Annotated in this window: 55 protein-coding genes, 1 tRNA gene, 1 rRNA gene and 1 pseudogene (1 of these 58 cut by a window edge); 32 read left to right on the top strand and 26 right to left on the bottom strand. The window is 68.8% G+C overall.

The features are described 5' to 3' along the window. Positions 1-233, top strand: partial view of a hypothetical protein gene (locus ACLJQF_RS31550; RefSeq protein WP_410613980.1) — the 3' portion only. Its footprint begins 364 nt before the window's first position; 233 of the gene's 597 nt are visible here — the last part of the coding sequence; its start codon lies beyond the left edge, outside the window; it ends in the stop codon at positions 231-233. A gap of 51 nt (positions 234-284) precedes the next feature. On the opposite strand, the gene ACLJQF_RS31545 is transcribed toward ACLJQF_RS31550, so the two are convergent. From ACLJQF_RS31545 to ACLJQF_RS31525, 5 genes are all read right to left on the bottom strand, one after another. Continuing rightward, the gene (locus tag ACLJQF_RS31545) at positions 285-1,535 is read right to left on the bottom strand and encodes a beta-ketoacyl-[acyl-carrier-protein] synthase family protein (RefSeq protein WP_410613979.1); all 1,251 of its coding nucleotides are present in this window, start codon (positions 1,533-1,535) and stop codon (positions 285-287) included. Between the two features lie 28 nt (positions 1,536-1,563). Beyond that, the gene (locus ACLJQF_RS31540) at positions 1,564-1,809 is read right to left on the bottom strand and encodes an acyl carrier protein (RefSeq protein WP_004559006.1); all 246 of its coding nucleotides are present in this window, start codon (positions 1,807-1,809) and stop codon (positions 1,564-1,566) included. A gap of 74 nt (positions 1,810-1,883) precedes the next feature. Continuing rightward, on the bottom strand, positions 1,884-2,867 hold the full coding sequence (locus ACLJQF_RS31535) for a beta-ketoacyl-ACP synthase III (RefSeq protein WP_410613978.1): 984 nt from the start codon (positions 2,865-2,867) through the stop codon (positions 1,884-1,886). After that, the gene (locus tag ACLJQF_RS31530; RefSeq protein WP_410613977.1) at positions 2,864-3,787 is read right to left on the bottom strand and encodes an ACP S-malonyltransferase; all 924 of its coding nucleotides are present in this window, start codon (positions 3,785-3,787) and stop codon (positions 2,864-2,866) included. The genes ACLJQF_RS31535 and ACLJQF_RS31530 overlap by 4 nt, the downstream gene beginning before the upstream one ends. Before the next feature lie 303 nt (positions 3,788-4,090). Further along, positions 4,091-5,305: a PucR family transcriptional regulator gene (locus ACLJQF_RS31525; RefSeq protein WP_410613976.1), complete on the bottom strand. Its 1,215-nt coding sequence runs from the start codon at positions 5,303-5,305 to the stop codon at positions 4,091-4,093. A 118-nt stretch (positions 5,306-5,423) separates the two neighbouring features. Here ACLJQF_RS31525 and ACLJQF_RS31520 point away from each other — a divergent pair, with 118 nt between their 5' ends. The 4 genes from ACLJQF_RS31520 (at position 5,424) to ACLJQF_RS31505 (ending at position 9,467) form a co-directional block, all read left to right on the top strand. After that, positions 5,424-6,332: an ABC transporter ATP-binding protein gene (locus ACLJQF_RS31520; RefSeq protein WP_410613975.1), complete on the top strand. Its 909-nt coding sequence runs from the start codon at positions 5,424-5,426 to the stop codon at positions 6,330-6,332. Beyond that, positions 6,329-7,549 carry an ABC transporter permease gene (locus ACLJQF_RS31515; protein ID WP_410613974.1) on the top strand — a complete coding sequence of 407 codons (1,221 nt, stop codon included), beginning with the start codon at positions 6,329-6,331 and terminating at the stop codon, positions 7,547-7,549. The genes ACLJQF_RS31520 and ACLJQF_RS31515 overlap by 4 nt, the downstream gene beginning before the upstream one ends. A gap of 219 nt (positions 7,550-7,768) precedes the next feature. Further along, positions 7,769-8,545, top strand: coding sequence for a mechanosensitive ion channel family protein (locus ACLJQF_RS31510; RefSeq protein WP_410613973.1), 777 nt, complete (start codon positions 7,769-7,771; stop codon positions 8,543-8,545). Positions 8,546-8,828: 283 nt separating this feature from the next. Continuing rightward, on the top strand, positions 8,829-9,467 hold the full coding sequence (locus ACLJQF_RS31505; RefSeq protein ID WP_410613972.1) for a nicotinamide riboside transporter PnuC: 639 nt from the start codon (positions 8,829-8,831) through the stop codon (positions 9,465-9,467). Here ACLJQF_RS31505 and ACLJQF_RS31500 read toward each other — a convergent pair. Together ACLJQF_RS31500 and ACLJQF_RS31495 are read right to left on the bottom strand one after the other, a co-directional pair. After that, positions 9,448-11,058, bottom strand: coding sequence for an L-lactate permease (locus ACLJQF_RS31500; protein WP_410614148.1), 1,611 nt, complete (start codon positions 11,056-11,058; stop codon positions 9,448-9,450). The two genes, ACLJQF_RS31505 and ACLJQF_RS31500, sit on opposite strands and share 20 nt — an antisense overlap. A gap of 224 nt (positions 11,059-11,282) precedes the next feature. Further along, complete coding sequence (locus tag ACLJQF_RS31495) at positions 11,283-11,873, bottom strand: TetR/AcrR family transcriptional regulator (RefSeq protein ID WP_410613971.1); 591 nt, start codon at positions 11,871-11,873, stop codon at positions 11,283-11,285. A 79-nt stretch (positions 11,874-11,952) separates the two neighbouring features. Between ACLJQF_RS31495 and ACLJQF_RS31490 the strand changes: the two genes are divergently transcribed. After that, on the top strand, positions 11,953-12,699 hold the full coding sequence (locus tag ACLJQF_RS31490) for an SDR family oxidoreductase (RefSeq protein WP_410614147.1): 747 nt from the start codon (positions 11,953-11,955) through the stop codon (positions 12,697-12,699). On the opposite strand, the gene ACLJQF_RS31485 is transcribed toward ACLJQF_RS31490, so the two are convergent. Both ACLJQF_RS31485 and aceE read right to left on the bottom strand, forming a co-directional pair. Beyond that, complete coding sequence (locus tag ACLJQF_RS31485; protein WP_410613970.1) at positions 12,696-13,907, bottom strand: alpha-hydroxy-acid oxidizing protein; 1,212 nt, start codon at positions 13,905-13,907, stop codon at positions 12,696-12,698. The genes ACLJQF_RS31490 and ACLJQF_RS31485 overlap by 4 nt on opposite strands. An 83-nt stretch (positions 13,908-13,990) precedes the next feature. Next, positions 13,991-16,786: a pyruvate dehydrogenase (acetyl-transferring), homodimeric type gene (aceE, locus tag ACLJQF_RS31480; RefSeq protein ID WP_410613969.1), complete on the bottom strand. Its 2,796-nt coding sequence runs from the start codon at positions 16,784-16,786 to the stop codon at positions 13,991-13,993. Between the two features lie 416 nt (positions 16,787-17,202). Between aceE and ACLJQF_RS31475 the strand changes: the two genes are divergently transcribed. From ACLJQF_RS31475 to ACLJQF_RS31460, 4 genes are all read left to right on the top strand, one after another. Beyond that, a complete protein-coding gene (locus ACLJQF_RS31475) occupies positions 17,203-17,634 on the top strand; it encodes a DUF3052 domain-containing protein (protein WP_410613968.1) in 432 nt (143 codons plus the stop codon). Positions 17,635-17,707: 73 nt separating this feature from the next. Beyond that, positions 17,708-18,169 (top strand): peroxiredoxin, encoded by a 462-nt coding sequence (locus ACLJQF_RS31470; protein ID WP_410613967.1) that lies wholly within the window; start codon positions 17,708-17,710, stop codon positions 18,167-18,169. A 43-nt stretch (positions 18,170-18,212) separates the two neighbouring features. Further along, positions 18,213-18,284: transfer RNA gene (locus tag ACLJQF_RS31465), tRNA-Val, on the top strand. 44 nt (positions 18,285-18,328) lie between these two features. Continuing rightward, a complete protein-coding gene (locus ACLJQF_RS31460) occupies positions 18,329-18,868 on the top strand; it encodes a hypothetical protein (protein ID WP_410613966.1) in 540 nt (179 codons plus the stop codon). Between the two features lie 75 nt (positions 18,869-18,943). Here the strand turns inward: ACLJQF_RS31460 and ACLJQF_RS31455 are convergent. Together ACLJQF_RS31455 and ACLJQF_RS31450 are read right to left on the bottom strand one after the other, a co-directional pair. Next, positions 18,944-19,366: pseudogene (locus tag ACLJQF_RS31455) on the bottom strand (recombinase zinc beta ribbon domain-containing protein); the annotation flags it as partial. A gap of 33 nt (positions 19,367-19,399) precedes the next feature. Continuing rightward, complete coding sequence (locus ACLJQF_RS31450; RefSeq protein WP_410613965.1) at positions 19,400-20,092, bottom strand: recombinase family protein; 693 nt, start codon at positions 20,090-20,092, stop codon at positions 19,400-19,402. A 137-nt stretch (positions 20,093-20,229) separates the two neighbouring features. On the opposite strand from ACLJQF_RS31450, the gene ACLJQF_RS31445 reads away from it, so the two are divergent. From ACLJQF_RS31445 to ACLJQF_RS31405, 9 genes are all read left to right on the top strand, one after another. Continuing rightward, positions 20,230-21,117 (top strand): DUF5677 domain-containing protein, encoded by an 888-nt coding sequence (locus ACLJQF_RS31445; RefSeq protein ID WP_410613964.1) that lies wholly within the window; start codon positions 20,230-20,232, stop codon positions 21,115-21,117. Then, positions 21,117-21,488, top strand: a complete 372-nt coding sequence (locus ACLJQF_RS31440) for a hypothetical protein (RefSeq protein WP_410613963.1) — start codon at positions 21,117-21,119, stop codon at positions 21,486-21,488. The genes ACLJQF_RS31445 and ACLJQF_RS31440 overlap by 1 nt, the downstream gene beginning before the upstream one ends. Beyond that, a complete protein-coding gene (locus tag ACLJQF_RS31435; protein ID WP_410614146.1) occupies positions 21,485-22,024 on the top strand; it encodes a DUF6879 family protein in 540 nt (179 codons plus the stop codon). The genes ACLJQF_RS31440 and ACLJQF_RS31435 overlap by 4 nt, the downstream gene beginning before the upstream one ends. Further along, positions 22,005-22,874, top strand: a complete 870-nt coding sequence (locus ACLJQF_RS31430) for a helix-turn-helix domain-containing protein (protein WP_410613962.1) — start codon at positions 22,005-22,007, stop codon at positions 22,872-22,874. Before ACLJQF_RS31435 ends, ACLJQF_RS31430 begins: the two co-directional genes overlap by 20 nt. A 119-nt stretch (positions 22,875-22,993) precedes the next feature. Further along, positions 22,994-24,145 (top strand): radical SAM protein, encoded by a 1,152-nt coding sequence (locus tag ACLJQF_RS31425; protein WP_410613961.1) that lies wholly within the window; start codon positions 22,994-22,996, stop codon positions 24,143-24,145. After that, positions 24,142-24,720: a PolC-type DNA polymerase III gene (locus tag ACLJQF_RS31420; protein WP_410613960.1), complete on the top strand. Its 579-nt coding sequence runs from the start codon at positions 24,142-24,144 to the stop codon at positions 24,718-24,720. The genes ACLJQF_RS31425 and ACLJQF_RS31420 overlap by 4 nt, the downstream gene beginning before the upstream one ends. Further along, positions 24,698-25,345 carry a dTMP kinase gene (tmk, locus tag ACLJQF_RS31415; protein ID WP_410613959.1) on the top strand — a complete coding sequence of 216 codons (648 nt, stop codon included), beginning with the start codon at positions 24,698-24,700 and terminating at the stop codon, positions 25,343-25,345. The genes ACLJQF_RS31420 and tmk overlap by 23 nt, the downstream gene beginning before the upstream one ends. Positions 25,346-25,700: 355 nt before the next feature. Further along, a complete protein-coding gene (locus tag ACLJQF_RS31410) occupies positions 25,701-26,300 on the top strand; it encodes an ATP-binding protein (protein WP_410613958.1) in 600 nt (199 codons plus the stop codon). A gap of 28 nt (positions 26,301-26,328) precedes the next feature. Then, positions 26,329-26,508 carry a hypothetical protein gene (locus tag ACLJQF_RS31405; RefSeq protein WP_410613957.1) on the top strand — a complete coding sequence of 60 codons (180 nt, stop codon included), beginning with the start codon at positions 26,329-26,331 and terminating at the stop codon, positions 26,506-26,508. Between the two features lie 8 nt (positions 26,509-26,516). Here the strand turns inward: ACLJQF_RS31405 and ACLJQF_RS31400 are convergent, their stop codons facing one another. The 5 genes from ACLJQF_RS31400 to ACLJQF_RS31380 all read right to left on the bottom strand — a co-directional run bounded on the left by ACLJQF_RS31400 (position 26,517) and on the right by ACLJQF_RS31380 (position 31,234). Then, complete coding sequence (locus ACLJQF_RS31400) at positions 26,517-27,224, bottom strand: hypothetical protein (RefSeq protein WP_410613956.1); 708 nt, start codon at positions 27,222-27,224, stop codon at positions 26,517-26,519. 479 nt (positions 27,225-27,703) lie between these two features. Further along, positions 27,704-28,660 carry a restriction endonuclease gene (locus ACLJQF_RS31395; protein ID WP_410613955.1) on the bottom strand — a complete coding sequence of 319 codons (957 nt, stop codon included), beginning with the start codon at positions 28,658-28,660 and terminating at the stop codon, positions 27,704-27,706. A gap of 100 nt (positions 28,661-28,760) precedes the next feature. Beyond that, positions 28,761-29,216, bottom strand: a complete 456-nt coding sequence (locus tag ACLJQF_RS31390) for a hypothetical protein (protein WP_410613954.1) — start codon at positions 29,214-29,216, stop codon at positions 28,761-28,763. Between the two features lie 56 nt (positions 29,217-29,272). Continuing rightward, the gene (locus ACLJQF_RS31385; protein WP_410613953.1) at positions 29,273-29,677 is read right to left on the bottom strand and encodes a hypothetical protein; all 405 of its coding nucleotides are present in this window, start codon (positions 29,675-29,677) and stop codon (positions 29,273-29,275) included. A 111-nt stretch (positions 29,678-29,788) separates the two neighbouring features. Then, positions 29,789-31,234, bottom strand: coding sequence for an MFS transporter (locus ACLJQF_RS31380; protein WP_410613952.1), 1,446 nt, complete (start codon positions 31,232-31,234; stop codon positions 29,789-29,791). Between the two features lie 270 nt (positions 31,235-31,504). Here ACLJQF_RS31380 and ACLJQF_RS31375 point away from each other — a divergent pair, with 270 nt between their 5' ends. Beyond that, the gene (locus tag ACLJQF_RS31375; protein ID WP_410613951.1) at positions 31,505-32,374 is read left to right on the top strand and encodes a hypothetical protein; all 870 of its coding nucleotides are present in this window, start codon (positions 31,505-31,507) and stop codon (positions 32,372-32,374) included. A 42-nt stretch (positions 32,375-32,416) separates the two neighbouring features. Here the strand turns inward: ACLJQF_RS31375 and ACLJQF_RS31370 are convergent, their stop codons facing one another. Continuing rightward, entirely contained in the window at positions 32,417-32,911 is a 495-nt protein-coding gene (locus tag ACLJQF_RS31370) for a carboxymuconolactone decarboxylase family protein (RefSeq protein ID WP_410614145.1), read from the bottom strand. A 134-nt stretch (positions 32,912-33,045) separates the two neighbouring features. Here ACLJQF_RS31370 and ACLJQF_RS31365 point away from each other — a divergent pair, with 134 nt between their 5' ends. Next, positions 33,046-33,510, top strand: a complete 465-nt coding sequence (locus tag ACLJQF_RS31365) for a MarR family winged helix-turn-helix transcriptional regulator (protein WP_410613950.1) — start codon at positions 33,046-33,048, stop codon at positions 33,508-33,510. Positions 33,511-33,518: 8 nt separating this feature from the next. Here ACLJQF_RS31365 and ACLJQF_RS31360 read toward each other — a convergent pair whose 3' ends face one another. Both ACLJQF_RS31360 and ACLJQF_RS31355 read right to left on the bottom strand, forming a co-directional pair. Then, positions 33,519-34,139, bottom strand: coding sequence for a hypothetical protein (locus ACLJQF_RS31360; RefSeq protein ID WP_410613949.1), 621 nt, complete (start codon positions 34,137-34,139; stop codon positions 33,519-33,521). A 32-nt stretch (positions 34,140-34,171) separates the two neighbouring features. Next, positions 34,172-34,588, bottom strand: a complete 417-nt coding sequence (locus tag ACLJQF_RS31355) for a cupin domain-containing protein (protein ID WP_410613948.1) — start codon at positions 34,586-34,588, stop codon at positions 34,172-34,174. Between the two features lie 63 nt (positions 34,589-34,651). Here ACLJQF_RS31355 and ACLJQF_RS31350 point away from each other — a divergent pair, with 63 nt between their 5' ends. After that, positions 34,652-35,788: an acyl-CoA dehydrogenase family protein gene (locus tag ACLJQF_RS31350; RefSeq protein WP_410613947.1), complete on the top strand. Its 1,137-nt coding sequence runs from the start codon at positions 34,652-34,654 to the stop codon at positions 35,786-35,788. Between the two features lie 156 nt (positions 35,789-35,944). Continuing rightward, positions 35,945-36,214, top strand: a complete 270-nt coding sequence (locus tag ACLJQF_RS31345; protein ID WP_410613946.1) for a hypothetical protein — start codon at positions 35,945-35,947, stop codon at positions 36,212-36,214. Between the two features lie 42 nt (positions 36,215-36,256). On the opposite strand, the gene ACLJQF_RS31340 is transcribed toward ACLJQF_RS31345, so the two are convergent. Further along, a complete protein-coding gene (locus tag ACLJQF_RS31340; RefSeq protein ID WP_410613945.1) occupies positions 36,257-37,432 on the bottom strand; it encodes an aminotransferase class V-fold PLP-dependent enzyme in 1,176 nt (391 codons plus the stop codon). Between the two features lie 46 nt (positions 37,433-37,478). On the opposite strand from ACLJQF_RS31340, the gene ACLJQF_RS31335 reads away from it, so the two are divergent. Together ACLJQF_RS31335 and ACLJQF_RS31330 are read left to right on the top strand one after the other, a co-directional pair. Further along, positions 37,479-38,105: a GntR family transcriptional regulator gene (locus ACLJQF_RS31335; protein WP_410613944.1), complete on the top strand. Its 627-nt coding sequence runs from the start codon at positions 37,479-37,481 to the stop codon at positions 38,103-38,105. Further along, positions 38,102-38,854: a metallophosphoesterase gene (locus tag ACLJQF_RS31330; protein ID WP_410613943.1), complete on the top strand. Its 753-nt coding sequence runs from the start codon at positions 38,102-38,104 to the stop codon at positions 38,852-38,854. Before ACLJQF_RS31335 ends, ACLJQF_RS31330 begins: the two co-directional genes overlap by 4 nt. A 4-nt stretch (positions 38,855-38,858) precedes the next feature. On the opposite strand, the gene ACLJQF_RS31325 is transcribed toward ACLJQF_RS31330, so the two are convergent. Further along, positions 38,859-39,578 (bottom strand): hypothetical protein, encoded by a 720-nt coding sequence (locus tag ACLJQF_RS31325; RefSeq protein ID WP_410613942.1) that lies wholly within the window; start codon positions 39,576-39,578, stop codon positions 38,859-38,861. Between the two features lie 157 nt (positions 39,579-39,735). On the opposite strand from ACLJQF_RS31325, the gene ACLJQF_RS31320 reads away from it, so the two are divergent. The 3 genes from ACLJQF_RS31320 to ACLJQF_RS31310 all read left to right on the top strand — a co-directional run bounded on the left by ACLJQF_RS31320 (position 39,736) and on the right by ACLJQF_RS31310 (position 41,983). Continuing rightward, on the top strand, positions 39,736-40,161 hold the full coding sequence (locus ACLJQF_RS31320; protein ID WP_410613941.1) for a hypothetical protein: 426 nt from the start codon (positions 39,736-39,738) through the stop codon (positions 40,159-40,161). Positions 40,162-40,175: 14 nt separating this feature from the next. Then, positions 40,176-40,691 carry a hypothetical protein gene (locus ACLJQF_RS31315; RefSeq protein WP_410613940.1) on the top strand — a complete coding sequence of 172 codons (516 nt, stop codon included), beginning with the start codon at positions 40,176-40,178 and terminating at the stop codon, positions 40,689-40,691. Positions 40,692-40,795: 104 nt separating this feature from the next. Continuing rightward, positions 40,796-41,983, top strand: a complete 1,188-nt coding sequence (locus ACLJQF_RS31310) for a hypothetical protein (RefSeq protein ID WP_410613939.1) — start codon at positions 40,796-40,798, stop codon at positions 41,981-41,983. Here ACLJQF_RS31310 and ACLJQF_RS31305 read toward each other — a convergent pair. Genes ACLJQF_RS31305 through ACLJQF_RS31285 form a run of 5 tightly spaced genes read right to left on the bottom strand, consistent with a single transcriptional unit; the run spans position 41,973 to position 48,025 of the window. Next, on the bottom strand, positions 41,973-43,598 hold the full coding sequence (locus ACLJQF_RS31305) for a CocE/NonD family hydrolase (RefSeq protein WP_410613938.1): 1,626 nt from the start codon (positions 43,596-43,598) through the stop codon (positions 41,973-41,975). The two genes, ACLJQF_RS31310 and ACLJQF_RS31305, sit on opposite strands and share 11 nt — an antisense overlap. Positions 43,599-43,648: 50 nt before the next feature. Continuing rightward, a complete protein-coding gene (gene aspA, locus ACLJQF_RS31300; RefSeq protein WP_410613937.1) occupies positions 43,649-45,040 on the bottom strand; it encodes an aspartate ammonia-lyase in 1,392 nt (463 codons plus the stop codon). Next, the gene (locus ACLJQF_RS31295) at positions 45,037-45,954 is read right to left on the bottom strand and encodes an asparaginase (RefSeq protein ID WP_410613936.1); all 918 of its coding nucleotides are present in this window, start codon (positions 45,952-45,954) and stop codon (positions 45,037-45,039) included. Before ACLJQF_RS31295 ends, aspA begins: the two co-directional genes overlap by 4 nt. Next, the gene (locus tag ACLJQF_RS31290; RefSeq protein WP_410613935.1) at positions 45,951-47,381 is read right to left on the bottom strand and encodes an amino acid permease; all 1,431 of its coding nucleotides are present in this window, start codon (positions 47,379-47,381) and stop codon (positions 45,951-45,953) included. Before ACLJQF_RS31290 ends, ACLJQF_RS31295 begins: the two co-directional genes overlap by 4 nt. Then, positions 47,378-48,025: a FadR/GntR family transcriptional regulator gene (locus ACLJQF_RS31285; protein WP_410614144.1), complete on the bottom strand. Its 648-nt coding sequence runs from the start codon at positions 48,023-48,025 to the stop codon at positions 47,378-47,380. Before ACLJQF_RS31285 ends, ACLJQF_RS31290 begins: the two co-directional genes overlap by 4 nt. A 395-nt stretch (positions 48,026-48,420) precedes the next feature. Between ACLJQF_RS31285 and dnaE the strand changes: the two genes are divergently transcribed. The 4 genes from dnaE to ACLJQF_RS31265 all read left to right on the top strand — a co-directional run. Then, entirely contained in the window at positions 48,421-52,008 is a 3,588-nt protein-coding gene (gene dnaE / locus ACLJQF_RS31280) for a DNA polymerase III subunit alpha (RefSeq protein ID WP_410613934.1), read from the top strand. A gap of 61 nt (positions 52,009-52,069) precedes the next feature. Next, a complete protein-coding gene (locus tag ACLJQF_RS31275) occupies positions 52,070-53,542 on the top strand; it encodes an MFS transporter (RefSeq protein WP_410613933.1) in 1,473 nt (490 codons plus the stop codon). A 427-nt stretch (positions 53,543-53,969) separates the two neighbouring features. Beyond that, a complete protein-coding gene (locus ACLJQF_RS31270) occupies positions 53,970-55,151 on the top strand; it encodes a low temperature requirement protein A (RefSeq protein WP_410613932.1) in 1,182 nt (393 codons plus the stop codon). Positions 55,152-55,520: 369 nt separating this feature from the next. Continuing rightward, positions 55,521-55,720 (top strand): 16S ribosomal RNA (locus ACLJQF_RS31265); the annotation flags it as partial.

Raw genomic sequence — 55,720 nt, 5'->3', positions numbered from 1 at the left:
TTCGCACCACAAAGGACAGCGACGCCCTCGTCTACCGGATCGAGCGCTCGCCCGCGGATTCGCTGCGGGTCCTGGTCGGGTTCACCAGCCGGCAGAACGTCGAAGACGCCCCGCTGTTCTTCCGCGAGCCCTGCATCAAGTGGCGGCTCGTCATGCCGATGGTGATCGAGGGCAAGACCTTGAGGGTCGCCGCCGTCGACGGCGGGCCACCGCCCGAACACGAGAAGTGCTGAACGCGAAGAAGGGCCCGGCCGGAGCCGGGCCCTTCTTCAGTTCCGGAACGCTCAGGCCGGCTGCGTGAACAGCAGCGCCGTGTTGTGGCCGCCGAACCCGAACGAGTTGCTGATCGCCGCGGTCAGCTCGACCTTGCGCGGCTCGCCCGCGACGACGTCCAGCTGCACCCGCGGGTCCAGGTCCGTCAGGTTCAGGGTGGCCGGCACGAGACCGTGGTAGAGCGACAGGATCGTGATGATCGCCTCGACCGCGCCGGCACCGCCGACGAGGTGGCCGAGTGCGCCCTTCGGCGCCGTCACGACCGGGTGTTCCCCGACCGCGTTGCGGATCGCCGCCGCCTCGCCGATGTCACCGACCACTGTGGACGTCGCGTGGGCGTTCACGTGCCCGATGTCCGCGGCGGTCACCCCGGCCATCTTCATCGCTGCGCGCATCGCGGCGATCTGGCCGATGCCCTCGGGGTGGTTGCCGGTGATGTGGTAGGCGTCCGAGGTGATGCCGTGCCCGGCGATCGTCGCGTAGATGCGTGCCCCGCGGGCCTTCGCCAGGTCCGCGCGCTCCAGGATGACCACGCCGGAGCCCTCACCGAGGACGAAGCCGTCGCGGTTCGCGTCGAACGGCCGCGACGCGCTCGCCGGGTCGTCGTTGCGCGTGGACACGGTGCGGGCCTGGGCGAAGCCGGCCAGCGTGATCGGGTGGATGCACGCTTCGGCGCCCCCCGCGACCACGACGTCGGCGCGCCCGGAGCGGATCATCTCCACCCCGCTCGCGATGCCCTCGGCACCCGAGGCGCAGGCCGAGGCCGGGGAGTGCACCCCGGCCCGCGCCTTGAGGTCGATGCCCACGTGCGCGGCCGGGCCGTTCGGCATCAGCATCGGCACGGTCAGCGGCGACACCTTGCGGAGACCCTGCTGGTGCAACAGGTCGTTCTGGGTGAGCAGGGTGACCGGGCCGCCGACGCCGGTGCCGATCGACACGCCGAGGCGGTCGGGGTCGACGTCCGTGTGCTCGTCCGTCGGTTCCGCGTACCCGGCGTCGGCCCACGCCTGGCGGGCGGCGATCAGTGCGACCTGCTCGCAGCGGTCCAGCCGGCGGGCCTGCACCCGCGGGAGGACCTCCGAGGGATCGACGGCCAGCTGGCCGCCGATCTTGACCGGCAGCTGCAGCTCCTCGACCCAATCGGCCTCGATCGCGCGAACCCCGCTCGCCCCGGCCAGCAGACCGTCCCAGGTGGACGTGACGTCCCCGCCGAGCGGTGTGGTGGCGCCGAGACCGGTGATCACGACGTCGATGTTGCTCATGGGAGTCTCCTCAAGGAGGGAAGAGGACTTACTTCGAGTTGGCGGACACGTAGTTCACCGCGTCGCCGACGGTCTTGAGGTTGGCGAGCTCGTCGTCCGGGATCTTGACGCCGAACTTGTCTTCGGCCTGCACGGCGATCTCGACCATCGACAGCGAGTCGATGTCCAGGTCGTCCACGAACGACTTCTCGGCGGTGACGTCGTCCTGAGCCACACCGGCGACCTCTTCGACGATCTCGGCGAGGCCGGCGAGGATCTCAGCGTTGTCAGCCATGGGGTAGTTCCCTTCTCGGTCTTGCTTGGGGTCTGTTTCCCTCGGGCGAGTGCCCGCGGGGAGCGTAACGGTGATCAGGGGCAGATGAACGCCTGCCCGGCGTAGGACAGGCCCGCGCCGAACCCGACCGCCAGCACCACGTCGCCGGGCTTCGCCGTCCCGGCCTTGCGCATGTGGTCCAGCGCGAGGGGGATGGACGCCGACGAGGTGTTGCCGGAGTACTTGATGTCGTCGGCGACGACCATGTCGTCACGGGCGCCGTTGGCCCGCAGCTTCTTCGCGATCGCCTCGACGATACGCAGGTTGGCCTGGTGCGGGATCAGCACGTCCACATCGGACGGCTTGAGCCCGGCGACCTCCAGCGCGCGCATGGCGATCGGCGCGATCTGGGTCGTCGCCCACCGGAAGACCGACTGGCCCTCCTGGTAGATGAACTTCTCCTCGGTCATCCCGATCAGGTCGACGAGGTCGCCCGCGCTGCCCCAGGAGACCGGGCCGATCAGCGGTTCGTCGGACGCGCCGACCACCGCGGCACCCGCGCCGTCGGCGAAGATGATGGCGTTCGCGCGGTCGGTCGGATTCACCGAGTCGGTGAGCTTCTCCGCGCCGATGACCAGGACCTTCTTCGCCGAGCCGGCCCGGATCAGGTCGGAGGCGACGCCGAGGCCGTAGCAGAACCCGGCGCACGCGGCGTTGAGGTCGAACGCGCCGGGGCTCGGGATACCGATCCGCGCGGCCACCTGGGCGGCCGCGTTCGGGATCAGCGTCGGCATGGTGCAGTTCGGCAGGATCACCGTGTCCACTTCGGACGGGTCGACCCCGGCGTCGGCCAGCGCGGCCTTGCCGGCGGCGACGGCGAAGTCGGTCAGCGACTCGCCCTTTTCGGCGAACCGCCGCTCGACGATCCCGACGCGCGACTGGATCCACTCGTCGTTGGTGTCCATGGTCTTCGAGAGGTCGTCGTTGGTGACGATCTTCTCGGGCTGCGCGCTGCCGATACCCAGCACGCGGCTGCCGCGCGAGCCGGGGTTGAGGCTCAGGGTGGGTCGGTCGGTCACGAGGCGTCCTCCTGGCGCAGCGCCGCCAGCTCGGCCGGCGTCTTCAGCGCGGTGATAGTGGTGACGACGCCCTTGAGCTGCCGCTTGACCAGGCCGGTCAGGGTGCCCGCGGGCGCGAGTTCGATCGTGCGGGTGACGCCGAGGGAGACCAGGCCGTCCATCGTCAGGTCCCAGCGGACCGGACGGGTGACCTGGGAGACCAGCCGCGCCAGGTACTCGGCGCCGCTGGTGACGACGGCACCGTCCGCGTTGGACAGCAGCGGGCGGACCGGGTCGGCCGGGGTCAGCTCGGCGGCGTGGGCACGCAGCGCTTCTTCGGCGGGCGCCATGTAGTGCGTGTGGAAGGCGCCGGCGACCTTGAGGGCACGGATCTTCGTGCCTTCGAGGGGCTCGGCGACGATCTTCGCGATCGCGCCGGCGTCGCCGGAGGCGACGATCTGCCCCGCGCCGTTGCGGTTCGCCGCGGTCAGGCCCTGCTCTTCGAGCCACGTGACGACCTGCTCGGGGTCGCCGAGCATGACCGCGGCCATCGACGTCGGCTCCATCGCGCACGCCTTCGCCATCTCGGCGCCGCGGACGGCGGCGAGCGCGACGGCGTCTTCGGGCTTCAGCACCCCGGCGATCGCGGCGGCCGCGAGCTCGCCGACGGAGTGGCCGGCGACCGGCGCGTCCGCGGGCACCGGTGCGGTGGCCTGGAGGTGCTCGAAGGTGAGCAGCGACAGCGCCACGATCAGCGGCTGCGCGATCGCGGTGTCCTGGATCTCGTCGGCGTCCGCCTCGGTGCCGAGGTGGAGCAGGTCGAGCCCGGCGCGCTCGGACCACTGAGCGACGCGCTCACGCGCGCCGTCGAGGTCGAGCCAGGGCGTGAACATGCCGGGGGCCTGGGACCCTTGGCCGGGAGCGAGGACTGCTGCTGTCACCCTCTAAGACAACACGGGAGAGGGACTTTCCGGTGTTGCCGACGTTCACAGTGTCTGTGCGGCGTCTTTGTCGGAAACCTCCAAAGACGCGCCGTAGAAGCTCGCGCGTAACCCGGAAGCCTTGTCGGGTTCAATCACCTTTCGATGTTAAGTCCATCACGTGACGCGGCTCGCAGCAAGCGCGAAGGTGAGTTCGGCGCAAGTTGTCGTGAGTGGTAATTAGGGTTCTAACCCTAATTACCACTCACGACAAGCCACGGCAGACTGCCCAGCCGCCGCCTTCACCGTGGCCTTGGGCCGCGCTCACCAGAGGCCGCGGGCCCTCGCCAGCCGTCCCACGGTCAGGGCGATCCGGAGGACCAGCGCGTCGCGCGGGTCGGTCGGCTGGCAGCCGGTGAGGTCCGCCGCCTTCCGCAGGCGGTAGCGGACCGTGTTCGGGTGGACGAACAGCGTCTTCGCGCACGTCTCCAGCACGCCGCCGCTCTCCAGGTACGCCTCGACCGTGCGCTGCAGCGTCGGCCCGGCCTCCTCGAGCGGGCGGGCGATCGTGTCGACCAGCAGGCGCTCGGCCTCCGCGTCCCCGGACAGCGCGCGCTCGGGCAGCAGGTCGCCCGACCGCACCGGGCGGGGCGCACCCGGCCAGCCGACCACCGCCCGCAGGCCCGACAACGCCTCCGTCGCGCTGTGGTGGGCCTCCGCCAGCGTCGGCACCGTCGGGCCGGCGACCACCGGGCCCTCGGCGAACGCCACCGACATCCCGGCCAGGATCTCCCGCTCCTTCACCCCGCCGTCGGTGGGGCCGCCGACCACGACCACCAGCCGGGAACCCTGCACCGACAGCAGCACCGGGCGGCCGACGCGGGCCGCGCGGCTGCGGACCTCGAACACCACCGTCGGCGGGTCCTCCGACGGCGGGTTGCCGACCAGCACGGTCGCCGCCGCCGTCGGGTCCCAGCCCAGCGCCGTGGCCCGGGAGAGCACCGACTCCTCGGCGTCGCCGCGGACGATGCCGTCGACCACCAGGGCCTCCAGGCGGGCGTCCCACGCGCCGCGCGCTTCCGCCGCGGCGGCGTAGGAGTTCGCCGCCGCGAAGGCGATTTCCCGGCCGTAGCGCAGGATTCCTTCGATCAAGGCGGCCCGTTCCGCTTCGTTCGCGGCGAAATCCGGCAGTTGTTCCTCGAACACCTCGATGGCCAGCCGCACCATGCCGACCGCCTGGCGCAGGCTGATCCACCGCGACAGCTCGGCCGGCGCGTCGCGGAACGCCTCGGTGGTGAGCTTCAGGGCCTCCTTGGAGTCCCGCAGCCAGGAGACGAAGCCGGCGGCCCCGGCCTGGGTGATCAGCAGGACGCTCGCGCGCTGGTCGGCGGGCAGCCGGGCGAACCAGGGCAGCCGCCGTTCCATCACCGCGATGCTCGCGCTCGCCAGGCTGCCGGACGCGTGCTCCAGCTGCCGGAGTGTCTTCGCGGACAGTCCGTGGTGCTTCGGCACCGGGCGCGGGGCGGTGGTTCCATCCATGGCGGAGGGGATCCTACGTGCCCGCAACTTTGGTAGCCCCTCGCGGCAACGCGCGAGGGTAGGCGGTGCGTGTACGCAGTGCCTAGGATCGGGGCCAGACAGAAACGGGGGAACCGGAATGACCGGTTTAGAGATCGACGGGATCTCCAAACGCTACGGCGACGTGGTCGCATTGCGCGAAATGACGTTCGACGTCCGGCCGGGCGAATTGTTCGGCTTCGTCGGCAGCAACGGCGCCGGCAAGACCACGACCATGCGGATCGCGCTCGGCGTGCTGTCCGCCGACGCCGGCGAGGTCCGCTACGACGGCACGCCGGTGACGCACGAGACGCGCCGCCACATCGGCTACATGCCCGAAGAACGCGGCCTCTACCCGAAGATGAAGGTCGCCGAGCAGCTGACGTACCTCGCGCGGCTGCACGGCATGCCCGCCGCCGACGCGCGGGCCTCGGCGGAGAGGTGGAGCGAACGGCTGGGTGTCGCCGGCCGCCGCGACGACGAGGTGCAGAAGCTCAGCCTCGGCAACCAGCAGCGCGTCCAGCTGGCCGCGGCGCTGGTGCACGAGCCGCGGATCCTGGTGCTCGACGAGCCGTTCTCCGGCCTCGACCCGGTCGCGGTCGACGTGATGAGCCAGGTGCTCAAGGAAAAGGCGGCCGACGGGGTACCGGTCGTGTTCTCCAGTCACCAGCTCGATCTGGTGGAACGGCTCTGCGACCGCGTCGGGATCGTCCGCAGTGGACAGATGGTCGCCAAGGGCACGGTCGACGAACTGCGGGCCGGCGGTGCCGTGCGGCTGCGGGTCGACGTCCCCGAGGCGGCCGAGGGGTGGGCCGACGGCCTGCCCGGGGTGAAGGTGCTCGGCCGGACGGGCTCGGTGACCGAGCTCGAGCTGGGCGAGGACGCCGACGACCAAGCCGTGCTCAAGGCGGCGCTGGCCACCGGGCCGGTTCGCGAGTTCGCCCGCGAGCAGCCGTCGTTGACCGAACTGTTCCGTTCCGTCGTCACGACCGAGGAGGTCCCCGCATGAACACCCCCGCGCCGGACGTCCGGATGAGCCCCACCGCGGCGGTGGGGCTGGTCGCCTCCCGGGAGATCAGCACCCGCGTGAAGTCGAAGGCCTTCCGCGTCGGCACGGTGGTCATGCTGCTGCTGATCGTGGTCGGCATCGTGGTCATCAAGCTGATCGCCGGGGGTGGCGGCGCCGACTCGACCGTCGGCTACACCTCGGCGACCGCGCCGCTCGCCGCCCCGCTGAAGGCCGGCGGCCAGGCCGTCGACGAGAAGATCGACACGGTGCAGGTCGCCGACGAGGCCACCGGGCGCGCGAAGCTGGCCGACGGCTCGCTCGACGCGCTGCTCACCGGTGACGGCAAGACCGTGCACGTCCAGGTGAAGAAGGACCTCGACGGCAAGCTCTCCCGGGTCCTGCAGCTGCTGTCGCAGCAGCTGGCGATCGACCAGCAGGTCGCCACCCTGGGCGGGAACCCGGCGCAGTTCCAGGCCGCGATCGCGGCCGCGAAGTTCGTCGAGGACCCGCCGCTGGAGCAGCCGTACGACTACGACGGCCAGCAGCTGATCCTGGGCATCATCGCCGGCATCCTGATCTACATGTCATTGCTGCTCAACGGCCAGAGCGTGGCCCAGGGCGTCGTCGAGGAGAAGACGTCGCGGGTGGTCGAACTGCTGCTCTCGACGATCAAGCCGTGGCAGCTGATGGCCGGGAAGGTGCTCGGCATCGGCGTGGTCGGGCTGATCCAGATGCTCGTGATCGGCGTCGGCGGGGTCGTCGCCGGGCTGGCCACGGGCGTGCTCACCATCTCCGTCTCGGCGGCCGTGGGCACGGTCGTCTGGCTGATCGTGTGGTACCTGCTCGGGTTCTTCATGTACTCGATCGTGTTCGCCGCGCTCGGGGCGCTGGTTTCGCGCCAGGAAGACGTCGGCGGCGCGACCATGCCGGCGCTGATGTTCGTGATCGCCGGCTACGTGATCGGCATTTCCGTGCTGCCGTCGGATCCGGGCAACACGTTCGTCGAGGTGCTTTCCGTGATTCCGGTGTTCTCGCCGACACTGATGCCGATGCGGCTGGCGATGGGCGGTGTGCCCGTTTGGGAAGCGGTGGTGTCGGTGGGGCTGGTGGTGCTGCTGATTCCGGGGCTGATCTGGTTCGCCGCGCGGATCTACCGGAACGCCGTCATGCGCACCGGCGCAAAGGTGAAACTCCGCGACGCCCTGCGCGCTGCCTGACGTTTGCCCGGGCAGTCTGCCGAAATTGCTCGAGGCCGCCCGGCGCTTGCGGTTTACGCTACGCCGGACGGCCTCGTCTCCCCGGTCCCCACCGGTAGAACCAGTATGGCCACGGGTGATCTTTGCGCGCCAGTCGTCTCACTCGATCGTGGGGCGCACGAGTTGCCGCCCCTGGGTACTTGATCGACGATCCGGTGCAAATCCGTGGAGGGAGTCGGTATGGGCGAACAACTGAAGGACGGGCTCGGACAGGCGTGGGCCATGGTGGCCACGTTCGTCCCGAAACTCGTGGGATTCCTGATCATCCTGCTGATCGGCTGGCTGATCGCGAAAGCCGTCTCGAAAGGGCTGGCGCTCGTGCTCGGGAAAGCCGGTTTCGGGAAACTGGTCGAGCGGACGGGGCTGAGCGGAAAGATCGGCCAGCAGAAGATCGACGCGACCGGGATCCTCGTCAAATTGGTCTACTACTTCATTCTGCTGATCGCGCTGCAGCTGGCGTTCGGCGTGTTCGGGCCGACCAACCCGGTGAGCCAGCTGCTCAACGACATCATCGCGTTCCTGCCGCGGATCGTGGTGGCGCTGGTGCTCGTCGTGGTCGCCGCGGCGATCGCGAAGGTGGTGCGGGACGTCGTCGCGTCCGCGATGTCCGGCCGCGGGGCCGCTCGCCCGCTTTCGCTGGCGGCCTATTGGCTGATCATGGCGTTCGGCATCATCGCCGCGCTCGGCCAGGTGAACATCGCGACGGCGATCACCGGCCCGGTGCTGATCGCGGTGCTGGCGACGATCGGCGGCGTGATCGTGGTCGGCTTCGGCGGCGGCCTGATCAAGCCGGCCCAGGACCGCTGGCGTGGCTGGATGGCGAACATGGAGCACCAGCTGGAAACCCCGGCGCAGCGCACGGGCGAGATGGGCACCGGCCCGGCGGCTCCGCGCGCGAGCGTCGGCGCGGACAGCACCCCGACGCCGCCGGTCGGCACCCCGCGCCCGCTGGGCTGACCACAGAGGAGTGGCGCGGGCCCGGTGGTCGGGGAAGCCGCCGGGCCCGCGCCGCGCTCGGAGGTCTTGAATGACTCATTCAGGACCTCCGAAGCCTTGAATGAGTCATTCAAGGCACCCGCAGCGCCCGCTACCCTGCCGGACGGCCGCACCGCCCGGGGAGAGACGCAGGCTGCTGCACGTCGGCGACGTCCAGCCGGTGGGATGTTCCGCCCCTCACAGTCCCTGGGGAATTCCCCTCGTCCGGAGCATGTTGGGAGCGGTAGGACGAAAGGGGCGTGACGTGGACTTCCTGCTGCACCACGGGATCACCGTGCTCGGCCAGTGGATTTCGATCGCGGAGCTCGCCGGGCAGGTGTTCGCGCTCGCCGTCGTGTTCCTGGCGCAGCGTCGCACCCTGTGGACGTGGCCCGTGCAGGTCGGGGCCACCGTGCTGCTGTTCGCCGTCTACGTCTCCGCGCACCTCGGCGGCCTCGCCGCGCGGCAGGTCGCCATCCTCGCCATCTCCGTCTACGGCTGGTGGGCCTGGACGCGCCGCCAGGACCCGGTGTTCGGTGTCGTCGTCCGCCAGGGCCGGCTCGCCGAGCGGCTGGCGATGGTCGGCGCCTTCGTCGTCGGGACCACCGTGATGGCGCTCGTCCTCGACGCCCTGCACGCGTCCTGGGCGCCCTGGCCGGACGCCGCCATCTTCGTCGGCACCCTCGTCGCCTTCGGGGCGCAGGGGCTCGGGCTGGTCGAATTCTGGCTGGTCTGGCTGGCCGTCGACGCGATCGGCGTCCCGCTGCAGATCTCGTCCGGGCTCTACTTCTCCGCCGCGATCTACATCGTGTTCGCCGGGCTGGTCGTGCACGGCTGGTGGAGCTGGAACCGCTCGGCCCAGCGCGTCGCCGCCCGGCCCGGGGTCACGGCAGCATCCAGCTGAGCGCCGCCGTGCTCTGACCCCAGACGATCAGGCACATCACCAGCAGCAGCCCGACGCTCCACGGCAGCACCTTCCGCAGCAGCTTCCCCTCCTCGCCGGGGAGGTTCGCCGCCACGCAGGCGATGGTGAGGTTCTGCGGCGACACCATCTTGCCGAGGACGCCGCCGGAGCTGTTCGCCGCGGCCAGCAGGTCCGCGGGCAGGCCCGTCTGGTGCGCCGCCGTCACCTGCAGGGCGCCGAAGAGCGCGTTCGCCGAGGTGTCCGACCCCGAGACGGCGACGCCGAACCAGCCCAGCACCGGCGAGAGGAACGCCAGGCCGGCGCCCGCGGCGGCGATGAACGTGCCGATCGTGGTGGTCTGGCCGGACAGGTTCATCACGTAGGCCAGCGCGAGGACGCCGGTGACGGTGAGGATCGCGAACCGCAGCTCCTTGACCGTGGCCAGCCACTCCCGCGCGGTGTCGCCCGCCCGCACCGCCAGGATCGCCGCCGTGACGACTCCCGCGAGCAGCACCAGCGTCCCGCCGGTGTTGAGGAACGGCAGGGAGAACGTGTTGCCGGACACCGGTTTCCCGTTCGGTGCGGCGACGTTCAGCCCGGGCCAGTGGAACTTCCAGGTCGCCTTGTCCAGCAGCCGCTTGACCGGCGGCAGCACGGCGATCGAGAAGATCACGATGATGAGCAGGTACGGCAGGTAGGCCTTGACGACGTCGCCGCGCGAGTCCTCCGGCGGTGTCTCGGCGGTCGCCGTCCCGCCGGTGCCGATCCGGACGGCTTCGGGCACCGGGCGCCGGGTCTGGGGGAGCGCCACCAGCGCGGCCGCGCCGGCCAGCGCCGCGCCGATGTCGGCCAGCTGCGGCGAGACGTAGTTCGAAGCGAGGAACTGCACGAGCCCGAACGCGACGCCGCAGACGAGCGCGGGCAGCCAGGTGTCCTTGAGGCCGCGCTTGCCGTCGACGATGATCACCAGCAGCAGCGGCACGACCAGCGCGAGCAGCGGCGTCTGGCGCCCGACGATCGACGAGACCTCCTGCAGCGGCAGGCCGGTGACCTGGGCGAGGGTGACGACCGGGGTGCCCATGGCGCCGAACGCGACCGGCGCGGTGTTCGCGACCAGCGCCACGACGGCGGCCTTGACCGGGTGGAACCCGACGGCCACGAGCATCACCGCGCTGATCGCGACCGGCGCGCCGAACCCGGCCAGCGCCTCCATGAGGGCGCCGAAGCAGAAGGCGATGATCAGCGCCTGGATGCGCGGGTCGTCGGAGATCCGGCCGAACGAGCGGCGCAGGACGTCGAAGTGCCCGGTCCGCACGGTGAGCCGGTAGATCCACAGGGCGTTGACGACGATCCACATGATCGGCCAGAGCCCGAAGGCGGCGCCTTCCAATGCCCCGGAGACGGCCTGCACGACCGGCATCCCGTACGCGGCGATGCCGACGACGAGCGCGACGAGCAGCCCGATCAGGGCGGCGTGGTGCGCCCGCATCCGCACGGCCCCGAGCAGCACGAGGACGGTGGCGAGCGGCAGCACGGCGGCGAGCGCGGACAGGCCCAGCGAGCCCAGCGGAGTCAGATCCTGCACGAACACGTCCTGCATGAACACGGCGACCTCCGTTTTCCACGATGCGAAAACGGCCTTTCGGCGGGTGCTGGTGATCCTCCTCACAAACCGGCCGGTCCGTCAAGAAGTTGCGGCCGATCGGTGCAATTGGCCGGTCGCAAACAGGCATCACGCGTGATTGGAGGGGCATCGGGGTGATGACTGCTCAATCGCGCGAGATGACTGCTCAATCACGTGTGATGACTGCTCAATCACGGCTTGGGTAGCACGGCGAGCGCGGTCTCGGCGATCGCGCGGATGGCGCCCGGCTCGACGCCGCCCTTGCCCAGTGCTTCGAGACCGCGCAGGACCGCCAGCACCAGCCCGGCGAGGTGGGCGGGGTCCGCGCCGGCGTCGAGGTCGCCCGCACGCTGGGCGCCCGCGATGCACGCGGTCAGGTGGTCCTGCAGGTCGTGGAACAGCTGCCGGCTGCGGGCCGCGACCGCCTCGTCGTGCTCCGCGCATTCGGCCGTGCTCTTCGCGATCAGGCACCCCCGGCGCGCCTGGTCGGCGGCGACCGATTCGGCGATCGCCCGTACGTGGTCGCCGAGCCGCCGGTAGGCGGTGTCGTCGGGGCCTTCGAGCTGGTGGCGCGTGCCCTCGCCGGCTTCGGTGCAGTAGTGGTCGAAGACGCGCAGGAAGAGCGCGTGCTTGTCGCCGAAAGCGCCGTAGAGGCTGCCTTTGCCGAGGCCGGTCGCGGCGGCGATGTCGTCGACCTTCGTGCCCGCGTAGCCGGTCTCCCAGAACTGGTCACGTGCGGTGCGCAGTACTGCGGCCTCGTCGAAGCTCCGGGGTCTTGCCATGGCTTCAGGCTACCCATTCTTGACTATCTAGTCCAGAACGGCGTAGGTTCTGGACGAATCAGTCAAGAACTCGGAGGGCATCGTGAACCTGGAGAACAAAACCGCGGTCGTGACCGGCGGCAGCACCGGCATCGGGCTCGCCATCGCCCAGCGTTTCGCGGCCGAAGGCGCGCGCGTGTTCATCACCGGTCGCCGCAAGGAAGCCCTCGACGACGCGGTCGCCGAGATCGGCAGCGGGGTGACGGCCGTCCAGGCCGACTCGGCGAACCTGGCCGACCTGGACGAGCTCTACCGCGCGGTGGCCGAGCGCGGCCGTGGACTGGACGTCGTGGTGGCCAACTCCGGCGGCGGGAGCTTCGCCCCGCTCGGCGAGATCACCGAGGAGCAGTTCGACACGACGTTCGGCACGAACGTCAAGGGCGTCCTCTTCGCCGTTCAAAAGGCGCTGCCGCTGCTGAACGCGAACGCGTCGATCATCCTCACCGGCTCGACGACGTCGACGCGGCCGGGCCCGGCCTTCAGCGTCTACGCGGCGACGAAGGCGGCGGTGCGCAACTTCGCCCGCAGCTGGGCGCTCGACCTCAAGGGCACGGGCACGCGGGTCAACGTCCTGAGCCCGGGACCGACGCGTACGCCGGGCCTGCTGGGCCTGGTGGACGAGAACGCGCAGCAGGGTCTGGTCGACAGCCTCGTGGCGGAGGTCCCGCTGGGTCGCCTCGGGGATCCCTCGGAAATCGCGGCCGCGGCGCTGTTCCTGGCCTCCGGGGAGGCGAGCTTCGTCAACGGCGTCGAGTTCTTCGTCGACGGCGGCCAGGCGCAGGTCTAACGCAGGGTGGCGTGGCTCGGCGTCAGGTCCTTCAGCGTCCGGACGCCGAGCAGCTGCATCGTGCGCACCATTTCCGTCCGGAGGATGTCGACGCAGCGCTGGACGCCGCGCTCGCCGCCGGCCATCAGGCCGTACAGGAACGCCCGGCCGACCAGGACCGCGTCGGCGCCGCGGGCGATCGCCGCCACGATGTCGCCGCCCGACAGGATGCCCGTGTCGATCCAGACGTCCGCGCCGCCCTGGAGCTCGTCCAGCACCGCCGGGAGCAGTTCGAGCGGCGTCGGGGCGCGGTCGAGCTGGCGGCCGCCGTGGTTGGAGATCAGAACCGCGTCCGCGCCGTGCTTCACCACGTCGCGGGCGTCGTCGACGTTCTGGACGCCCTTGACCACCAGCTTTCCCGGCCAGGTCTGCCGGACCCAGTCGAGGTCGTCGAAGTTCAGCGTCGGGTCGAAGAGCTTGTTCAGCAGCTCCGCGACCGTCCCGTCGAAGTGGCTGAGCGAGGCGAAGTTCAGCGGCTCGGTGGTGAGCAGGTTGAACCACCACGCCGGGTGCGTCGCGCCGTCGAGGAACGTCTTGAGCGTCAGTGCCGGCGGGATGGTCAGGCCGTTGCGGACGTCGCGCAGGCGGGCACCGCCGACCGGGGTGTCCACGGTCAGCATCAGCGTGTCGTACCCCGCGGCCCACGCGCGATTCATCAGATCTTCACCGGCGCCGCGGTCGCGCCAGACGTAGAGCTGGAACCACTTGCGGGCGCCCGGCGCGGCTTCGGCGAGATCCTCGATCGACGTCGTCGCCATCGTCGAGAGCCCGACCGGGATGCCGTTGCGCTCGGCTACGCGGGCCACCGCGCGCTCGCCCTCGTGTTGCATCATCCGGGTGAAACCGGTGGGAGCGAAGGCGAACGGCAACGCCGAGGTCTTGCCGAGGATCTCGCGGGTGGTGTCCACATCGGACACCCCGCGCAGCACGTTCGGGTGAAATTCGACGCGCCGGTACGCCTGCCGGGCGCGGAGCAGGCTGTCTTCGAGCTCGGCTGCGCCGTCGGTGTAGTCGAACGCCGCCCGCGGGGTGCGCTTGCGCGCGATCATCCGCAGGTCGGCGATGGTGTGCGCGTTCGCCAGCCGCCGGTCCGTCGGGTTCAGCACGATCGGCTTCGGCCGCAGGATCTGCTGCAGCTCACTCGGCTTCGGCAGCCGGCGCTTCGTCACCCTGATCAACTCCCTAACGGACTACGAGCGAGCGGGACCCGGCAGACATCGGATGTCTGCCGGGTCCCGAAACTAGCACCTGATCACGCGTTGCCGGACTCCGACGTCTGCGGCCCGGCGGCCGCGATGTCGTCGAGCCGGTACTTCGTGGCCGCTTCGAGGACCTTCGCCTGCTCGACCTCGCCGCGCTTGGCCAGGATCGACAGCGCCCCGACGGTGATCGACTCGGCGTCGACCAGGAACTTCCGCCGCGCCGCCGGCCGGGTGTCGGAGAAGCCGAAGCCGTCCGTGCCCAGCGTCAGCATGTCGGTCGGCACGTACGGGCGGATCAGGTCCGGCACCGCGCGCATCCAGTCCGACACCGCCACGACCGGCCCATTCGAGCCCAGGAGCGCCTCGGTGACGTACGGCACGCGCGGCTCGCTGCCCGGGTAGAGCAGGTTGTCGTGGTCGATCTCGACGGCTTCGCGCCGCAGCTCGGTCCACGACGTGGCCGACCACACCGCGGCCCGCACGCCCCACTCCTCGGCCAGCATCTTCTGCGCCTTCAGCGCGTCCGGCATCGTGACGCCCGAGACCAGGATCTGCACTTCCGGGCCTTCGCCCGCGGGCGCGTCGGCGTACTTGTAGAGACCCTTGAGCAGGCCGTCGACGTCGAGGTTCTCCGGCTCGGCGGGCTGCTGGTACGGCTCGTTGTAGATCGTCATGTAGTAGAAGACGTTCTCGCCGTTGCCGTCCGGGCCGGTCTCGCCGTACATCCGGCGCAGGCCGTCCTTGACGATGTGCGCGATCTCGAACGACCACGCCGGGTCGTAGGCCACCGCGGCCGGGTTGGTCGATGCCAGCAGCAGCGAGTGCCCGTCCGCGTGCTGCAGGCCTTCACCCGTCAGGGTGGTGCGGCCGGCGGTCGCGCCGACGACGAACCCGCGGGCCATCTGGTCGGCGGCGGCGTACAGGCCGTCACCGGTCCGCTGGAACCCGAACATCGAGTAGAAGATGTAGATCGGGATCATCGGCTCGCCGTGCGTCGCGTACGACGTGCCGACGGCGGTGAACGACGCGGTCGAGCCTGCCTCGTTGATGCCCTCGTGGAGCAGCTGGCCCTTCTCGGACTCCTTGTAGGCCAGCATCAGGCTCGCGTCGACCGACGTGTACGTCTGGCCGTGCGGGTTGTAGATCTTCGCCGTCGGGAACATCGAGTCGAGGCCGAAGGTGCGTGCCTCGTCCGGGATGATCGGGACGACGCGCTTGCCGATCTCGGAGTCCTTCGCCAGCTCGCGGACCAGCCGGACGAACGCCATCGTCGTGGCGACCTCCTGCTTGCCGGAGCCCTTCCGGACGCCCTCGTAGAGCTTGTCGCCGGGCAGGACGAGCGCCTTCGCCGACTTCGGGCGGCGTTCCGGCAGGAACCCGCCGAGCGCCTTGCGGCGGCCGACCAGGTACTCGATCTCGGGCGAGTTCGCGCCCGGGTGGTAGTACGGCGGCAGCTTCGGGTTGCGCTCCAGCTCCTCGTCGCTGATCGGGATCCGCTGCGAGTCGCGGAACAGCTTCAGGTCGTCGAGGGTGAGCTTCTTCATCTGGTGCGTGGCGTTGCGGCCCTCGAACGCCGGGCCCAGGCCGTAGCCCTTGATGGTGTGGGCCAGGATCACCGTCGGCTGGCCGTGGTGCTCCAGCGCCGACTTGTACGCCGCGTACACCTTGCGGTAGTCGTGGCCGCCGCGCTTGAGGTTCCAGATGTCGGCGTCGGAGAGGTCCTTGACCAGGTCCTTCGTCCGCGGGTCGCGGCCGAAGAAGTGCTCGCGGACGAAGGCGCCGTCGTTGGCCTTGTACGTCTGGTAGTCACCGTCCGGGGTGACGTTCATCAGGTTGACCAGGGCGCCGTCGCGGTCGGCGTGCAGCAGCGAGTCCCACTCGCGGCCCCAGATCACCTTGATGACGTTCCAGCCGGCGCCGCGGAAGTACGACTCCAGCTCCTGGATGATCTTGCCGTTGCCGCGCACCGGGCCGTCGAGCCGCTGCAGGTTGCAGTTGATCACGAAGGTCAGGTTGTCGAGGCCCTCGCCGGCCGCGATGTGGATCAGGCCGCGGGACTCGGCCTCGTCCATCTCGCCGTCGCCGAGGAACGCCCAGACGTGCTGGTCGTTCGTGTCCTTGATGCCGCGGTCGCGCAGGTAGCGGTTGAACCGCGCCTGGTAGATGGCGTTCATCGGGCCGAGGCCCATCGACACCGTCGGGTTCTCCCAGAACTCCGGCATCAGCCGCGGGTGCGGGTACGACGGCAGGCCGCCCCCCTCGCCGGCGTGCGAGAACTCCTGGCGGAAGCCGTCGAGCTGCGACTCGCTCAGCCGGCCCTCGAGGAACGCGCGGGCGTAGATGCCGGGGGAGGCGTGGCCCTGGATGTAGATCTGGTCGCCGCCGCCGGAGTGGTCCTTGCCGCGGAAGAAGTGGTTGAAGCCCACCTCGTACAGCGCGGCCGAGGAGGCGTAGGTCGAGATGTGGCCGCCGACGCCGACGCCGGGACGCTGCGCCCGGTGCACCATGATCGCCGCGTTCCAGCGGATCCAGGCGCGGTAGCGGCGCTCGATGTCCTCGTCACCGGGGAACCAAGGCTCGTTCTCGGTGGGGATGGTGTTGACGTAGTCCGTCGAGGTCAGGGCCGGTACGCCGACGTTCCGCTCCCGGGCTCGCTCGAGGATCCGCAGCATCAGGTAACGGGCCCGCTGCTGACCGCCCCTCGCGAGAGCCTCGTCGAAGGAGTCCAGCCACTCGGCGGTCTCCTCCGGGTCGATGTCGGGCAGGTGCGCCGCCAATCCGTCACGGATGACGCGTACGCGTGCCGGGGTCTCCTTGCGGGAGGCGCCGTCGTTCTGCGGGGCCAAGGGGTCTCCTTGCGAAAAGTTGTAGCCGGTGGTGCTCGTACGCGGGGGTGTACGACTCTCCATCGTCGTCTTCCGTCCCGGCTTCCGCACCGCTACTTGGCGGTAACATCGGCCGACCCGGTCGAGCCACTCCCTGCGCGCGGTGTATCGCGCGCGCGGTTACTTCCTCCCCACCCTAGGGGACGACCCTCGGAGGGGTGGCAGACCGGGGGCGCCAGGCACCCGAAACGCCGTCGCGGGCAGCCGGTCGCGGGCCGTATCCTGCGACACGAGTTGTCAAAGATCCGGTGTGGACGGTTGCGCGAGGAGCCACACCAGTGTTCGCTATCGGCAACCGGGTAGCCGAGTGTGGCACCAGGCGTACCCCCTGGGGTGCTCCGAAGCCACGCTCCGTCGTAGTTGGAGGAGTGAAAGCAGTGGTCGCCGCGGGAGACGCTGATCAGAGCAGCGTCGCCGAGAGGCTCGGCATCAAGCCCGAGATGGTGGTCCAGGAGATCGGCTGGGACGAGGACGTCGATGATGACGTCCGCGCGGCGATCGAGGAGCAGATCGGCGGGGACATCCTCGACGAGGAAGCGGACGAGGTCATCGACGTGGTGCTGCTGTGGTGGCGCGAAGACGACGGCGACCTCGGTGACGCGCTCATCGACGCCAGGGGCCCCCTGGAGGAGACAGGTGTGATCTGGGTGCTGACCCCGAAGAACGGGCAGCCCGGGCACGTCGAGCCGAGCGAAATCGCCGAAGCGGTACCTGCCGTGGGCCTGGCCCAGACCGCCAACATGAGTGTCGGCGCGAACTGGATCGGCACCCGGCTGGTGTCCCCCAAGTCGAAGTCGAAACAGCGCTGAGCCGGTCTCGCCGGACGGACACGATAGGGTTGTCGTCGCAGGCACGTGTCCGTTCGGGAGAGGAAACGCTGGTATGACGGTCGAGGTCGGTTCCGAGGCTCCTGACTTCACGCTCAACGACTACAACAAGCAGCCCGTCCAGCTGTCGTCGTTCCGGGGTGACAAGCCGGTTCTGCTGGTTTTCTACCCGTTCGCGTTCAGCGGCATCTGCACCGGCGAGCTGTGCCAGCTCCGCGACGAGTTCGCGGACTACGACAACAAGGGCGTCCAGGTGCTGGGCGTCTCGGTCGACACGCCGTTCTCGCTCAAGGCGTGGGCCGAGAAGGAGGGCTACCAGTTCCCGCTGCTGTCCGACTTCTGGCCGCACGGCGAGGTGGCGCAGGCATACGGTGTGTTCAACGCCGACGCCGGCTTGGCGGTCCGCGGCACGTTCCTGATCGACACGGCCGGCGTGGTCCGGTTCGCCGAGGTCAACGCGCCGGGCGAGGCCCGCGACCAGCTGGGCTGGAAGAAGGCCGTGGCCGAACTGGCTTGAGGTTCCCGCGGCGGCGGCCCGGACTCCCGGGCCGCCGCCGTCCGGGCGCATAGCTCAGCGGAAGAGCACTCGGTTTACACCCGAGCGGTCGCAGGTTCGAACCCTGCTGCGCCCACCTGACGCGCTTGTTCCAACCCCATCCGGTGAATTCCTCGCCGGATGGGTTTCGTCGTTTTCGCCGCCCAGACCGCCCGTGGCGTCTTCGAACGGCGTCCGGAAGACATTCCCCGGCTGACACCGGTCGGTGGCGTCTCCGTCTGTCTCGGCGGCCTGGTCGCGGATGCCGACGATGTCCGCGCCTCGCGGGCTATCGAGCAGTGCCGCGAACGGCTCAGTGAGGACACGGCCGACCACCGACCCGTCTTCCCCGATGTACAGCTTCTCGAAAAATCCCTGGTTGATCTGCCGCCGGATCTTGTCGGGGGCGCTCAGGTAGGCCGCCGGGCACTGCTCAGCAGCGTGGAGCGCTTCGCTGAGCGTTTGCTCGATGTCGGCGGTAGTGGACTGGGCGCTCCGGATCTCGTGGTCGGCTTCGGCCAGTTGCCGAGTGAGTCGCTGCATCTCAGTCGCGAGCAGATCCTCAGGGATGGCGCCGGCGTAGTGGGCGCGGAGCAACTTCTGAAGTTCGTTCTGGGCTTGTTTCTGCTGGCGGAGCGCCCGCTTGAGGTGGTCGCTGGCTTCGTGCTCCTGCTGGGCTAGTTCGCTGCGGACGGCGCGCTGGATGCGGGTGCTCAACGCTGAAGTGAGGCGAAACAGCAGGTAGAAGGCCTCAATGGCTTCCTCGATGCGCTCGACACGCACGGCTGGCCGGGTGCAGTTGGTCTCTTTGGTCTTCTTCTTGACGCAGCAGTAGTACTCGTACAGTCCGCCCCGGCCCCTGGTCTGGGAGTAGATCAGTCGGCCGCCGCATTCGGAGCAGTAGATGGTGCCGCGCAGGTAGTGGGTGTGCTTGCGGTCCTTCTCGCCGGTGTGGTTGTGACTGGCGAGGGTGTCTTGGATGGCTAGCCAGGTTTCCGGCTCGATGAGCGGCTGGTGCCTGCCTTCGTAGTGGATGCCCTGGTAGGCGACGACTCCCAAGTAGTACGGGCTGCGCAGTAGGTGGTGCATGCCGTTGACGGAGATGGGCCGACTGGGTCGCTTTGGCGAGGGACGTGTGCTGAGTCCCTTCGCGCGAGCGGCGAGTGTGAGGTCCGCCACAGTCCACTCGCCGGTGGCGTACTGCTCCAGGCATCACCGGACAAGGTCGGCGCGTTCCGGGTCGAGCACGACGGTCGCGGCTAGCACGCCATTGATCGGCTGACGGACGTTCATGTAGCCAGTCGGGGCGCGGAACGGCGTGCCGCCTTCCTCGGCCTTGCGGACGAGCCCCTTCATGACCTCAAGGGCGAGGTCGCCGGAGTAGAACTGGGCGATCTCGGCCATGAGGCCGTACAACAGCCGGCCGCTGGGAGTGTCGTCGACGTTCTCGGTACATGAGACGAGCTGGACGCCGTGCTTCTTGAGTGCGAGGTTGATCGCGATGTCGTCTTCGCGGTTGCGGGCCAGCCGGTCGATCTTGTGCACGATGACGTGGCCCGGCCGGAGCTTCCGCACGTCAGCGAGCATGCGCTGCAGATTGTCGCGGTCTGCCGAGCGGGCCGACTCGCCCGCATCGACGTACTCCGCGTGTACGAGAGCACCGAGTTGGGCGGCTTTGGCGTGGCAGGCGGCGCGCTGTGCGGGGATGGAATAGCCCTCTGCTCCACCGCCGGTGCGGGCGTGCTCCTTGGTGCTGACGCGCAGATAAATGAATGTTATTGGTGTGCCTTCGCGCTCGGGGCTCAAAGTCTTGTTGCTGCGTGATCTGCGTGGCGGGCGTCCGGTGGCAGCTTCAAGCGCGTTCAGTCTGGCTCTGGTGTCTTCGATCTTGATTTCGTCCTTCATGTGGGGCTATTCCTCCTCTCTGGGCTTAACGGTTCATGAATCGGGTGACTAATTCGACCCCTGTCAAGATTACGATGCGTGTATCTGCGAGCAAAAATGACTTTCGCGTCCTCGTCCTTCAGGAGTAATATTCCTTTATGGACTACATAGAGATGTCGCATGAAAGCTTGCCCGAGGCGTACAGTCCCGACTTCGAGGACCTGAAGACGGCAGAATCGGAGGCGCCGTTCATGGAGGCTTCTTTTTACATGCTCAGAGAGGCCACGCATTGGATGGCCATACTTTCCAGCTTGAAGCCCGCGAGCCCGCTGGATCGAAATCGGGCAATCATGCGGGGCCTCCTTGTCCGACTGACGAAGTTGATGCGACTTGCCGTGCGGGAATTGGCTAGCCAGGAGACGTTCATGCAGCTGAGCATCACGCGGGACACGATCGAGACCGCAGCAAACATGCAGTATCTTCTGCAAGACCCCGGCGATGGTGAGCGCTTCGATCAGTATGTCATGAACAGCCTGGTGGCCGAGCGCGAGCTGCTTCGTGATATTCAACGAAACTTAGCTGATCGCGGCGGCGATGAGTGGCCGATTGAGAAACGCATGAAGCGATCCATCGAAGCAACTGCTAAGGCTGCGGGGATCGATGACGTAACTTCACTTCCCGGTCGGTCGAAGATAGGCTTTCCGAGTATCGAAAGACGTGTTGAACTGCTGGGGCTGGACGCGTATATTGCCTATCGCATGGGATCGGTAGAGACGCACGGCGACTGGCATGATCTCTTTCGCAATCATCTGAATTACGACGACGGGGCGTTTAGTCCAAAGGTCAAGAGCATGCACGTCCGCCCGCAGGTGCCCTTGATGTTGACTATCTTGCCGCTGACTCTTGTCGTAAGCAGAATCAGCGATCTCGTTGATGACGCAGATGTGAGCGACTTTATCCGGCCAAAATTGGAGGACACGCTGCGGCGCGCACGCGAGATCGATCGACTTCACGAGGAGTTTCTATCGCCAGCACCACCGACGTGATGGCTGCGTCGTCTTCGCACTACGCGTCCGACCTTTGCGCGTTCAACCCGATGGCCCAACCGTTGACGACCGCGGCCCCCGTGCCTCACGATGGACGAGCAGTTTTCGCCAACTTCGAGCAAGGAGAGACTGTGCGTGCTCATTTTCTCGGCAAGGATCCTGAGTCGGCCCAGGGTGACTCACCCACGCTGTTCGCCACCGACCGGACAGACCGGGCGACATACATCGCCCAAGGCTGGAAGGTGACCGACCCGCAGGTGCTGGCCGATGTCGGCCCGGTACCCGACCACGAGACCCTGATCGAGATCCCGGAGGATGTGCTCAAGTTCTACGTGCGGCGTTACCAGCAGGAACAGGAGGGAGACCGCTGAGCTTCATTGAGCCCGGACCTGAGTTCGGCGAGCTCTTCCAGTCGTTCGAGCACACGGCGTTTCGGCTGGAGACGCGCGACCGGTACAACTCGCCATCCGAGGCAGAGTCGTTCCGCCGGTTCCGGGCTGGCGAGCCGGTGGACCTCGCGTGGTTCCAGGACTGGCTCGACATGGTGCGGGATGCTACGACTGCCGGTCGGCTGTTCTCTCGTGTACGAGTGGTGAGCCGACCGCTCACCGAGTACAGCCAGTTCGGGCTGTGGGCAGCACGTCACACCTGCGAGGCCGGGGACGACATCCGCTACCTCAACCGCGACAAAGCCGACGCCGCGGAGCTGCCGAAGTACGACTTCTGGCTGTTCGACTCTCGCAAGCTTGTCCTGATGGAATTCGACGAGGACGACTGCTTCCTCAGGGCTGAGGTCGTCGAGGAGCCGGCGGCGATCGTGGAGCACAACTACTGGCGGGACGCTGCCCGGCATCACGCCATCACCAGAGATGAGTTTGTCGCCAAGCATGAACAGCGGGACCTCTAGCGTCGACGAAGCGCGCAACGCGCTGGGCAAACGACTCCGCGAGTTGCGGATAGCCGCCAAGCTATCCGGCAAAGATCTCGCGGAGTCGTTGTCGTGGGTGGGGTCGAAGGTCTCCAAGATCGAGAACGGCAAGCAGACGCCGACCGATGACGACATCAAGGATTGGGTCAGAGCCACCAAGGCAGAGGACCAGACGGCCAGCCTTCTCGCTGCGCTACATAACCTTGAGCTTCAGCATGCTGAGTGGCAGCGCGTGCTCAAGGCGGGCATGACGGCGCATCAGACGTCGCTTGTCCAGCGTGACGAGCAGACGAAGCTCTATCGCGGGTTCGAGAACACGTTCGTGCCCGGTCTCTTGCAGACGGCCGAATACGCTCGCGCCCGGTTTGCTGATGCCATCATGATGCACCAGGTGCCCAACGACATCAACGAAGCCGTCAAGACCAGGATGCAGCGCCAGGAGATGTTGTACCGGCCGGACAAACGCTTCCACTTCGTGGTCACTGAAGCCGTCCTCCGCTACCGCCTGGTCGCGCCGGACATCATGTTTGGTCAGCTCGACCGCCTGATGGCGATCTCGTCGATGCGCAATCTCAAGCTTGGCGTTATCGGATTCGGGACGCGGTACGTGACGGACCCACGTCATGGCTTCTGGCTGCTCGACAACGATCTGGTGCGCGTCGAGACGTACTCCGCTGAGCTGAACCTCCGCCAGCCTGAAGAGATCGAGCTGTACAGCGGCATCTTCGATCAGCTTGCCGCTGTCGCCAGCTATGGCGGCGAGGCGCGGGCGATCATCAGCCGCGTCATGCGCGAGCTGGCCGAGGAGACCGGCGACGCTGGCTCGTAATTTCCGCGATGGGCTAATCGCAAATTATTTCGAGAAAACCCGAGCAAATTTCTGGCACACCGGTCGTTGCCCGCTTACTCTCCACAGGCGTCATCCCCGCTGACCTGGGAGAGAACTCCGTGACGACCATCGTGCCCCTGCTGAGCAAAGACCAGATTGACCGCTTGCCCGAGCGAGCCAGGGAGGTGATCGAATACCGCAAAAGCGGTCTGAGCTTGAACCATATCCAGGGCTGCCCGCTCGGGTGCGCCTACTGTATCCGGCATACCTACGGCCTGTGGGACGAGAACCAGCCTCGGGCGCTCATGACCGACAACCAGGCGGTCGAGGAGCTAGTCAACCACCGCTACTTCCAGTCGCACGTCACGCCGGTGCAGCTGTTCAACCGGGCGACCGATCCGTTCCTGCCGAAGGTTCGGCATCACACATTCGCGACACTCGAGGCCCTGGACGAGCGCGGGCTGACCAACCACGTGCTAGTCATTACCAGGCATCAGATGAAACCGGAAGACATCACGTGGCTCAACCAGCTTCGACACCTGAAGGTGACGCTGCTGTTCACGTACTCAGGGATCGACAACGAGCAGGTCGAGCCCTATCCGTCGCACGTGGCGGCTGACTCCCTGAAGCTCATGAGCGCGCCGGTCAGCCGGCGCTACCGGACTGTCCTGTACTGGCGCCCGCTCGTCCCGGGACTGAACGACACCGATGAGCACCTGGCCGCTGCCCACGAGCTGAGCAAACACGCCGACGCAACTGTCTTCACCGGCTTGTTCTACCGCGACCAGATCGCCGAGTACTACCAGGCCAACGGCTTGCCCCAGCCGTACGAGGACACCGCCCGTCGCAAGATCGTGCCCGAAACGCTCGAACGTCGCGTACTTGACGCGTTTTCGAACTCGACTGCTCTGTTCCGCAAGACTTCCTGCGCCGTCTCGTACGCGCACGGCCTGCCCGACTACAACGGCCATTACGGTATCCGCGAGCTGTGCGACATCTGCCCACTCAGCCAGCTCGAACTCTGCCGAGGCGCACACCGCGTACCGACAGCCGAAGATGTACACCAGGTCGCCCGCGTGTTGCCCGAAGCCGACCGCCTTGAGGTCGTAGACATCTCGGACCGGGCGGCGATCGTGACCGGCCTGGCAACCGAGCAACCTCGCTACTTCTTGCAGCACGCGCTCGGTTTCCAGGTCCACGACCTGCGCCACCCGCACCACGCGAACCGGCACGGTCGCGCGGACATCGGATGGAAAGGCAGTGCAGCATGACCGACTGGACCACGCTCAACTACGTCGTTGTCGATGTCGAAGGCAACGGTCAGCAGCCGCCTGACTTGGTGGAGCTGGCCGCAGTGCCGATCGTGGCCGGCGTTGTCGGTGAGCCGTCGAACTGGCTGGTGAAGCCGGACCAGCCGATCACCCACTTCGCCCGGAAGATCCACGGCATCACCAACGAGCAGGTGGCCGACGCGCCGGTGTTCGCATACGTCGAAGCTGACGTGCTCAAGGCTCTGGATGCCTCGGCGCTGATCGCTCACAACGCGCACGTCGACGTCGGTGTACTGCAGCGCAAGCTCGGGAGCTGGGAGTGTCCCGAAGTGTTCGACACGCTCAAACTCGCCCGTCGCCTGCTGCCTGGACTGGGGACGTACAAGCTCGGCTCACTGGTCGAAGAGTTCGAGCTGGCCTACGACCTCGGCGAACACGACCAGCCGCATCGAGCAACGTACGACGCGATCGTGACAGCCCGGCTGTTCGTTCACCTCGCGGGCCGGCGAACGCTCGAAGAACTGCGCGATCAGCCAACGGGTGGTGACCCTGATGACGAACCTGCCCTCTTCTAGCGCTGGGCGAGGTCTGTTCGTCAGCGTCGACGGGCCAGGCGGGGCCGGGAAGACCACGATCGTCCGGCACTTGGCGCAGATGCTGATCGCCCAAGGCGAACACGTCCATGTCACGGCCGAACCGTCTGCCGGACCGATTGGGGCACTGGCGCTTGAACTGACCCCGAGCGTCACCGGCCATGCATTGGCTTGCCTGTATGCGGCCGATCGCTACCACCACGTTGAGACGAAAATCAAGCCGCTCCTACGCGCCGGGCAGATTGTCATCTCGGATCGCTACATCGCGTCTGGCTTGGTGGTTCAACGTTTCGACTGCGTTGATCCGGTGTTCTTGTGGCAGCTCAACGAAGAGGCCGAACGACCGGACCTCGTGGTGATCCTCGAAGCTGATCCGGACATCATCGCGGAGCGGCTGGAGGCGCGCGGTCCGCACAACCGCTTTCAGAGCGTTCCGGCCAGCAGCCGTATTGAAGTCGAGTACTACCGGCAAGCGACAGAGACGCTGGAGGAAGCTGGCTTCGTGGTGCTGCGGGTGGACTGCAGCAGCCATCCGCCCGAACAGTCCGCGGCGGTCATCCGCAACCAGCTCATGACCTTGCTCGCGCCGAGTGAGGCGGTGGGCTGATGGCCGGGCCGATCACGGAGGCTGACGCTGTCCGTCGCTTCCCCGAACTGCGGGAGCTAGTCGCAGCCAGAGACGTCGGCTGGATCTTCCGACCGGTCCTCGAAGAGGCCGGGGCGTTGGAGGGCATCGTTGGCAGCTACAGCCGACAGCAGTACACCGATGCCTTGTTCATCTTCGACCGGACGAACGTCAGCGCGGCCCGTGTACTGGACAGTACTTACGGAGGCGGCTGTGTTTGGTCGAGACAGGGCGCAGCCCTCCAAGAAGTCGTGCACGACCTGCTAGAACTCCCGGCTCCGGGTACACACGGCGCACCGTCACTCGTGACGCGATCCGGCTTGTTATGGACGCCGTGATGAGCGTTCCTGCCCAGACCGCCGGCGACTTGCCCGCAGACGTCAAGGTACCCGGGATGCGCGAACAGCCTCGGTTCTCCGCTGCAATCGATCTGGTGGCGCTACCGACAGCCGCCAAGGTTGCCCGGCTGTTCGTCGCCGATACCTTGCGCCGCTGGGGTGCGATGTTCATAGAGCCGGACATGGAAGCGGTAGCCGCCGAGTTGGTGGCGTTGTCCGTTAAAGCGACCGGACCGGCCGAGGGAACGAGCTGGCAGGACATTCGGACGATCGGGACGATCAGGGTCTGCCTGGTTGGGTGGCGCAGGCACATCGTGGTCGAAGTGTCCGACGAGCATGATCAGGAGCTCGTCCTCCCCGAGGAAGCAGAGTTGCCGCATGACAGCGGTCTCGGCCTCGTTGACGCTCGAGCTGACCGTTGGGGGTCCTGCCTCACCTATTCGGGCCGAGTGATGTGGGCCGAGTTGGCGGTGTACGAGCGTACCGGCGCAGGCCTACCCCGCCGGAACCCTAAGCCCACGCCGCATCCACGAGCGCCCCTGCCGACGCAGGATCCAGACTTGCTGCAAAGAGTTCTGAACGGCTTGAAGAACAAGTAGTCCCGACAGCTACCACAAGGAGAACTCGATGACCAACCTCGTTAAGCTTCTGAAGCTGCACATGGAGACTAACGATGTCAACGAGCGCAAACTTGCTTCACAACTGGGCGTAGCACCGCGAATCTTGACCAAGCTGCTGCGTAGTGGCGACATGGACGCTAAGACGTTTGCGGGGGTTGTGAAGTGGCTCGCGGAGGATGCCAAGTAGTTTAGACGTCAGTCCTTATATATCTCAGCTATATAGTTGCCAAAGGCGGCCAACTCGTCGTTTGCCTGCTTAAGCCAATCCTTCTGCTCCCGCTTACTTGCTATCGTGCGGACACTTGCTTCTTGCGGCCGCAGATATGACTCACCTTGGTCGATCGTCTCTACGATCAGACGAGCGTGGAAAGATGACGCCGTGTGCTGCCCGTAAAAACCTTTGAGCAAATCAAGTAGTCTGCGCTGCTCGGTGAGGTTGGCGCGGATAAGATCATTATTAATCCTGGTATGTTCGGCGGAACCGGGTTTGGCTTCTCGGAGTCGTCGTGTAAGCGCTGGTGCTGTCCTGGCTTGCATCCAGATCGATGGATGGCTGAGTTCTGACCATAAATCATCTTGTTCGTCGACTTCATGCGATTCGTCTGCGCGCAGGATCGAAAAGCCGTGGAGGCGCAGAGCGGCGAGTGTCCATAAGAGGTCCTCGTAGAAAGCTTCCGTAAAGTGTTCGGGAAGGTTGTTGAACTCTTCGGTTAGTGGTGAGTGATTTGATGCTTTCATAACTGTATTTTTCTTGTGATTACGGTGGAGCCAGAGCTGAACCCTGGCCCCGCCGGTGTTACTGCCCGTCCTGGCGGTAGCGAGTAGGCCTTTCGGTGCCTCGGCCGTGGCAAGGCCAGCACTTTCCTCGGTCGTCTTCGCTTGCTCGCGGCCCTCGCGGCTCACATGCTTTGCAGCGCACCTGGGTGCCACTTCTCAGGGTGTACTAGCTGGTGCCGTCGCACTTCTGACAGACTCCGGTTCCGCTGCAGGTCTTGCACGGATCACCGCCGCCAACGTTGTAGTAGGGAGCTTCGCTGCGATTGCGCCTCTCTCTGTCGCGGGCCAAATCGCTTATTGCCTTTGCGGCGTTCCTGGTGTAGCGGGCACCAAAGTTGTCCCGCTTTTGTCCTGGCATGCCAAGTACCATCCCTCCCCGTGCGTACGCACGGATCGCAGGATCTTATTTGAGATAAACACGTTCCTAATGAGCCGCAGTATCTGACTGGGCGGGAATGCGTGCTACGGCGCAAACTCAATTAAGCCGTTCCCGGTACTTTATTATGAAGAATTGGGAAGAATGGTCAACATTACGGGAATTTGCGCGTTCCTTCTCATGCTCAGGATGTGAGCGGCTAAAGTAGCCATTGGAGAGTTGGCTACGCTTAAACGTCCAAAATGTGCAGCGGCTTTCTATCTACACCAGCTGCATACGTCTTCGTCTTGAGCCACTTAGCAAAGTCGCCTTGTCGCTCCAGTAGAAGTACGATCTCTCGGAGTTCCGCCAGAACAACCGTCCGTTGAGCAAGTGCGATCTTGCAGTGCTCGATGGCCGTATCGGCGAAGCCGTTGGCCGAGATGATGAGCCCGTGCACCCCCGTGCGGCCGTAGACGCGCACGAGGTGCTGAGAGACGCCGTCGACGCCGAGCGGATCTTTCCACCACTTCGCTTCGACCATATACGGCTGGTTGCCGAGTTCGATCAGCCCATCGATCTGCTCGCCGACTTGTCCCGAGTCGATCGTCAGCGTGAAGCTCTCGCGGACACTGAGGCCGTCCAGTTGGAAGATCTTGTTGAGGAGGGCTTCGAACTTGGTTCCGCGCTGCTGCCGATTCGCCATGCCGAACAGTCCGGCGAGTTCGCGGTAAAGTCTCTCGCGTTCCTCGCGCCTCCGCTGTGCCGCCTCGGCGGCCTCTCGCTGCGGTCGCAAGCGGTCTTCGCGCTCGCGGTCGCGCTCCTGCTGCATGCGCGTGAACGAGTCCTTAACATTGACCATCTGACGAACCTTGGCAACGAGCCCTTCGGCCTGCGCTGCCTTGTCTGGCCAGCAGGTCGCGAAGTCGTCCCACTCGGCGACACGTCGAAGAACTTCACGCCGGACGCCAAGGCCGCTGTCGCCCAGTTGGTTGATCCCCTCGATCACGGTTCGGGCGATCGCATACATGCTGATCGAGCTGCGGTCGGTGTCAACTCGGTGCTGAAGATCGACAAGCAGTGCTTCGTCAACGCCGCGACCACGAAAGAATCCGATTACCGCCCGCTTCGACCGATGCAGGAGCGGGATGGTGTCGATCAGGAGATCGACGAGATCGGGCGGATAGTGGTAGGGATCGTTGACCATGGTCATCTCCGGCGGTAAGGCGACCTGTGATTCTTCCATACCGAGGGGCGATGGCAGGTCGTGCCCTTGTCGATGGCCATTCGTGCCGGTGCTCCAGGTTTCATGATCGTTGGCGACCTCGTGCCCTCATCCTGACCCCGCTCTCGACCAGCCGAGCCCGGACAGTCTCGTTGCCCACCTGGTAGCGGTCGGCGAGCTGGTCGAGCGTCCAACCGGCGTCGTAGAGTCGGCCGGCGGTCCTGACGTCTTCCGGCTTGAAGGCGAAGTGCTGGGTGTCGATGCCGCGGGCTCGAAGATGCTGGCCGATGGTCGTGCGGTACACGCGGTACTTGGCAGCGAGGTCCGGGATGGAGGCGCCGTCCTTGAACATCCTGACAAGTTCGTCGATGTCTTCGGGTCGAAGCTGTCGAGCTGTACGGAGCCTTGGTTGGACCGGTAGTTCGACCTTCGAGGCGACAGACAAACTACGTGCAAGCTCGAATATACGTTTTGTCCGTTTTGTCGTGCTGGAAAGGGCCTCGACTGCGCCCACCAGACGCGCTTGTTCCAACCCCATCCGGTGAATCTCGATCGCCGGGGGTGGGGCGCCGGGTGTGGCGCCCCACCGTCGGGTCACTCGACGACGCAGCCGTTCCGGGTGCAGCCACGCTGCCCCAGCTTGTGGTTGAACGTGTCGTAGAAGCTGATGTGGATGAGCTGCACGCCGCCGACCTTGTCGATGGTCAGCCCGTGGTAGAACTCGTGGTCCTTCCCGGAATTGGCGCCGTAGCAGGCGACGTCGGTGGAGGTACCGCCGTTGACACCCCAGACGCAGGTCTCGCGGTAGCCGCTGACCGCGTGGACGTTGCCGTTGACGGAGGCCGACCGTCCGTCGGTCCAGGAGATGGTGCCCGCCGTCACGCTCGCGCCGTACTCGATCCGCCAGCTGGTCGTGGTCGCCGCCTCGGCCGTGGCGGTTGCGCCCAGGAGAGCGCCGGCGACCGCGGCGGTGGCCACGAGTGATCGGAAAATGCGCATGAAGGTTCCTTCCCCTGCGGTTGTATCGGCCGGTCACGGCGACCGGCCGGTTCCTTCACGCCCGGCCGGTGCCTTCGGTTGAGCCCGGCCGGCGGCGACCCCCACGCGCTTTCACTCCGCCATGGCGGGTTCGACGACGGCGGCCTCGGGGCGGCGCATCGTCGTCACCAGCAGCGCCAAGCCCGCGAACAGCACCGCCGCGATCACGCCCGTCACGTTCAGCGCCGTCGTGAACGCCTCCTTCGCCTGCTCGGCCACCTCCGGCCGGGTGACGTCGGCAGCGAGCGTCGTGCCCGCCGGGAACACGCCGTGGGACACCGCCGCCGCGGTCAGGCCGATCAGGGCCATGCCCAGCGAGCCGCCCAGGTAGTTGCCGGTGTCCGCCATCGACGCCGCCGAGCCCGCGCGCTCCGGCGGGACCGCGCCCACCACCAGGCCGATGCCCAGCGCGAACAGCGGGCCCGTGCCCAGCGTCAGCACCGTGATGCCCACCACGACCGGCACCAGGCCGTCGGCGACCGCCAGCAGGAGGCTGCCCGCGGCCGACACGACCAGGCCGCCCGCAATGGCCGTGACCGGGGTGACGAACCGGGTCAGCGCCGGTGCCGTCATCGTGCCCGCCGCCACGCCGAGGCCCATTGGGGCGAACAGCAGGGCCGAGACGAGCGGGGAGTGGCCGAGGACACTCTGCAGGTACTGCGTCACCAGGAGGCCGACGCCGGCCATCGCGACCCCGGCGAACACCAGGGCCACCAGCACCGCGGTGAACGGGCGGTTCCGGAACAGCCGCAGGTCCAGCAGCGGCGACGCCGTCGTCAGCTGGCGGCGGGCGAAGACGGTGCCCAGCAGTGTCCCGGCGGCGATCGCGGCGACCGGCAGGAGCAGCGAGCCGGTGGCCAGCTGCTTGAGGCCGAACACGATCAGCAGCACCGCGGCCAGCGAGAGCGCCACGCCGGGCAGGTCCAGCCGCCCGGCCGCCGGGGCGCGGAACTCGGGGAGCAGGAGCGGGCCCGCGACGAGCAGGACGGCCACCGCCGGGACCGCGACCAGGAACACCGAGCCCCACGAGAAGTGCTGGAGCAGGAAGCCGGCGAACACCGGGCCGGCCGCGCCGCCCGCGAACTGGCAGGTGGCCCAGATCGAGATGGCCGTCCCGCGCTGCTTCTCGTCGCGGAACATGTTCGTGATCAAGGCGAGCGTCGACGGCATCAGCGTCGCCCCGGCCACCCCGAGCGCCGCGCGGACGACGATGAGCATCACCGGCCCGGTCGAGAACGCGGCGACGATCGACAGGAGCCCGAAGGCCCCGCCGCCCGCCAGCAGCAGCCGCCGTCGCCCGATCCGGTCGCCGAGCGTGCCCATGGTGATGACGAACCCGGCGACGACGAAGCCGTAGCTGTCGGTGATCCACAGCTGCTCGGTGCTGCTCGCGCCGAGATCCGCGCTCAGCTGCGGCAATGCGAGGAACAGCGAGGTCATGTCCATCGCGACGAGCAGGGTGGGCAGCACCAGCACCGCCAGGCCCAGCCACTCCCGCCGTCCGGCCGGCTTCTCCATGTCCGCTCCTTCTCCGTGGTCCGTTTGCCAGGAGGTCGGAGCCGTCGTGGGGGACCGGACACGGGTGGCGGAGATTTTTTCGCGGATTCCGGCGGGTCGTCGGGCCGCTGATCGGGCGCTTTTGTCAAGATCCGCGCGCGGAACCCCTATCTTGTTGCGCGAAAAGCAAAATCTCCGCCCAGGCGGTAACGGGTGATCGGCCGTGATCGACAGGTAGGTCGGCAAGTGACCAACTCACCTGAGGGGGAACCTGTGAAGGGTTCAGGGTTTTTGAAGCGAGCCGCCGCCGTCGTCGCGGTGCCCGTGCTCGCCGTGCTGGTCGGGGCCGTGCCGGCGCAGGCGCAGGCCGTCGCCTCCGGATCGCTGTCGTTCAGCGGTGACGAGGGCGACTACATCACCGGGGGCAGTTCCTACGCCTACGCCACGGACGCGAAGGACCGGCTCACGGTCAACGCGTCCGAGGACCGCAACCACATCGGCGTGAGCGTCAGCGGCTTCAACAGCGACTGGTGGTCGCTCGACCTGGCCGCACCCAGCGGCACAGGCCTGACGGCCGGCACCTACGAAGGGGCGACCCGGTACCCGTTCCAGGGGGCCAACGCGCCGGGGCTGAGCCTGAGCGGCAACGGCCGGGGCTGCAACACCCTGACCGGGACCTTCGCCGTCCAGAACGTCGTCTTCGGGCCGCACGGGTACGTCCAGACGCTCGACGCCACCTTCGAGCAGCACTGCGAAGGCGGCGAGACGGCCGCGCGCGGTGAGGTGCACATCGCGAACCCGCCGGCGCCGCCGGAGCTCGCGATCGGGCTCAAGGTGGCCACGGACGGCACCGCGAGCACGCTCAACGGCAACGCGTACCTGCACGGCACCGTCGAGTGCACCGGTCCGGCCAAGGTCACCTTGAGCGGGTCCGCGACCCAGGTCAAGCACAACGTCATCATCCGCGGCACCTACTCGGCGCAGGTCGCGTGCACGCCGGGCACGGCGGCGCCGTGGAAGGCGACCGTGGTGCCCGCGGGCACCACGCCGTTCCAGAAGGGCAAGGCCGAGGTCGTCACCCAGGCGACCGCGCTCGACCCGAACTACAACACCAACGTCTCGGTCGACGACACCACCGTCGTCACCCTGGTGAAGGGCTGAGTTCGGAGGCCGTGGGGCCGCCGGACCGGCAGCCCCGCGGCCTCACGCCGCGTGCCAGGCGTGCTCGGCGAAGGCGTCGTCGAGCGGGGCACGGGTGAGCCGGTTGGCGTACGTCGACAGCGTGTACGTCCCGATCCCCAGCACCACCTCCAAGGCGTTCCGCTGCGTGTAACCGGCCCCGGTGAACAGTTCCAGCGCTTCGGCCGGGGCCTCGCCCCGCGTGTCCATGACCGCGTGGACGAAGACGCGCAGCGCCTCCAGCCGCGGCTCCGGGAGCGGGGCCTCCGCCCGCAGCGCCGCCACCAGGTCCGGCGACGCGGACAAGCGGGTCAGTGTGGCCGTGTGCATCGCCACGCAGAGGTGGCACTCGTTGCGCGCCGCCACGGTCATGATCAGCACCTCGCGTTCCAGTGCCGTCAGGGTCGTGGCTTCGAAGATCGCGCTGAGCTTCAGGAATCCGTTGAGCAGTTCCGGTGAGGTCGCCAGCCGGGCGACGGCGGACGGCACGCGGCCGAACTTCTTCGCGGTGGCCACCATCGCGGGGCGGGCGGCGGGCGGTGCGGACTCCGGGGTGTGATCGGCGAACAAGGGCTCTCCCAAGGTGGACAGGGTAGGATCGTCAACGTGGTTGTCGAAACAGTAAACCTGGTTGTCGAGTTTGGCAAGCCCTCATGACCGAGACGCCCGGGTACGAGCTGCCCTTCCTGCTCTTCGGCGGCTTCCGCACGCTCATCGACCGCCTGCACGCCGAGCTCGCCCGCCGCGGCCACCCCGACGTGCGGCCGTCGTACGGCTTCGCCATGCAGGCTGTCGGCATCCAGGGGGCGACGGCGTCGGAAATCGGCCGCCGCCTGGGTGTTTCCAAGCAGGCGGCGGGCAAGACCGTCGAACGGCTCGAGGCGCTCGGGTACGCCGAGCGCGCGGACGACCCGGCCGACGCGCGCCGCAAGATCGTCCGGCTCACCGCGCACGGCGTCGACGCGCTCCGGAAGTCGGCGGAAATCTTCGACGAGCTGCGCGCGGACTGGGTGCGCGTGGTGGGTGCGGAGCGGATTGCCGCGCTGGAGAACGACTTGCGCGCGGTCGTCGGGCCGGCGGCGTACCGGCTGGACGCCGCCGGTTGGCTGTCGAGCTGATTTCCGGATCAGGAGCCGGGGTCGGTGACCACCTTCGGCCGGGCGTCCCGGGGCCGATCGCGGTCGAAGTACGCCTCGATCTCCCGGGCTTCGCCGTCGGGCAGCCACCGGGCCGAGTAGGTCGTGCCGTACCAGTCGATCTCACCGGAGGCCAGTTCGGTGGCGGTGTCGTAGTCCTCGGGGTCGGTGCGGTCGCTGTAGTACCAGGTGTCATCGTCGCCGGCTCGGAGAAACTCGAGCCGGAAGTCCGGGCCGGCGAACAGGTAGCCGCAGGAACGCTCGCCTTGGTACAGGGTGGCCACGCGCCTGGTGCCGTCTCGGGTTTGGTGTTCGCCGCCGGTGTCGAAGAAGCGGTCCAGGTACTCCGGCGGCGGCAATGCGCTGGTGCGGAGCAGGGAGAAGACCTCGCTGCCCGGCCCGGGTTGCTCCTCGCCGATCTCGTAGGCCTGGGCGAGCCCGAGGTAGGTCACGCCGGTGGTTTTCGCGTACGCCTCCGCCTCCGCCTCGGCCAGTGCGGTGGCCGCGTCAAGATCGGCCGCGTGCCAGAGGGTGATTCGTTCCTCGTAGGGGCCGGTCCACCGGAAAATGCAGCGCACCGCGTACCAGCTGCTCGCCGCGCGACGGGTCATCCTCGGTCCTCGCTCACACGATGGCTGCCGGGCTAGAAGCCGCAGCCGGGGTTCGGGGCGTCTTCCGACAGCGGGCTGCCCGCCGGGAGCACGTACAGGACTTCCAGCACCAGCGGCGTCGACCCGAGGTTGCGGCCGATGTGCACCTGGTCCGGCTTTTCGGTGAACGCGCGCCCGGCGCCGAAGACACCGTCGACGCTGCAGTCCGCCACGTTGTGCGTGAGCGTGCCCGCCTTCACGTAGGCGTAGAGCGTGCCGTCGTGGAAGTGCCAGCCCGTGTAGCCGCCGGGCTGGATGGTGATCTCGCGGAGCGTGTAATCGGTGTGCCCGACGGTCTTCTGGGCCAGGATCGTGCCGGCGACGCCGCTGCCGGGCGTGGCGGAAGCGGTGGCGGGCAGCAGGACCGCGGCGAGCGCGGCGGCGGCGAGAACGGTGATCGGCTTGCGCATCGGCCCAAGCTACCGCGTCCGGGCATGCCCTTGGGGGCAGCAATCCGGGTAGCGTGCCGCAGCATGGACGCGGACGTTTTCGGGCAGGTCCTCGGCGCGGTGCGGGAATTCGTGCGCAAGGAGGTCGTGCCGTGCGAGGCGGAGATCGACGAACGCGACGAAATCCCCGCCGGGATCCGGGAGAAGGCCGCCGAGCTCGGGCTGTTCGGCTGGGCGCTGCCGGAGGAGTACGGCGGGCTCGGGCTCGGCATGGCCGAGGACGTCCGGCTGGCGATCGAACTCGGCTGGACGACGCCGGCCTTCCGGTCCCTGTTCGGCACCAACAACGGCATCGCCGGCCAGGCGATCGTGCACCACGGGACGCCGGACCAGCGCACCCGCTGGCTGCCGCGGCTGGCGGCGGGCCAGGCGATCGCGTCGTTCGCGCTCACCGAAGCCGAGGCGGGCTCGGACCCGGGCGGCCTGACCAGCCGCGCGCTCCGCGACGGCGACCGCTACCGGCTGTCGGGCACCAAGCGGTTCATCACCAACGCGCCGCTCGCCGAAGTGTTCGTCACCTTCGCGCGCACCGACCCGGAAAGCGCCGGCAGTCACGGCATTTCCGCGTTCCTGGTGCCCGCGGGCGCGCCCGGCGTCACCATCGGCCCGCACGACGTCAAGATGGGCCAGGCCGGCGCGTGGACGTCGGAAGTGGTGTTCGACGACGTCGAGCTGTCCACCGACGCGCTGGTCGGCGAAGAGGGCAAGGGGTTCGGCATCGCGATGGCCTCGCTGGCCCGCGGCCGGCTGCACATCGCGGCGCTGTGCGTCGGCTTGGCCGAGCGAGCCCTCGCCGAGGCCGTCGAGTACGCGCGGACCGCGCGCCAGGGCGGCCGGGTGATCGGTGAGTACCAGCTGGTGCAGGCGCTGCTGGCGGAGTCCCACGCCGAGCTCGCGGCGGGCCGCGCGATGGTCCACGAAGCCGCGGTGAAGTACGACTCGGGCGAGGACCGCAAACTCGGGCCGTCGTCGGCGAAGCTGTTCTGCACCGAGATGCTCGGCCGGGTCGCGGACCGGGCGGTGCAGGTGCACGGCGGCACGGGCTACGTCCGCGGGGTCACGGTCGAGCGGATCTACCGCGACGCGCGGCTGTTCCGGATCTACGAAGGCACCAGCGAAATCCAGAAGCTCGTGATCGCGCGCCAATTGCTCAAGGGCTGACCGCCATCCGCGTTTTCGGAAGGTTTGCCCGCGAATTCGCGCGTCCGGGACAATTGCCGCCGCGAATCATCCAGTCGGTTGAGGCGGGCCTGTTCCGCGGTCGATTGAATGACGTTGCGACAACGGTCGCGAATCACACACTTCCGAGGAGCAACCATGACCACTCGCATCGAAGCGGCGGCTCGCCTGACCTCCCTGAAGCCGCTCGAGGTCGCGACCCCGACGGTGCCGGTGTCCGCCGCGGTGACCGACCTGGCCACGCACGTCGCCCACGCCGCGGACCGGACGGCGCAGCGGGCGATCGACTTCGCGCGCCACGCCCACTTCCAGGTCCTGGGCTACACCGGGCACGGCGCGCCGGCGACCGCCGAGGCGAACCTGGCGGACCTGACGGCGTCGGCGCTGACGGAACTGCGCATCGCCTGACGGCCATTCCCGGTGGCGGGCCCCGCATGGGCCCGCCACCGGTCACCTCGGGAGCTTCTCGATTTCCCGGACCAGCAGCTCGATTTCTTCTTCGGTGTTGTAGTAGTGCACCGACGCCCGGACCATGTCCGGCAACGCCCGCGCGGTGAAGTCGTACTGCGCGGAGGTCCGCGTCGACAGTGACGTGTTGATGTTCGCCTCCGCCAGCCGCGCCTTGATGTCCGCGGCCGGGGTGCCGTCGACGCTGAACGTGACCAGTCCGCACTTCCGCGCCCCGGCGTCGTGGACGCGCGCGCCGGCGTGGACAAGCCGGTCGCGCAAGGTGGCGGCCAGCGAAGCGACGTGCGACTCGATCGCCGGCAGGCCCCATTCGAGGGCGTAGTCGATGGCCGCGCCGAGGCCGCACACCGCGGCGAAGTCGCGTTCCCACACCTCGAAGCGCTTGGCCGTCGGGTCGACGACGTACTCCGTGGGCGACTCCCAGCTCGCCGAGTGCAGGTCGAGCATCGCCGGCTCCAGCCGCTCGCGCAGCCGCGGGTGCACGTAGAGGAAGCCGGTGCCGCGCGGGCCGCGCAGGTACTTGCGGCCGGTCCCGGACAGCGCGTCGCACTTCAGGCGCGTGACGTCGAGGTCGAGCTGGCCCGCCGACTGGCACGCGTCCAGCAGGAACGGGATGCCGGCCGCCTCGGCGATCGCGCCGATCTCCTCGGCCGGGTTGACCAGCCCGCCCTGGGTGGGCACGTGGCTGACGGCGATCAGCTTGACGTCGCCGTCGACGCGCCGCCGCAGCTCCTCGACGTCCAGCTGCCCCGATTCGTCGTCGCCGATCACCTCGACGAGCGCGCCGGTGCGCCGGGCGACCTGCAGGAACGCGATCGCGTTGCTGGCGTACTCCGCCCGCGAGGTCAGGATCCGGTCGCCGGGGCCGAACGGCAGCGCGTAGAACACCGCCTGCCAGGAGCGGGTCGCGTTGTCGGTGAGCGCGATGTCGTCGCTGCCGGCGCCGAGCAGCCGCGCCACCGATGCGTACACCGCGTCCAGGCGGTCCGCGGCCGCGGCGGCCGCTTCATAGCCGCCGACCAGCGCTTCGTGGCGCAGGTACTCGACGACGGTGTCGGTCACGACGGCCGGGGGCAGGGCCGCGCCCGCGTTGTTGAAGTGGACCACCGTGGCGCAGCCCGGGGTCTCGCGGCGCGCGCGGTCGACGTCGAAGCTCATACAAACTGAATACAGTAGATAGCTATTGTATGCAATACTGCCCGGCATGGCCCGCACTCCGTTGCGCAGCGACCTCATCGAGCAGATCACCGCCCGCGTGCTCGACCGGCGGCTCGCGGCCGGCGCCCGCGTCAACGAGGTGCACCTGGCCCGCGAGCTGGGCGTCAGCCGGACGCCGCTGCGGGAGGCGCTGATCGGGCTGGCCGACCGCGGCCTGCTGGTCTCCGCGCCCGGCCGCGGATTCCTGGTCCCGCCGTTCGACCCGGACGAGGCGCGCCGGCTCTACCCGCTGGTGGCCGAGCTCGAAGCCCTCGCGCTGCGCTGGACGTCGCCGCTCGAGCTGGCCGGGCTGCCGGACGCCCTCGACGCCGTCGCCGCCGAAATGGCCCTGTCCGACGGCGGTGATCTGTCCGCATTGGACGACCGGTGGCACGCGCTGCTGCTGTCCCGCTGCCCGAACCCGCACCTGCTGCGGCTGATCGAGCAGACCAAGCCCCTGCTCAAGCGCTACGAATCGGCGTACTTCGCCCGGCACGACCACGCCGGGGAGAGCATCGGCGAGCACCGCCGCATCGCCGCGGCCCTGCGCGACGGCGACCTGGCCGCCGCGTCCGCGGTGCTCGTCGCGAACTGGGTGAAAGCCTTGGCATACCTGGGGAAGGACGAAAGATGATCATCGCGCACCTGAGCGATCTGCACATCGACGGCGGGCAGCGGGCGGAGGACCGGGTCGCGGCCGTGATGGACTACCTCGGCGAGCTGCCGGTCGACGCCGTCGTCGTGACCGGCGACATCGCCGACCACGGCACGGCGGAGGAGTACGCGCGCGCCGCCGAGCTGCTGAAGCACCCGGCGCGGGTGCTGATGTGCCCGGGCAACCACGACGTCCGGGCGGCCTTCCGCACGGGCCTGCTCGACCTGCCCGCCTCCGACGAGCCGGTCGACCTCGCCCAGGAGATCGGCGGCGTGCTGTTCGCGCTGTGCGACTCGACGATCCCGGGCCGCGGCGCCGGCTTCCTCGCCGACCAGACCCTGGACTGGCTCGACGGCGTCCTCTCCGGCGGTGACGGCCCGGCGCTCGTCGCGTTCCACCACCCGCCGGTCGAGGTCGGCGTCCCGCTGGTGGACGCGATCCGCCAGTCCGGCGAAGACCGGCTGGCCGCGGTGCTCGCCCGCCACCCGAGGGTGAAGGCCCTGCTGGCCGGACACGTGCACACGGGCGCCTCGACGACCTTCGCCGGCGTCCCGCTGCGCATCGCACCCGGCGTCGTTTCGGGCTCGCTGCTGCCGGTCGAGCCGGGCGCGGACCGCGGCTGGGCCGAAGGGGGTCCGCTGGAGTACGGCCGCCCGCCGGCCCTGCTGCTGCACGTCCTCCACGACGACGGCCGGGTGACCAGCCACCACCGGACGGTCCCGCGTTGACGGCTCAGCCGGAGATCTTCGCCTGGTAGACCGTGTTGCCGCAGAACGCGCCGCCGTAGCCGGTGACCTCGATGCTGCCGGAGACGCCGCTGCCTGCGGACACCCGCAGCCGTCCCGACACCGGGAAGAACGGGCAGGCCGCGATGCTCGACGACGACGTGAAGACGTTGCCGCCGGTGGCGGCCATGTTCTCGACGGGCTCGACGGTGACCGTGTCGCCGTCCACGTCGACGGTCGCCAGGTCGAGGTGGGCCTTGCCGGCGCCGGGGGCGCAGCCGGAGTTCGAACCGAACCAGATGGCACCGGGTTGCGGCTGACCGGCCGGGTTGCCGGAGACCAGGCACACGTCGACCGGGTTGACGTCGTTCGTGGTGCCGGTCGAAGAGATCGTCTTGACGATGCGCAGAGTCGCGGACCGGCGGAACGAGGTGCCCGAGACCGAGCCGGAAATCGTGACGTCGTAGGAGCCGGACGGTGTCCGGCGCGCTTCCTCGGTCTCCGAGGTGGTGGTGGTCGTCTCTTCTTCGGTGGTCGTGGTTTCCGAGGTGCTCTCCGGCGTCGTCTCGGTGGTGGTCTCCGGCGTTTCCGTCGGCGTCGCGGTCGTCGACGGCGGTTCCGTCGTCGAAACCGGCGCCGGGCTCGCGACCTGTTCGACGCCGCCGCAGCCGGCCGTGAGCAGCAGCCCGGCGGTCAGCGCGGCGGCTATCTTTCGGTTGCTGATCAAGGGAATCCCGATCTGACAGAGGCGGGGCGGTGCGGTCACCGGCGTAGACGCGGGCGGCCGCGGAGACGTTACGACGGGGTTTGTAACGGCTTGGCCCGCCGGCGCGACTCCCGGACGCGGGCGCCCGGCCGGGCGTTCGTCCACAGTGGAGGATCGAGTGCCGGGCGTTGTCCGTTGCGCGGGGGTGCACGCGCTCGGGGTGATCGCGGGCACGCTGCTGCTCGGGTTCGCCGTCTTCCTGAGCCGGCCGGCCGCGCCGGCGCCCGAGGTCCCGCCGCCGCCGTCCGCGGTGGACGTCCCGGCGCGGGGGAGTGACCGGCAGTGGGACCTGAGCGGCGCCCGGGTGGGTGACGACGGCATCGGGTTCTTCACGGGCGAGATCACGGTGACGAACCGGGCGGACCGGCCGCGGACGGGGTTGTTCCGGCTGACGCTCTTCGTCGGCGGGGCGAAGGTGGCGGAGCTGTTCGGCCAGGCAAGATCGGCGGTCGCCCCGGGTGCGACGGCGGTCGTCGAGCTGGGGCTCGGCGGGAAGTTCGTGCCCGGTCCGTACGAGGTGGAGTTCCACGAAGCGTTCGCGTAGAAGGGGCGGGACGGGTGAGCGACGAGGTCATCGGCTGGGCGGTGCGGCTGGCGGCGGAGGTGGCACCGGACGAGGCGGAACTGGTCCCGTCGATGACGGCGGCCTACGTGGCGGGCGGCGCGGCGCGGCGCGAGCTGTTCGCGCGCACGAACGCGGCCCCGGGCGGCTTCGACGTGACCGCGCCGATCGTGCTGTTCCCGCACGTGCTGGCGACGGTGACGCTGGCGGCCCACGCGGTCTGGACGGCGCTGGGCGGCAACGCGAGCAGCATCTCGACCCTGCTGAAGAACCTCGGCGACCTGTGGGACCGCCGCCGCGCGAAGCAGGCCCCGGCCGCGGAACCGCAGGCTCCCGGGCTGCCCGAGCTGAACCGCCTGATCGACGCGATCAGCACCGAGCTGACGGCGGCGGGGGTGCCGGAGACCGACAGCGAGGTCCTGACGTTCCGCATCGTCCGGGCCCTGATCAAGGACGGCGCGGGCACGCGGGCCTTCCTGGCCGCGGCCCCACCGGAGGACGGCAGCCGATGACCGACGGCGGCGCTGCACCAGGCGTGCCTGCGTGGGGCGCATCCCCACTGGGCATGCCTGCGCCGGGTGTGCCTGTGCCGGGCGTGGCTGTGCCGGGTGTGCCTGTGCCGGAGGTGCCTGGGCCGCCCGCACTCGCCCCCGGGGCGCCTGCGCCGGCCGCATCGCCACCGGCCGGTCACCAGCCCGCGCCACCCCTTTCGCCGGCGCCGCCCTGGCTGTTCTTCTGGTTCCTCACCGCCCTGTGCTGGACCCTGCCCCGGCAGTTCCCCACCTGGCGGGACACACTGCTCGACCTCCTCGGCGTCACCCCGGACCCCGCCGGCACCGTCCCCGGCAGCGACCTCCTGCGCGTCGCCGGGCTCGTCGACCTCGTGCCCGCCCTCGTGCTGCTCGCCGCCGTCGTCACGGTGGCCGGGGCCGGGGTGCGCGGGCGGCTCGTCGAACGCCGGTACCGGCTGACCGGCGACCTCGGCATCCCGAGCCTCGCCGCCATCGCCGCCTACGCGCGGGCCCAGCTGCCCCACGTCGAAGTCCGGGCGAACCTGCGGCGCACCGATCTGCTCGCCTTCGCCTACCTCCGCCGTCCCCGGCGGCCGAGGCTCGCCGTCTTCGCGCCGCTCGTCGTGCTCTGGCGGCGGGACCGCGCGGCCGCCGAAGCCGTCGTGCGGCACGAACTCGCGCACTGCCGGCAGGGCGACACCTACCTCGCCGGCGCCACCAGCCCGCTCGCCTTCGTCGTCCGGCACTGGTTCGGCCTCTTCGTCTGGGCCGCTGTCGTGCCCGTCGGAGCCGTGTGGTTCGCCGACGTCCTCGACGGGGCCGTGCACTCGGCCGGACAGCTCGTCGCCGGCTTGGGCCTGATGCTGCTCAACGCGCTCGGGCTGCTGCTCGCCGCCATCACGTTGCCCGTCGCCGGTTCGTGGAGCGCCGAGTTCGCCGCCGACCACGTCGCCGCCGCCGGGCCGGCGACCCGGCTCGGCGGCGCGAAGCCGCGCCGCCTGCCGGCCCGGCTCACCCACCCGCCCATGGCCCTGCGCCCGCGCTTGCTGCGCGCGGGCCCGCGCGCCACCGCTTTCGCCGCGATCGCGTGCTACCCGGCGGGCTGGCTGGTGCAGCTGGGCTGGCTGCTGCTCGCCGCCCACGCCGCCTGGCTGCAGATCGGCGAGTCCGGCACCCTCCGCGCGATCGGGCTGTGGGCGGCCGCCGGCCTGCCGGTCTGGGTGGCCGCCGCGCTCTTCCTCGCCGCCTGGCCGCTGCTGCGACGGCCGTGGGCGCGCGTGGTCAGCCGGTGAACACCGGCAGCGTGATGCGGGACGGCCGGGCCGCGTCGTGGAAGATCTCGAAGCGGTTCGGCTTCCCGGCCACCGCCGACGTGACCGGCTCGTCCGTGCCGTGGTTGCGGGCGAACCGCGGGAACGCGCCGCCCGCCACCTGGATCCGCAGGCGGTGACCGCGGCGGAAGCGGTACGCCGTCGGGTCGAGCGTGACTTCCGCGGCCACCACCCCGTCGGAGCCGGCCGCGGGGGAGCCCGGGCGCAGGCGCAGGATCCCGTCGGTCACGTTGCGGGAGACGCCGCCGGCGTCGACGTCGCAGAGCCGGACGTAGACGTCGGCGTGGCCCAGTTCGGTGCGCACGTGCACGGTCGCCGAGACCTCGCCGATGACGTCGAGGTCCGACGGTAGCGGCTCGCCGGTGAACACCAGCACGTCCGGCCGGGCCTCGACCTCCTGGTTGTCGCGCTGCTTCCACTCGCCCATCAGCAGCGGGCCGCCGACCGCCGGGGTCGGGTCGGCCGGGTCGTAGGTGAACGTCGTCGGCAACGCCGGTTCGCCCAAACTCTCGCCGAGCCCGCCGATCGGCCGCAGGTGCGCCTCGGTCGCCTTCGACGGCGGCGGCCACGACTCGAAGTCCAGCCACGTCCCGGCGCCCTGCAGGAACAACCGGACGGGGGAACGCTGCAGCTGGGTGCGGTCGCCGAGCAGGTGCGCGCGCAGGAAGCCGAGCTGGTCGCGGATCATCGGCCCCATGCTCGCCGGCTCGCCGTGCGCCCACGGACCGATCGTGATCCGCGGCGCCTTGCCCGCGTCGGCGAGGATCCGGAAGTCGCGCAGCTGCGAGCCGATGAACAGGTCGTACCAGCCGGTGACCATCGACACCGGGACGTCGAGCTTCGCCACTTCGGCGCTGTGGTCGGACATGGCCCAGTAGCCGTCGTCGGGGACGAAGTGTTCGGTGACGTCCTGGAGGAACCGCACCGGCTTGCCGATCGCGGCGACGTCGGCGCCGCTGATCGGCAGGTGGGCCATCGCCCGGCGGGTCCGGCGCGCCTGCAGCGGGTTCGGCAGCGCGGCGAACCGCTCCTCCTGGCGGCCGAGCATCGCCGACCACGACACCATGTTGTCCGCCGCGAGCACACCACCCGGGTAGAACGTCGAGACGAACTCCGACGCCGTCACGCCGAGGCACATCGCCGCCAGGGGCGGGTCGAGGTAGGGCCCGATCGCCCACTGCGTGTGCCCGAGGTAACTGGCGCCGGCCATGCCGATGGCGCCGTCGCACCACGGCTGGGCGCGCAGCCACCCGGCGGTGGCGAGCCCGTCCTCGCGTTCGAGGTGGAAGGGCCGGAACTCGCCGCCGGAGCCGAACGAGCCGCGGGTGCTCTGGACGACCGTCTGCAGCCCGTGCCGGGCGAACGTCTCGCCGAAGAGCTTCGAGGCCAGGCCCTTGCGCCCGTACGGCGTGCGGATCAGCACGACCGGCGCCGACGTCGTCCCGGCCGGGGCGTACCGGTCGGCGAGCAGCGTGACGCCATCGGGCATCGGCACGGCGAGGTCCCGCGTCACGACCGGCTTCGGCGCTTCGGTGCGGGGGAGTCCGAGCAGCTTGTCGACAAGTCGGTCCAGCACGGGCGCCCGCCTTCCGAAGTGGAGTAGATCCTTCCGGATCCGACGGTACCTCAGTTCGAGCGCGCGAGGGTCTCCGGCCGCAGCAGCCTCGCGAGCTCCTCCGCCGGGATCAACCCCTTCTCGACGACGAGCTCGGCGACCCCGCGCCCGGTGGCCAGCGCCTCCTTCGCGATCTCCGTCGCGGCCGCGTAGCCGATGCTCGGGTTGAGCGCCGTCACCAGCCCGATCGAGTTCTCGACGTACCCGCGTAGGACGTCGACGTTCGCGGTGATCCCTTCGACGCACTTCGAAGCCAGCGTCCGGCAGGCCGCGCCCAGGTGCGTGATGCTCTCCGAGAGCGAGTGCAGGATGATCGGCTCGAACGCGTTGAGCTGCAGCTGGCCGGCCTCGGCGGCCATCGTCACGGTGACGTCGTTGCCGATCACCTCGAACGCGACCTGGTTGACCACCTCGGGGATCACCGGGTTGATCTTGCCCGGCATGATCGACGACCCGGCCTGCACCGGCGGCAGGTTGATCTCGTTCAGCCCGGCGCGCGGGCCCGAGGACAGCAGCCGCAGGTCGTTGCAGCTCTTCGACAGCTTGACCGCGATCCGCTTGAGGACGCCGGAAAGGTGCACGAACGCGCCGCAGTCCTGGGTGGCTTCCACCAGATCCGCCGCGGTGACGATCGGCAGCCCGGTGATCTCGCGCAGGTGGCGGCACGCGGCTTCGGCGTAGCCCGGCGCGGCGTTGAGGCCGGTGCCGATCGCGGTCGCGCCGAGGTTGATCTCGTGCAGCAGCGCGACGGCCTCGCCCAGCCGCAGCCGGTCCTCGCCGAGCATCACCGCGTAGGTGCCGAACTCCTGGCCGAGCGTCATCGGCACGGCGTCCTGCAGCTGCGTGCGGCCCATCTTCAGCACGTCGTGGAACTCGACGGCCTTGGCCGCGAACGCCTTCTCCAGCACGATCATCGCGTCCGACAGCTCGCGCACGGCGATGATCGTCGCGACGTTGACCGCGGTCGGGTAGGCGTCGTTGGTCGACTGCGAGAGGTTGACGTGCTCGTTGGGGTGCACGACGTGGTAGTCGCCCTTGGCGTGCCCGAGCAGTTCCAGGGCCCGGTTCGCGATCACCTCGTTGGCGTTCATGTTGGTCGACGTCCCGGCACCACCCTGGATGACGTCGACGACGAACTCGCCGTGCAGCGCGCCTTCGCGGATTTCCCGGCAGGCTCCTGCGATCGCTTCGGCGATCTCCGGATCGAGCAGCCCGAGCTCGGCGTTGGCGCGGGCCGCGGCCTCCTTGACCGAGGCCAGCGCCTCGACCAGGTGCGGGTACGCGGCGATCGTCGTGCCCGTGATCGGGAAGTTTTCGCGGGCGCGGGCGGTGTGCACGCCCCAGTACGCGTCGGCGGGGACGTCCTTGTCGCCGAGCAGGTCGTGTTCGCGGCGGGTGGTCATCGCAGGCTCCCCACAGACAGTTTTCCGGTGAAACGCAGGTTGTCCGGGCCGGGCGGGACGTCGGCCCCGCACAGCCCGAGCAGCGCGGCCAGCACCGGATAGCGCGCCCGGTCCCCGCCGTCGGCGATCTTGAACGCGATCGCCGTGCCGTCCGGCAGCGCGGCGACCTGGACGGCCTCGAAGCCGTCCTTCGCGATCAGCCCGGGGACCGCGCGCATGACGGCGGTGACGTCCCGGCGGCTGCCGCCGACCAGCTCGGGGTGCTTCCGGATGCCGTCGGCGACCAGGTGCTCCGGCGTGCCGGGCGCGGCGAGCGCGATCTTCGACACGGCCGTCGCGAGGCCACGCAGCGTCGTCGCGAAGAGCGGCGCGCCGCAGCCGTCGACGGCCACCCGGGCGATGTCCCGGCCGGTCAGGTCCTCGACGGTGGCGGCGATCGCGCGCTGCAGCGGGTGGGCCGGGTCGAGGTAGCCCTCGGCGGCCCAGCCGTTCAGCGCGCAGGTCGCCAGCATGGCCGCGTGCTTGCCGGAGCAGTTGTGCGCCAGCCGGCTGGGTGCCTGGTCGGCGGCGAGCCAGCGGTCGCGCTCGACCGGGTCGAACGGGAAGTCCGCGGGGTTGCCGAGCAGGTCGGGGGAGCGGCCGTCGAGCACGTCGAGCGCGGCGTCGAGGTGCATCGGCTCGCCCGAGTGGCTGGCCGCGGCGATGGCGAACCCGGCGGGGGGCAGGCGCAGGCCGAGCCGGGCCATCGCGGTGGCCTGCAGCGGCTTCGCCGTCGACCGCGGGTACATCGGCGTGTCGGCGTCCCCGGCGGTGAACAGCGTCGAGCCGTCCGGGGCGAGCACCACGGCCGAGCCGTGGTGGACGCCTTCGACCAGCCCGTCGCGGATCAGCTCGACGAGGGGGTCGTGACTCACATGCCCTCCTCGTCGAACGCCCGCATGTCGATCCGCTTGCGCACGCTGAACCAGCCCACGACCAGCGCGAGGAGGATGACGGGCAGGGTCATGAGGGTGATCCGGCCGGTCTCGTCGAAGCCCATCAGGACGACGACGGCGGCGAGGAACACCAGCGTCGCGATCTCGGTGTAGGGCGAGAACGGCAGCCGGAACGCCGGCCGCTCGATGCCGTCGCGCTTCGTCTTGCGCACGTACAGCAGGTGGCAGAGCACGATGATGGCCCAGGTGGCGAGGATGCCGATCGCGGCGAAGTTCAGCACGATGTCGAAGGCCTCCTTCGGCACCAGGTAGTTGAGCCCGACGCCGAGCACGCAGACGGCCGCGGTGAGCAGGATCCCGCCGTAGGGCACGTGGTTGCGGTTCATCACGCCGGTGAACTTCGGCGCCGAGCCGGCCATCGCCATCGACCGCAGGATGCGGCCGGTCGAGTACAGGCCCGAGTTCAGGCTGGACAGCGCCGCGGTGAGCACGACCAGGTTCATCACGCTGTCCGCCGCGGGCACACCCAGGTGCGAAAGCACGGTGACGAACGGGCTCTGGTCCTTGGTGTAGGAGCTCCAGGGCAGCAGCATCGCCAGCAGCACGACCGAGCCGACGTAGAACACCAGGATGCGCCACATGATGGAGTTGATCGCCTTCGGCATGATCTTCTCCGGGTTCTCGGTCTCGCCCGCGGCCACACCGACCAGCTCGACCGAGGCGTAGGCGAACACCACGCCCTGCACGATCAGGACCATCGGCAGCAGCCCGGACGGGAAGATCCCGCCGTGGTCGGCGATCAGCTGCGGGCCGCCCGCGACGCCGTCGATCGGGGTCTGCGTCACCAGCAGGAAGATGCCGATCACCATGAACAGCACGAGCGCGGCGACCTTGACGATGGCGAACCAGAACTCCATCTCGCCGAACAGCTTCACCGACACCATGTTCAGCGTCAGGACGACGGCGAGCGCGATCAGCGCCAGCACCCACTGCGGGATCGGCGAGAAGAACGACCAGAAGTGCGCGTACAGCGCGATCGCCGTGATGTCGGCGATCCCGGTGGTCGACCAGTTGAGGAAGTGCATCCAGCCGGCGACGTAAGCGCCCTTCTCGCCCATGAACTCGCGGGCGTAGGAGACGAAGGCGCCGCTGGAGGGCCGGTGCAGGATCAGCTCGCCGAGCGCGCGGACGACGAAGAAGGCGAAGAGCCCGCAGACGCCGTAGACGATCGCCAGCGCCGGGCCGGCCTGGGCGAGCCGCCCGCCGGCGCCGAGGAAGAGGCCGGTGCCGATCGCCCCGCCGATGGCGATCATGTTCACGTGCCGGGACTTGAGGGCCTTGTGGTACCCGGCGTCGCCCGCGTCCGCGGTGTCGGCGGTCGTGGCCGGGATGGTCTGTTCGGTCACTGGTCCCCGTTCACGATGCTGGTCAGAGTGGTTTCGACGTGTGTGAGGTGCGCCGTCATGGCTTCGACGGCTTGTTGTTCGGAACCGCTTTCGATCGCGGTGACGATGTCCCGGTGCTCGATGTTCGACTGGCGGCGCCGGTCGCCGAGCTGGTTGAGGAAGGCGGACTGGCGGGCGAGCGCGTCCCGGATCTCCTCGATCACCTTCCCGAACACGGGGTTGCCCGAGGCCTGGGCGATGGTGATGTGGAAGAGCGAGTCGAGGGCGACCCAGGCGGTGTTGTCGGTCTCGGCGTCCATCCGGTCGAGCAGGTGGGCGAGCAGATCGAGGTCGTCCTGGCTGCGCCGCACGGCCGCGTACCCGGCGACCGGGATCTCGACGTGCCGGCGCACCTCGATGAGATCGCGGGCCGAGTAGGGCCCGAAGGTGGGGTTGTCGGCGGGGCCGGTCGCGGTGACGAAGGTGCCCTTGCCGGTCTTCGACTCGGTCATGCCGAGCGCCTGGAGTCCGCGGAGGGCCTCCCGGAGCACCGACCGGCTGACCTCGAACTCCCTGCTCAGGGCCGCTTCGGAGGGCAGTTTCTCGCCGACGGCGTACTCGCCGCGCTCGATCGAGGCGCGCAGGTGGGCCAGCACGGCTTCCATGGCGCTCACCCGGCGGGGACCACCCTGTCCACCTTGTCCGGCTGTCTGGCTGTCAGACAGGTTCATGGCGGGAATGCTCGGTCCCGGTGCTGCCGCTGTCAACGCGAGCAGGTCCGGCTGTGGCTCAGCTCACGTCCTTTTCCGAAGTTCGTGAAGGCCACCTTCAGGAAGTACAAGTTCCTCAAGGTGGCCTTCACGAACTTCCGCACCCCGGCCGCGGCACCCCGGCGTGACCGTCCGGCAGCGGCGCGTGTCGTGATCGTTTCCGCCCGAAGAGGGGCGCGTCGCAGAGCCCGGCGCGGGCTCCGGAGGCGCACAATCGAGCCCGGCGAGTGCGGGATAAGGTGAGAGACCCGGGCGCGCCGGTCCGCCTGATCTAGGGGAGGTTTTTGCTGGTGTCGAACGATTCCTTCGTCCACCTGCACGTCCACACCGAGTACTCGATGCTCGACGGTGCGGCGAAGATCGCTCCTCTCTTCGCGGAGGCGGCGCGCCTCGGCATGCCCGCGGTCGGCATGACCGACCACGGCAACATGTACGGCGGCGACGAGTTCTACCAGCAGTCGAAGAAGCACGGCCTCAAGCCGATCATCGGCATCGAGGCCTATGTCGCCCCGGAGAGCCGGTTCCACAAGAAGCCGGTCTTCTGGGGGCAGTCGAACCAGCGTGGTTCCGACGAGCTGGGCGAGGGCGGCGACGTCTCGGGCGCCGGTGCCTACACCCACATGACGATGCTCGCGCAGAACGCCACCGGGCTGCGGAACCTGTTCAAGCTGTCCTCGCTGGCCAGCATGCAGGGCTACTACCGCAAGCCCCGGATGGACCGCGAGCTGATCGCCGAGAACCACTCCGGCATCATCGCGACCACCGGCTGCCCGTCGGGCGAGGTCCAGACCCGGCTGCGGCTGGGCCAGAAGGAAGCGGCGATCCAGGCCGCGTCCGACTACAAGGACATCTTCGGCGCGGACAACTTCTTCCTCGAGCTGATGGACCACGGCCTGCCGATCGAGCGGTCGGTCCGCGAGGGCCTCCTCGAAGTCGGCCGCCTGCTGGACCTGAAGCCGATCGCCACCAACGACTCGCACTACGTCACCAAGGACCAGGCGGACACGCACTCGGCGCTGCTGTGCGTCCAGGCCGGCAAGACCCTCAACGACCCGACCCGGTTCAAGTTCGACGGTGACGGCTACTACCTCAAGTCCGCGGCCGAGATGCGCGAGTACTGGGACAAGGAAGTCCCGGGCGCGGCCGACACGACGCTGATGATCGCCGAGCGCGTCGAGTCCTACGACGACGTCTACTCGCACAAGGACCGGCTGCCGTTCTTCGAGGTGCCGGAGGGCTACGACCAGGGCGGCTGGCTGCGCGAAGAGGTCCAGCGCGGCCTCAAGTGGCGCTTCCCGGACGGCGTGCCGGACGAGTACTACAACGAGCGCATCGAGATCGAGCTCGACGTCATCATCGGCAAGGGCTTCCCGGCCTACTTCCTGATCGTCGCCGACCTCATCAGCTACGCCCGCAAGGTCGGCATCCGGGTCGGTCCGGGCCGTGGTTCGGCCGCCGGTTCGCTGGTCGCGTACGTGCTCGGTATCACCAACCTGGACCCGATCCCGCAGAAGCTGCTGTTCGAGCGGTTCCTGAACCCCGAGCGCGTCTCGATGCCCGACATCGACATCGACTTCGACGACCGCCGTCGCGGCGAGATGATCCGGTACGCGACCGACAAGTACGGCGCGGACAAGGTCGCCCAGGTCATCACCTTCGGCACGATCAAGACCAAGGCGGCGATCAAGGACTCGGCGCGGGTCCACTTCGGCCAGCCGGGGTACGCGATCGCGGACAAGATCTCCAAGGCGCTGCCGCCGCCGATCATGGCGAAGGACATCCCGCTCTCGGGCATCGTCGACTCGAAGCACGAGCGCTACGGCGAGGCCGCCGAGGTCCGCGCGCTCGTCGAGACCGACGAAGAGTGCAAGACGATCTTCGAGACCGCCCGCGGCCTCGAAGGCCTGATCCGCAACGCCGGCGTCCACGCCTGCGCGGTCATCATGTCCTGCGACCCACTGACCGACGCGATCCCGCTGTGGCAGCGCGACGACGGCTCGATCATCACCGGCTGGGACTACCCGTCGTGCGAGGCCATCGGCCTGCTGAAGATGGACTTCCTCGGCCTGCGCAACCTCACCGTCATCGGTGACGCGATCGACAACATCAAGACCAACCGCGGGGTCGACATCGACCTCGACCGGCTCGGCATGGACGACCCGGAGACGTACAAGCTGCTGGCCCGCGGCGACACGCTCGGCGTGTTCCAGCTGGACGGCGGCCCCATGCGCGACCTGCTGCGGCGCATGGAGCCCACGGTGTTCGACGACATCGTCGCGGTCGGCGCGCTGTACCGCCCCGGCCCGATGGGCATGAACGCGCACAACGACTACGCCGACCGCAAGAACAACCGGCAGAAGGTCAAGCCGATCCACCCGGAGCTCGACGAGCCGCTGCGGGAGATCCTGGCCGACACCTACGGCCTGATCGTGTACCAAGAGCAGATCATGCACATCGGCCAGAAGGTGGCCGGGTACACGATGGGGCGCGCGGACGTGCTCCGCCGCGCGATGGGCAAGAAGAAAAAGGAAGTCCTCGACCTCGAGTACGACGGCTTCGAGGCCGGGATGAAGGCCAGCCCCCTGATCGAAGGCGGGTTCTCCGCCGAGGCGGTCAAGGCGCTCTGGGACACGATCCTCCCGTTCGCCGGGTACGCGTTCAACAAGAGCCACGCGGCCGCGTACGGCCTGATCTCGTACTGGACCGCCTACCTCAAGGCGAACTTCCGGGCCGAGTACATGGCCGCCCTGCTCACCTCGGTCGGCGACAACAAGGACAAGTCGGCGATCTACCTGTCCGAGTGCCGCCGCCTCGGCATCAAGGTGCTGCCGCCGGACGTCAACGAATCGGCCCTGCGCTTCGCGGCTGTCGGCGACGACATCCGCTTCGGGCTGGGTGCCGTCCGCAACGTCGGCGCGAACGTCGTCGAGTCGATCATCAAGACCCGCGAGGAGAAGGGCAAGTACGCCTCCTTCACCGACTTCCTCGACAAGTCCGAGCTCGTGGCCTGCAACAAGCGGGTGATCGAGTCGCTGATCAAGGCGGGCGGGTTCGACTCGCTCGGCCACACGCGGCTGTCGATGATCCAGGTCCACGAGGACGCGGTCGAAGCCGTCGTCCCGCTCAAGCGCCAGGAGGCGATGGGCCAGTTCGACCTGTTCGGCTTCGGCGGGGAGGACGGAGAGGCGGCGCCCTCGTCGTCGCCGCTCGCGCACCTGAAGTTCGGCGAGGAGGAGTACCCGCGCAAGCAGCTGCTCGCCTACGAGCGCGAGATGCTGGGCCTGTACGTCTCCGCGCACCCGCTGGACGGCGCCGAGCGGATCCTGCGCAAGCACGCCCCGAAGCCGATCGCGAGCATCCTCAACGATCCGCCGAAGGAAGGTGAGCTGGTGATCTCCGGGCTGATCACCTCGCTCGAGCGGCGGGTCAACAAGAAGGGCGAGCCCTGGGCGATCTGCACGGTCGAGGACATGGACGCCTCGCTCGAGGTGCTGTTCTTCCCCAAGTCGTACGCGCTCTTCGCGGGTGAGCTGATCGAGGACAACGCGGTCCTGGTCAAGGGCCGGGTCAACTGGCGCGAGGACAAGATGTCGATCTTCGGCGGCGGCCTGGCCACGCTCGACCTGTCGGAGGTCGGCACCGGCAACGGTGACGACGAGCCCCCGCTGGTCCTGCTGGCGGCGGCCGAGAAGATCGATCAGTCGGTGGTCAGCGAGCTGCGGTCCACGCTGCTGGCGCACAAGGGTGAGACGATGGTCCACCTCAAGCTGGTCGGACGGAACCAGACGGTGTTCGCGCTCCACGACTACCCGGTGAAGGTCAGCTCCATGCTGATCGGGGAGCTCAAGGGCATCCGCGGGATCACCGCTTCGACGTGATGAAGGGGGACCTCGCCGTGGTCCGGTTTCGAGTTCGCCGTGGTGAGGTACCACCCCCGCGATGACTGCCTACGAACCCGATCCTCGCCGCTGGAAGGCGCTTGCCGTCTCGCTCACGGCCGGGTTCATGGGCCTGCTCGACGTCAGCATCGTCAACGTCGCCCTGCCCTCGATGCAGGCCGGCCTGCACGCGAGCAGCGGCGGGATCCGCTGGGTCGTCTCCGGCTACGCCCTGGCGTTCGGCCTGGTCCTGGTCACCGGCGGCCGCCTCGGCGACGCGTTCGGCCGCCGGAACATGTTCCTCGGCGCCCTCGCTGCCTTCGTCCTCACCAGCGCACTGGCCGGTGCGGCCCCGAACGAGACCACCCTGGTGCTCGCCCGCCTCGCCCAGGGCGTGGCGGCGGGCATGCTCACCCCGCAGAACACCGGCCTGATCCAGGACCTCTTCCGCGGCGCCGAGCGCGGCCGCGCGTTCGGCATGTTCGGCGCGGTCGTCGGGATCTCGACCGCGGTCGGCCCGATCCTCGGCGGGTTCATCATCGCGCTCTTCGGGGCCGAGGACGGCTGGCGCTGGGTGTTCTACGTCAACGTCCCGATCGGTGTGCTCGCGTTCGCCCTCGCCCTGCGGATGCTGCCACGCAGCGAGAAGAAACAGGTCAAGATCTCCTCGGAGATCGACTTCGTCGGCATCGTGCTGCTCGCCGTCGCCGTCCTCGGCGTGTTGCTCCCGGTCGTCGAATCCGACCAGGGCGGCCTCACCCGGCTGTGGTGGCTGTTCCCCGTCGCGCTCGTCTTCGGGGTCGCGTTCGTGCGCTGGGAGCACTCGGTGGTCCGGCGCGGGCGGTCCCCGCTGCTCGACACCCGCCTCTTCACCGGCACCCCCGGCTACACGACCGGCGCGGCGGTCGGCGCGCTCTACTTCTGCGGGTTCGCCGGGATCTGGCTGGTCTTCGCGATGTACTTCCAGCAGGGCCTCGGCTATTCGCCGCTGCAGTCGGGCCTGTCGGTGACGCCCTTCGCGCTCGGCTCGGCGGTGTCGGCCGCCGTCGCCGGCCGGCTCGTGCCCCGGTTCGGCCGGCGGCTCACCGTCACCGGGCTGGCCATGGTCGCCGTCGGGCTGCTGGCCGTGGCCCTGCTCGCCGAGCTGGTCCCGCCGGCGGCGTCCGGGTGGGCGTTCGCGCTGCCGCTGCTGTTCGCGGGCGTGGGCGGCGGGATGGTGATCTCGCCGAACACGACGTTGACGCTGGAGTGCGTGCCGGTCCGGATGGCCGGGGTCGCCGGCGGCGCGCTGCAGACCGGGCAGCGGATCGGCACGGCGATCGGCACCGCGGTGCTCGCGTCGGTCTTCGGCATGGTCCTCGGGCGCGGCTATCCCGTGGCGCTCACCGTGGCGCTCGGCTGCGCGGCCGTCCTCACGTGCGGTGCGCTCGCCCTGGCGGTCGCCGAGCTCCGGGCGCGGCGGCACCGCGCGTCCGAGCAGGAAGCGGAAGCCCGGAAGGCCGAGGCGTCCGCCGCGGACGTCCACCGGGGCTGAGACACTACTTTCCGCAGATTCGCGATGCTCCATCCGAGTGACGAGCACGGAAAGACACTGGTGCTACGGAGAGCAACCGGGTAGATCTTATGGAGCCTTCACTGCGCGGCTTCGGCTACCGACAGTGGCAATCAGTCGGCCACCCGGGGATGGGGTGACCGGCTTGAGCGATCGAGGCGTCCGGAGTTCGAGGGAATGGACACACTCGGTCACCTTCCATCCAGTGAGTTGTCGGCGTCCGCGGGGGACCGCCCGGCACTCACGGAAGGGCTGCCCATCGGTGCCCGCCGGCGCGTGACGGCGGCGGGCGGGCCCGGGTGAGGGGGAATCGGGCCCGCCCGTCTTCTGCGCCGTGTCGTGCTCGCCGCTCCTGCCCTGATCGTGCTGGGATGATCGCGTCCGTCCGAGGCCGACGCGGGGAGCCCCGATGACCGAGCAGCCGTCGCGGATCCGGGTCTGGCGCCGGCCGATGCGCTCCCGCGACCGCGAGGAGCGCCACCGCGTCGCGACGCCGCTGGAACTGCTCTTCGACCTGTGTTTCGTGGTCGCCGTCGGCCAGGCCGCGGCCGCGCTGCACCACGCGCTTGCCGAGGGGCACGCCGCACACGGCGTGACGTCGTTCGCGATGGTGTTCTTCGCGATCTGGTGGGGCTGGCTGAACTTCAGCTGGTTCGCCTCGGCGTTCGACACCGACGACGTCCCGTACCGGCTGGCCACGCTCGTGCAGATCGCCGGCGGCCTGACCGTCGCGGCGGGGGTGTCCAGCGCGTTCGAGGGCGACTTCCGCGTGATCGTGGTGGGGTACGTCCTCATGCGGTTGTCGCTGGTCGGCCAGTGGCTGCGGGCCGCCCGGTCCGCGCCCGAGGTCCGGTCCGCGGCCCTGCGGTTCGCCGCCGGGATCGCGCTCTGCCAGGTGCTCTGGATCGCCCGGCTGTTCCTGCCGGCGCCGACGGCGGCCGTGACGTTCGTGGCCGTCGTGCTCTGCGAACTCGCGGTGCCGGTGGTCGCCGAGCGCAGCGCGCGGACGACGTGGCACCCGCACCACATCGCCGAGCGGTATGGGCTGTTCACGCTGATCGTCCTCGGCGAGGTGATCCTGAGTGCGACGAACGCGATCAAGGAGGGGACCGCCGAACCCGGGCACCTGGGCGCGCTGATCTCCCTGGCCGCGGCTGCGCTCGTCCTGGTGTTCTCGATGTGGTGGCTCTACTTCGACCGGCCGGGGCACGCGCGGCTGGTGCGCCGCCCCACCATGTTCACGGCGATGAGCTGGGGCTACGGCCACTACTTCATCTTCGCCTCAGCAGCGGCCGTCGGTGCCGGTTTCGAAGTGGCCGTCGCCTACGACACGGGGACGCTGCACCTCGGCGGGGTGGCCGCGGCGCTGCCGACCACGGTGCCGGTCGCGGTCTTCCTGCTGAGCGTGTGGCTGCTGCACATCGGCCCGACGAACGAGTGCCGCCCGATCGCCATCGGCTTCCCGGTGACGGCGGCGCTCGTCGTGGCCGCGTCGCTCACGCCGGCGCCCATCCACGTCGCCGCCGGGCTCGCGGCCGCGCTCGTCGTGCTGACGGTCGTCGCGACCCACGGGGAGCGTCAGCCGGCCTGACGGGCCCCGACGGGGGTATCGGGCGTATCGGTGCAGGTCAGGGGTCCGGCGCGAAAAAAGGTACCCCCCTGTTTCGCCCCTCGGAGGGGCATGTAAAGTTCTCCAAGTCGCCAGGGAAACCGGGTGACAGGGTAAGACTCGGGACACGAACCAAGCTCTCGCGGATCGCGATTGAGTGGGTGTCCCACCAAAACTGCTAGGAATAACTCGCTTCGGGTGACGCTGGGCTTTGGGTCCGGGGTTGGTCGGGGTGTGTTGCTTGAGAACTCAACAGTGTGCTAGTGAACTAAGCCAGTAGAGCTTATGTATTGAAACCTCGTATGAGGTTCCTTTGAGAGCATTAAATTGCCTCGATTGAATTCGAAAACATTGTTGGAGAGTTTGATCCTGGCTCAGGACGAACGCTGGCGGCGTGCTTAACACATGCAAGTCGAACGCTGATCCACTTTCGGGTGGGGATGAGTGGCGAACGGGTGAGTAACACGTGGGTAATCTGCCCTGCACTCTGGGATAAGCCTTGGAAACGAGGTCTAATACCGGATATCACAATCTCTCGCATGGGGGGTTGT

The sequence above is a fragment of the Amycolatopsis sp. lyj-109 genome (assembly GCF_046548995.1).
GTDB lineage: Bacteria > Actinomycetota > Actinomycetes > Mycobacteriales > Pseudonocardiaceae > Amycolatopsis.
This window is presented reverse-complemented; position numbering and strand designations above follow the sequence as displayed.

Bases quoted from the DNA above. Each gene is read 5' to 3' on its own strand.
- ACLJQF_RS31390 (WP_410613954.1), bottom strand. From the start codon at position 29,216: ATGGGGTTGGAACAAGCGCGTCTGGTGGGCGCAGTCGAGGCCCTTTCC.
- ACLJQF_RS31285 (WP_410614144.1), bottom strand. From the start codon at position 48,025: ATGGAAGCCGTGCTGGCCCACCTGCGCGCCTCGATCGAGCGCGGCGAG.
- ACLJQF_RS31410 (WP_410613958.1), top strand. From the start codon at position 25,701: ATGAGCGTTCCTGCCCAGACCGCCGGCGACTTGCCCGCAGACGTCAAG.
- ACLJQF_RS31440 (WP_410613963.1), top strand. From the start codon at position 21,117: ATGGCTGCGTCGTCTTCGCACTACGCGTCCGACCTTTGCGCGTTCAAC.
- ACLJQF_RS31545 (WP_410613979.1), bottom strand. From the start codon at position 1,535: ATGAGCAACATCGACGTCGTGATCACCGGTCTCGGCGCCACCACACCG.
- ACLJQF_RS31395 (WP_410613955.1), bottom strand. From the start codon at position 28,660: ATGGTCAACGATCCCTACCACTATCCGCCCGATCTCGTCGATCTCCTG.
- ACLJQF_RS31380 (WP_410613952.1), bottom strand. From the start codon at position 31,234: ATGGAGAAGCCGGCCGGACGGCGGGAGTGGCTGGGCCTGGCGGTGCTG.
- ACLJQF_RS31460 (WP_410613966.1), top strand. From the start codon at position 18,329: ATGGGTTTCGTCGTTTTCGCCGCCCAGACCGCCCGTGGCGTCTTCGAA.
- ACLJQF_RS31365 (WP_410613950.1), top strand. From the start codon at position 33,046: ATGACCGAGACGCCCGGGTACGAGCTGCCCTTCCTGCTCTTCGGCGGC.
- ACLJQF_RS31275 (WP_410613933.1), top strand. From the start codon at position 52,070: ATGACTGCCTACGAACCCGATCCTCGCCGCTGGAAGGCGCTTGCCGTC.
- ACLJQF_RS31350 (WP_410613947.1), top strand. From the start codon at position 34,652: ATGGACGCGGACGTTTTCGGGCAGGTCCTCGGCGCGGTGCGGGAATTC.
- ACLJQF_RS31405 (WP_410613957.1), top strand. From the start codon at position 26,329: ATGACCAACCTCGTTAAGCTTCTGAAGCTGCACATGGAGACTAACGAT.
- ACLJQF_RS31445 (WP_410613964.1), top strand. From the start codon at position 20,230: ATGGACTACATAGAGATGTCGCATGAAAGCTTGCCCGAGGCGTACAGT.
- ACLJQF_RS31360 (WP_410613949.1), bottom strand. From the start codon at position 34,139: ATGACCCGTCGCGCGGCGAGCAGCTGGTACGCGGTGCGCTGCATTTTC.
- ACLJQF_RS31355 (WP_410613948.1), bottom strand. From the start codon at position 34,588: ATGCGCAAGCCGATCACCGTTCTCGCCGCCGCCGCGCTCGCCGCGGTC.
- aspA (WP_410613937.1), bottom strand. From the start codon at position 45,040: ATGACCACCCGCCGCGAACACGACCTGCTCGGCGACAAGGACGTCCCC.
- ACLJQF_RS31540 (WP_004559006.1), bottom strand. From the start codon at position 1,809: ATGGCTGACAACGCTGAGATCCTCGCCGGCCTCGCCGAGATCGTCGAA.
- ACLJQF_RS31370 (WP_410614145.1), bottom strand. From the start codon at position 32,911: ATGGTGGCCACCGCGAAGAAGTTCGGCCGCGTGCCGTCCGCCGTCGCC.
- ACLJQF_RS31345 (WP_410613946.1), top strand. From the start codon at position 35,945: ATGACCACTCGCATCGAAGCGGCGGCTCGCCTGACCTCCCTGAAGCCG.
- ACLJQF_RS31270 (WP_410613932.1), top strand. From the start codon at position 53,970: ATGACCGAGCAGCCGTCGCGGATCCGGGTCTGGCGCCGGCCGATGCGC.
- ACLJQF_RS31495 (WP_410613971.1), bottom strand. From the start codon at position 11,873: ATGGCAAGACCCCGGAGCTTCGACGAGGCCGCAGTACTGCGCACCGCA.
- ACLJQF_RS31430 (WP_410613962.1), top strand. From the start codon at position 22,005: ATGAACAGCGGGACCTCTAGCGTCGACGAAGCGCGCAACGCGCTGGGC.
- ACLJQF_RS31385 (WP_410613953.1), bottom strand. From the start codon at position 29,677: ATGCGCATTTTCCGATCACTCGTGGCCACCGCCGCGGTCGCCGGCGCT.
- ACLJQF_RS31470 (WP_410613967.1), top strand. From the start codon at position 17,708: ATGACGGTCGAGGTCGGTTCCGAGGCTCCTGACTTCACGCTCAACGAC.
- ACLJQF_RS31515 (WP_410613974.1), top strand. From the start codon at position 6,329: ATGAACACCCCCGCGCCGGACGTCCGGATGAGCCCCACCGCGGCGGTG.
- ACLJQF_RS31450 (WP_410613965.1), bottom strand. From the start codon at position 20,092: ATGAAGGACGAAATCAAGATCGAAGACACCAGAGCCAGACTGAACGCG.
- ACLJQF_RS31340 (WP_410613945.1), bottom strand. From the start codon at position 37,432: ATGAGCTTCGACGTCGACCGCGCGCGCCGCGAGACCCCGGGCTGCGCC.
- ACLJQF_RS31335 (WP_410613944.1), top strand. From the start codon at position 37,479: ATGGCCCGCACTCCGTTGCGCAGCGACCTCATCGAGCAGATCACCGCC.
- ACLJQF_RS31510 (WP_410613973.1), top strand. From the start codon at position 7,769: ATGGGCGAACAACTGAAGGACGGGCTCGGACAGGCGTGGGCCATGGTG.
- ACLJQF_RS31330 (WP_410613943.1), top strand. From the start codon at position 38,102: ATGATCATCGCGCACCTGAGCGATCTGCACATCGACGGCGGGCAGCGG.
- ACLJQF_RS31525 (WP_410613976.1), bottom strand. From the start codon at position 5,305: ATGGATGGAACCACCGCCCCGCGCCCGGTGCCGAAGCACCACGGACTG.
- ACLJQF_RS31520 (WP_410613975.1), top strand. From the start codon at position 5,424: ATGACCGGTTTAGAGATCGACGGGATCTCCAAACGCTACGGCGACGTG.
- tmk (WP_410613959.1), top strand. From the start codon at position 24,698: ATGACGAACCTGCCCTCTTCTAGCGCTGGGCGAGGTCTGTTCGTCAGC.
- ACLJQF_RS31420 (WP_410613960.1), top strand. From the start codon at position 24,142: ATGACCGACTGGACCACGCTCAACTACGTCGTTGTCGATGTCGAAGGC.